The following is a 57,671-nucleotide window of genomic DNA, read 5'->3' on the forward strand; positions in this document are numbered from 1 at the left end:
ACGACGGAGGTGACCACTGATGCACTGATGCAACTACCCGCCTGATCACCAACGAAGGATCACAAACCAGTTACACCACTTCTAGGGGCTTGACCTGATCAGGGCGGCGAGTTTGGAGTCCGTTTCGGTCTCCCATCCGCCGTAGCTGTCCAGCAGTCCGCGCAATGCTGCGGTGTCTCGGTCGAGGTCTTGGCGAAGGCCTGCGGTGAACAGTTCCGGACGGATCCATGTGACCGCTTTGGGATTGGCGGCAACGAGGGTTTCGTAGCGTCGGCTGGGGTCGTCCGCGAGGCTTTCCGCCGCATCGAGCTCGGAGGCAGTGGGATCATCGTCGTCGTCCGTCAGGCTCGTGTCGACGATCGTGCCTGTGGGGATCCGCAGATCGTTGTCGATTGCGTATCCGAACAGTTCGTTTCGGGCGATGTGCCGTTGCAGCGAGAGGGTGAAGGAGTGACCGCAGGAGGACAGTCGTTTGTAGAACGTGGTGCGGACGAACCCTGCGACGTTGCCGCGGCCGCGGTTGAGGTTGTCGACGAAGTCTTTCTCGGCGTCGGTCAGGGCCGCGGTCTTCTTCAGGTATTTACCCAACTCGTACCTGGGTAGGACCAGCGTGGTGAGGGTGTCGAGGGTGGTGTCGCTGGCCATGATGGCGGCGGGGTCGTCGTCTCCAAAGGAGTGGTCGACGGGTTTGGGGATGCGCTGTGGGAACTCGAATCGTGCGCCGTTGGAGAACTCGAGATACTGCCGGCCGGTCTCGTCGGTCTCCGAGAAGTTGTTCTTGATGAACGTCCTGGTTCGGCGTACCAGGTGCTCGCTCATCAGTCGCTTCCAGTCGTCGGGGTCTTCCGATCGACGGAAAGCCGCCATGGTGGTGATCTTATCGTCGACTTTGTCGCGGAGCCGTGGGTCGGCCGCCATCGCGTTGGTCGGTGCCAGGCCGAGGTCGTCGTCATCGTCGATGTAGAGCGAGAGCTGGTTAGCCACGTCTCGGAAGCGGATGTTGTACGGAGTGGCCGTGAGCAGCAGTGTCTTGCTGTCGAAGGCGTGGATGTATTCCTGGACTGCTTTGTAATCCCGGCGTTCGTCGTTGCGCAGGGTGTGGGATTCGTCGACGATGACGAATGCGTAGCGCCGCAGGCCCGGTAGGTCTCGGTGCGCGGTGCTGTACGGGACCACGTGTCCGTACAGGTTGTACGCCTCGAAGTGCTCTTTCCACATCTTGACCAGGTTCTTCGGGCACACGACGAGCGGCATGTACCCGTGTTCGTCGCGCAGCATCAAAGCAACCGCGATGGCAGTGAGGGTCTTACCGAGTCCGACGACGTCGCCGAGCATCGTCCCTTGCTTGGTCATGATCCGGCGCGCCAGAGTTCGGACCGCGGTCGACTGGTATTCGAGGAGCTGCGAGCCGATCTCGGCTGGTACGGAGTACTCGGCTAGCCCTTCGCGCACGTCGCGCGAGAGGTCGTAACAGACCTTGAGATACACCTCGTACGGGCGGCGGGGTTCTTTCCTCGCCCACGATTCGTCCAACAGCGCCAACAAGTCCGCTGTCACTTCGCGGCTGAACCGGTCGGTCCAGCGGGCCTCGAACCAATCCGACAGCGTCTGAGCCCCGGTGGTATCGAGGACGTCGACGTTGAGTTCGAGGTTGTGGGTCAACCCGGGTGCGGTGAGGTTCGACGATCCGACGAATCCTGTGATCGGGTTGTTGAGGTCCTCGCGGTGAAAGATGTAGGCCTTTCCGTGCAGGGGACGACGTGTAAATACCTTGATCTGAACGGCTTTCGACTCCAAAAGGTCTTGAAGTGACTGCAGTGATGCCCGATCGGCTGCGGTAGGAAGCCCGCGCATCAACTGAGTGCGGAGTTGCTCGACCAACGCGGCTTTGCGTGCGCGCGCGGCGTTCGCGTCGGCGTCGAGGATCTCCGATCCGTCGACCGCGGCCTGCAGTTCTTCGAGCGCCTCTTCTTGCGGTCCCGTCATGACCATGCCGATCAGGATTCGCACCACCGGCTCGGTGCGTTCGGCTTCGGAGATTTTCTGTCGGACCAGCGAATCGAAGACCGACCAGCCTCGAAGGTTGAAGTAGCCGACCGCGACATCCATGCGGTCCGACGCCTGGAGCGTTTGCTGTAAGTGCGCGCCGAGGTGTGAGTTGATGTTGTCGAAGATCCGCGTCACGAGCTGTGGCCGCTCCGTCCAGTAGCTCCCGGTGAGCCCGAGATTCGTGCCCGGGTCGTCCAACCCGTTGTGGTTAGTGTTTCAAACGTCCACGGGGCTTTGGGATGAACACGACCAATTGCAAGAGAGAGATGCCATCTGGGTCCCATGGACGGGCGAGTGTGGTCTCGTTGACCGAGAACCATGTACCGGGCCCCGTACGTCACCGGGTGCGCGATACCAGCGCATCGCCGACGTCGCGCCCTGGCGGGTAGACGTCCAGTGCACGCACTGAGTTCCACCGTTGTTGTCGGTGGGTTCTCTTACACTTCCGATATGTCTGGTTGCACTGCACCTGTCCAGGGCCACAGATCGTCGGCGGCCGCTGCGAATTGCCCTGCCTGCCGAGGCCGATCTCGGCGGTCCTACTCGTCGTACGTCCCGTACTCCCCGACTCCGCGTTACTCAGGCGGCGCCAGCTCGACTGTCGGCGGATCGTCCTCAAGTGGTCACTCACGCCGGCTGAGAGGGGGCGGCTCCGTGTCGTACAGCTCGACCGAGTGGCGGACCATGGAACCGCTCGCGCAGAAGGCAGAGCTGGTGGCGCAAAGTCACCCGGAGAGACGCGACCTGTTTCTCTGTCACGCGTGGGCGGACCGTGAAAGCGCTGCCAAGGACCTATGTGATCTGCTCATCTCCCACGGCGCGACGGTGTGGTTCAGCGAGTACGACGTCGGTCTCGGGAAGTCACTGCTTCAAGAAATCGACAGGGGCCTGGCCAACTCACGAATCGGCATCGTTCTGGTTACACCGGCCCTGCTCGAAGGCCTGAAGTCGACGAGTGGCATAGCAGGGAAAGAACTGTCGGCGCTGCTCGCGACCGATAGGGTAATTCCGGTTGCTCATGACACCACGTTCGACGCGCTCCGGGATATCAGTCCCCTTCTCGCTGCACGTTCCGGTCTGACCACTGGGGATACATCGATGTCGGATGTAGCCAAGAAGGTGGCCGGGGCAGCCGCTGCCGAGGGCAGCGTCTGAGAGTCAGACATGCATTACGAACAAGCGCGTCACATAGCGCTGAGGACCCGGCTGTCTGACCATATCGTCGATGGCGGCGCAGTTCAGGTGGCAGACGGGCGGGCGGCTTGTCATAAGGGCTGCTTATCGGCCGCGCCCATGGATGGAGCCTGCCTGGTACTCCCCTGGTGCTGCCGTCTCGACGTGCCTAACGTTCAGGCGCGTTCCGCCTGAACGGCGCGGGTGGCGCGCAGCCACCGGCTCAGGTAGCCCGAGGACGATGCCAATCCCGGGTGCTCGGTGAGGTAGTCGGTGAACCAGCCCGACAGGCCGTCCCAGTGCTGCGCGTCGCCGGGAGGGCGCAGGGTCCAGCCCAGCTCGTGCAGTGTCCAGTGCGCTTTGGCGGAGTTGCGCAGCATCGAGGTGGTGACCCAGTTGGAGGCGTCGTCTGCGCCGCCGCGGGCGACGGGATCGACGTGGTCGATCGACGGAAACAGCTCCCAGAACGCGAAATGCGTCTCGGTCATCTTCCAATTTGGATGTGCGGGAAACTCGTTCGGCAGCACGACCGACAGCAACCTCAATGCTCCCGGGTGGATCAGTCGGTCGCCGGAGTAGCGGTCGAGGAAGCCGTCGCGGTAGAACGTGCGCAGCATCTCGGGCAGTGTGTATCGGCGTTGCGCTGCGGTGCCGACGACGTGTGGGTAGTCGGTGCCGATGATAGCCTTGGCGGCGTCCGCGTCTCCGGCGGTCAGGGCCGCGCAGGCCCGGGCGAGGACGTCCGCTTTCTGCGGCGGCCGGGCCGATTCGGAGGCAACGACGATGTCGCCGGTCATGCGGGAAGCGCGTTGATACGGGCGACCGGGTCGATGGCCGAACACGGTGCCGCTACAGCGGCCATTCCCACCCTCCCTGGCCAGGCTCCATGACCCCTGGCTGGAACACGATCGTGGTCGAATCAGTGGGAACGTCGAGCACCATGAAACCCTCGTACGTGGATGCAGGCGACAGCTGCGAAGGGATCGAATTGTTGGACTCGGCGCACACCCATGCCGCCGGCGACGTAATTTCCGGAGTTGTCACTCCCGATTCGAGAACGGCCGAAAACGAATCAGGGGTGAACATGGCCGTGTACTGCGCTACGTTCACACCAGGCAAGATCTCGACTCGAATGGGGAATGCCAGGATCGATCCGAACTCCGGCTGATACTGCGTCGTCGAACATTCCGACGCAGGTACTGGCGCTCCGACCACGAATTCGACCTCACACGGGAACCCGCCGCCGCTCTCGCAGCCAAGGCCCGCCCGTTCGTCGAACGCCTTGACCTTGTTCCCTCTCGGACTCTCGCCGGTGTTTGCAGCCGCCGAAGAAGAAGTCGACGATTCGGAAGTCGCTGCCTGCTGCGTAGGCCGATCCAGCTCTGCTGTCGTCTGTTCGCCGGACGAACATCCGACCGCGAACAGAAAACTCGCCACACCCACTGCGACGACACTTTTCTTCAAGAGACCATCCTCGTCAACAGCACTCCGGGGGCACTTCGAATTTCTCGACTCATTGAAGCACCAGAAGCTGCGGGTTGGAGGAGCATCGAACCGACCGGCGCGCCGAAACTTCCGCATAGAGAGGAACGGAGCCGCGCGCTGGTCGATCGACCGATACCAGTGCGTACGGCAGGCGAGTCGCGTGCGTCGTCGATCGCGAGTCGGTATGCCCGACCGGTAGCACCGAGTCCTTGAACTGCAGAGTTGCTCATGGAGGCAGCCACCTCTGTCACGCAGTCCAGTCCAACGACGACCGAGAACGCCACGGGTTCGTTTGCGCACGATCAGTATGGACCATTATGACCACTTATGGACAGAACACCATAAATGACTATAGTTCTCCATATGGACCCCGCCTTGAATCCCTTCAAACCAGGATCAGGGCTGCGGCCACCAGCGCTGGAGGGGCGAACCCGCCAACGCGAAGAATTCGACCTCCTCGTGGCTCGGAGCAAGAACCGCAACTACGACCGCGGCATGATCCTGTCGGGCCTGCGCGGTGTCGGCAAAACCACCCTGCTCAACAATTTGTCCGAGCACGCCGAACGACAAGGTTGGTTGACGATTGGGTTGGAGGCGCGGCCCAACGAGTCAGGCGTCAGCGCCGTGCGCGCCAAGCTCGGTTCCGAACTCGCCGCCGGCCTGCGCCGGTTCAGCCGCAAACATCAGATGCAGAAAGCGCTCGATGACCTGATCTCCCTCGCCCGCGGGTTCACCCTCGGTGTCGGCCTGGGACCGGCGAAAGTCGAAGTGTCGCTCGATCACGGTGCCGCCAGCGGGGACATCGACCTCGACCTCGAAGAACTGGTCGAGGCGATCAGTGCCGCGATGAAGAAGAAGGGCACCGCGTTCGGGCTGTTCATCGACGAGATGCAGGACCTCGATTCCGACCTTCTCGGCGCGTTGCTGTCGGTGCAGCATCGGGCCAGCCAGCGGGAGTGGCCGTTCTTCGTCATCGGCGCGGGCCTGCCCAATCTCCCGTCGGTGCTCGCCGACAACCGGTCGTACGCGGAGCGGCAGTTTACTTACAGCACCATCGGCCCCCTGGCGCCAGCCGATGCCGCCGAAGCTCTGGAGATCCCGGTCAACCAGCACGGTGGGTCCTTCACCCCCGATGCCCTGTCCATTCTCGTCGAGGCCAGCGGCGGGTACCCGTACTTCCTGCAGGAATACGGCAAAGCCGTCTGGAACGTCGCCGCCACAGCAGTATTCGACGAAGACGACGCCCACCTCGCGGTCGAAGAAGGACGACGAGCACTGGACGAAGGCTTCTTCCCCTCCCGATGGAACCGCCCCTCCGACAGGGAGCGGCGCTATATGCGCGCAATTGCCCTCGCTGCCGACGACGCACCGCGTTCGGGAGTCGTCGCCGCCGCAATGGGACAAACGACGACCGGTGTCAGCGACGTCCGCGACTCCCTGATCCGCAAAGGCCTGATCTGGTCCCCCGAACACGGCAGGATTGCGTTCACAGTGCCGGGGATGTCGGACTTCATCCGGCGTCAGCCGATAGACTGACCCCCGCGAAGCCCCATCGATCGTCGCGGAGCGCCTGGATCCGGTAGGTAGGCTCGTCGACCAATCCCAGTCGACGAGGACTGTCCGCCTAAATCCTGCTGAGGATCTCAGCTTTCTTGGTGTGAAATTCGTGGTCGGTAAGGATGCCCGCTTGGTGCAATTCCGCCAACTGCCTCAGCGCGGCCATGTGATCAACCGGCGGTGCCGCTGGGGGTTGCCTGTGGCGTGTTGTTGGCTCGTCCATACTCGGGCGCGAAAGACGGTTGCGCGCGTTCTCGACAAACAACTTGCCCTCGGGCTTGGCGACGTTCTTGATCTCCGCCTTGTTTCCGCTCGCGAAGATGGTGATGCTTCCGAGCAACATGCCGCTGCTCCACTGGACGGACGATGTCTTCTCGAACGGAAAATCTTCGGAGGACGACGACACTATGCCTTCGAAGATGAACAGAATGCGCCGATTCGTGAGCGCCAGCAGGCCCTGCCCCTTGCCGTACTGACCGACAACCAGTGAATCGACCAGCTCGCTTTCCCAGAGAAACTCCGGCAGCTTCCGAATTTCCTTCTGAGCACCGTATTTGTTCGTCAGCCGCGCGACGGCCTTCTCGATATCAGGGCGGTTAGCCACGTTCTTACTCCTGGATGGTGCACTGGCCAGCGACTTGGGCCTTATGGGGCCAAACAAACCTGCTCGCGCGGTTGCAGTGTCATTGCTCTATTACCGACTCACGTCAGGCTAATCGTTACCGCGCGCACAACGCATCGTACGGGCGACAACCGCCGAAGGTGTCGACCCCGAGATCTGTGAGATAGCGGTTCACCACCCACCGACGCGAATGCAGGAGTCGGTCATTCGCTACCGACCGTCAGCTGCTGCATGCAGCGTAGAGGTGCCACCTTCACGTTCGCTGCTGCAGAGAATCTTAATGAGTTACAGAGACTCACTTGCACTCACTAGCATGTACGCATCAAGTAACGTACTCTTATAGAGATCACAGAGACTCTCTAAGAGGAGACAGAATGCTTGTAACAATCAGTTTCGACCCGGACGTCGACACCTCCCGCATGGTTGCACTACAACTCGCGTGGAGCTATGGATTCGTATCGGTCGACGATCTGCTCACTGCCGACGAAGACGAGGACACAGAGGAGGAAGACGACGTAGCGGCCGACCTGTCTGGGTGGACCGCTCCGAAGATGAGAAGGTACGTCACCCAGTTGAAGCCGACCGCACGAAAGGTGTTGCGGGCCATCGCGGACGAGGCACCCGAAGCCACCGTCGAGTCTGTGCAGAATTCCACGGGTCTCGAGCCGAGTTCGTTTGCTGGGTCTATGTCGTCCTTCGGGTTTGCCGTAAAAAACACGCGCGGAGTCCGTGACAAGCCGTTCAGCAAGAACGGGCATCTGTACAACATGACCCTGCCGATTGCCGACCTGGTACTCAACACTCTCGACGACGCAGGTTTCTAGCGTCCCCGAACCAGCGAATGACCTGCCAATGGCAGCTGAGCGTCGACAAGCGAAACGAACAAGCACAGTCTCGCGTCGCACACCAACGGACCGAATGAGCGTTCGCCCGACCGCCGGTCTCACACAAAGCTCGGTCACCACCGCTACAACTCTCAGGAGGGGTCGATGTCCGATCCGATCACCGTTCATCTAGGCACAGGTACGCCTCGCGAGCAGTTCCTCGCCTTCTACCGTGACGACGAACCAAACCTGGATCAGTTCAGGCTCTCCTACCCCGACTACGAACCCGGTGATCTGGTGGCGTGGATCGTCCCCGGCGACGTTCCTGCCGTGTTGAATATCGAAGAATTCGACGTCCACTCGCCTGACACCTTGGTGGTGGACTCCGCCGGTTGGAACATTCGCGGGGTGGCCGTTGCTGGGATCGAACGACGACTCGGGCACAGCCTGCCCGTTCCCCCGGCAACCTTGGACCCCGTGACAAGCCAGCTATTTCTCGACGCCGCGGCAGCCGAAGAAAGCGATCCGACACCGTGGTATCTCATCGACACCACCGGGTGCGCCGACGGTGATCAAGGCATGGCCCGCCACTCATGGGAGTGCGCGGCATGTCATCAGCGCTTCGACCATCTGCCGCTCCTGCAGGCGCGGGCAGCCCTTCAACAGCACCACGGCTCCGAATTGTTCGGTAGTTCCATGGTGCTGTGTGCGAGTTGCCATGCGATGGTGCATGACCCGTTCTCCGGGGGCCTGTCCGAGCTGATCATGGCGCATCGACCGGCGTGCACACGGTGCGAGTGCCACACGGTGATGCATCTCGAATACGGCATGCCCCCGGGTCCCGTGCCGGGCATCGCTTTCACCGGTTGCGTCGTCCTGTTGAACAACCCCAGTGACGCCGTCAACCGCCACTGCCTCACCTGCGACAACACCTGGTTCGAAGACGACACTGTCGTGGGGGCGGACGGCACGATAACCGGGAAGGTGGGGCGCCACACCGCTACTGTTTCCACGCGAGTCATGGTTCCGGCTTTGCTGTCTCAATATTTGAGAAGTCCCACGTATCAGCGGGGTTCGGCGTACGCGATCGGTCGGTGGTCGAAGTGGGTGGGGCACATTCCGGGCGTCTCCGATGTCCTTCAGTCTCTGCCGGAATCGTTGAAACGCGATGATGCAGCCCAGTTGATCGATCGCATTGCACACGACAACCCGGCTGCCGCATTCGTGGTCGCGATGATCTGGGGTCACCACGGTTCCGGCTACGGGCCGTATCGAACGGCACAGATTCTGACCGGTGAACACAAGCCGATCGGCGCGGAGCTCTCACCAAGTGTCGTGGACCGCCTCGTCCGTTCGATGTGGATCGCCAGAGACGAAGGCGCAGTGGAGGGATACCGCTACCTCAACAACGCCGGTGCAATTCCGCGGCTTGGTTCGGACTTCTTCACCACATGGCTGTTCTTCGTCACCGCACGCGGTGACTCCACCTCCGCTGACGCCGCCCCAATCCTGGACGCTCTCGTCATCCGGTGGCTACGTGAAAACATCGGAATGCGGATTCGGCCCGGACAGACCGAGGACTACAACCGCTACCTCACTCAATTGAAGAATTGGGGCGATTCCTACCACCGCACCCCCGCCGAGGTGGAGGAACGCATCTTCAGCATTATCCATGGGCACGGCTGACGTTCCGATACCGAGATTCGCTGGGATTGACCTGCCTGTCCTGCGCCCTATGCGCTAACCTGACATCGTTCGACCGTCGATGAGGGTCACGGTCGAGCGTCCATCCAGCAACAGCGCTGCACCGCACGTTTTTACGTGCCGGTGTCTTCGTGCTGTGGGCTGGCCGACGCTCCCAGTGAAGGCCCTCCATGTCGATCCCGCCCAGCACATCCGAAACCGCACACCTTCTCGACGGTGGTGACCGTCGATGACCAACGACACTGTTTCGACCGCGGAGTTGCAGCGCCGCTCAGAGATCGCTGCTGCCGCCTACGAACGCGGCCGACGCGCCGCTTTGGCTGCCGCACGCCGCCGCAGCCTGCCCGACCGGGCGCACACCCGACGCGAGGAGTTTCGCGCTCGGTCGCACTCCTACGAGCCGCGCAGTGACAATCGCGCGTCCGGTCTGCTCGATACTGACGTCTCACTTGTGCGGGCGGCGGCGTATCTCGCCGCGACCGGTGTCGCACACGAGATGATCGCCGGCCAGACCTTCACCGACCCCGTCCAACAGGACTGGGCCGATGTCACAGCCGATCGCACGGCTGTGCACGAGGATGCATGGAGGCAGCGGCTTGTCGACAACGGTGTCGATGACGCCGTACTCCGTCCGGGTCTGTCACTGGACGTCCTGGAGTTACCGGCCGAGCTCGACGGCCTCGACTTCGACGATATCGCCGAGCACACCCTTGATGTGTCCTCCACCGCAGCGGACGTCGAACCGATCCGTCTGGTCGATCTGATGCTCGAGACACCACGGCAGAATCGCTCGTCGGACTCGGTCGTCGACATCACCAACCGGGTCGCGAACGTCATCGAGATCGACCGCGGCGTCGACAAGGCCACAGAGGCTGGTGTGGACGCATGGTGACCAAGAAGCCGACCTCGAAGGGAGCCGGGACATCGTCGTCGATGTTCCCGCTGATCGCCGTCTCGGTGGTGATCGTGCTGATCGCGCTCGGTTACGGCTCACTGTGGCTCGGGCATGTATTCGTAGAAACAGGTGAAGATATCCCCGTCAACCCGTTCGGGGCGCTGTTCTCGGTCGCCGGCGGAAAGCTGACGTGGCCGAGCGTGTCGACATGGATCTTCGTGATCGCGGTGATCATCGTCTCCGGTCTCACCGGCGTCGCCGCAGCAGCCCGCGCAACGGGCAGCGGCAAGAACGACGTCGACGCCAAGGCCCGCCTGATGGGACCGACATCGAAGCTGACCGGGGTGACCGGCAAGCAGGCACGCGAACGTGCGAAGTCGCTGCGAACCGATCTTGCCGAGTTGGACACCCTCGACGACTCCGACATCGGAGTCGTCGTCGGACGCACCGTCCAGGGCAATCAGCAGGTGTTCATGTCGTGGGAGGACATGCTGTTCGCCCTCGCCGGACCTCGTATGGGCAAGACTGCGGCGTTGGCGATCGACGCACTGTGCACCGCGCCGGGCGCTGCACTGTTCACCTCCAACAAGCGCGACGGACACGATTTCACTCGCGGTGTCCGCGAGTTGCTCGGCACGGTGTGGCGCTACGACCTACAGGGGATCGCCGAAGGCCCCCGCACCGGCGATGACGGGTTTTGGTGGAACCCGCTGCGCGTGATCGAGACGATCATGGACGCCCGCAAGCTGGCCTCCTACTTCGCTGCCGCATCGAGGGACGATTCGGCCCGCGTCGATGCCTACTTCGACGGCGGAGCGCAGGAGTTGTTGGCGCAGATGATGCTCGCAGCGGCGTGTGCGGACGGGGATCTGTTGCACGTCTACGGCTGGCTCTCCGACGAGGCGAACGAACTTCCCCAGCGGCTGCTCACGGTCCACGGCCACCACATCATCGCCAACCGCTTAAAGTCGACCAGCGAACTCAACCCGCGCCAGCGAGACGGTCTGTACGACATGGCTCGTCGGTTCATCGGCCTGCTCGAGGAGCAGGCCTACGCGATGTCGGTTCTTCCACCGAACCGCCGCGACATCTCCGTCGAGGGCGCACCGGACACCAAGATTGGTGGATCGGTGCAGTACCCGCACTCGATGGGCGAGTTCGTCGTCGAGGACTTCGTCATCAGCACCGACACTTTGTATGCGTTGTCGAAGGAAGGCCCGGATTCGTCGTCGGCGCTGACCACGGCGTTGATCGGGTCGATCATCGACGCCGCTCAGCGCGTCGCTCGCCGCAGCCCGCGCGGTCGGCTTCCGGTGCCGATGCTCGGCGTCCTCGACGAAGCCGCGAACGTCTGCCGACTCCCCGAGCTCCCTGCCTGGTACTCCCACCTCGGATCGCAAGGGATCTGTGTCATGACGATCGTGCAGAACCTTTCTCAGGCCCAGAAGGTGTGGGGGCAGGACGGGGTCAAGCAGCTCCTCGATGCCGCGAACTTCCTCTGGTACGGCGGCGGTGTGAAGGACAAGAACACTCTCTCCGAGCTGTCGGCGCTCGTCGGTGATCACGACGTCGAACGCTGGTCGGCCTCGCGTAGCGGCGGGGTGTTCGACAGTGGGTCGTCGTCGAAGTCGCAGTCCTGGTCCAAGGAGCCGATCCTGACCGTCGACGATCTCGCAGCGATCCCGAAAACCCGTGCACTGGTGCAGATCTCGGGCAATCGGCCGGTGTTGGTGAAGAAGATGTATTGGTCCGACGGTCCCAATGCCGACGCGATCGATGCCTCGTTCGCGATGTACGGGATCCCCGACAAGGAGCAGATCTCTGCCCCCGATCGAGTACACGCCACCGCCACCGCCACCATTGACGACGTCGACGAGGAGCCGTTCCTGTGACCGTTGACGACGACTTCCATCCCGACGACGACTTCCCTGACGAGAGCTTCCCCGGCGACCGTCTCGACAATTCCGATTCCGATTCGGATCCTGAGAAGGCTGCGTCGACGAAGTTCTCGAGCTTCGATGCCTGGTTCGAGACATGGCTGTCGGCCATCGTGGCCCGCAAGCTCTCGTCGTCTGCCGGGAAGAACCGGGTGTTCTGCCCACGCTGGTTCGAGCATCCCGAGGTTGTGGTGCGTCTTCACGCACTGTGGACGGCATGGGAGGCAGCGTCCGCAGCCGAGGACGGGGCCGCGATGTCGGCGTGGTGGGTCCATCACGCCGACCCGCAACTGCGCACGATGCTCGATGCCGAGCACGGCCCGATGTACCTGTGCAGCCGCGACTCTCATCAGAAGACACCGCCGATTCGGCTGAACCTGGCGCAGTCCCCGGCCGGCTGGTTCGACGAGCTCACCGGCTGAAAAACCTGACACAACCCCTGACCCGAAACAGCCAGAAGCCCTGGTGGGTCCTGCATGACCCACCAGGGCCCTTAGTGGCCGGAGATTGCGCCTCCAGCCGACGACGACGTTAACGACCCCCACCCGGCCTCGGGCTGCGCGGGTCGCATACACCTCTCGCCCGACTTCAGGAGCGCACGCTGTGGCCAAAGATTCCGACGATTTCCAACTCGATTTGTTCGCCGAGACAGAGGACAGTGACACCCATGATCGACCCGATAACGCAGGACATCATGAAGCTCTATCTCCAGCACCAGGGGCTGCCGCCGGAGTTGAGCCCGGAGGATCAACAGGCGTTCCTCGAGAGCGAGAGCGAGCGGATCGCGGAGCGGATCGACAACATGAAGATCTACATGGAACAGCAAGTGCTGCAACGCTACATCCGGGAGAACGGGCAGCCGGCCCCGTACTTGGAGCAGGTCGGGTTGATCAACCAGGCGTGGGCGCAGGCGACGGACTTCGTGATCAACGAGGAGATCTACAACCAGCTCCCGGAGGACATGGAGGCCTACCCGCCGGATCAGGAGAGCCCGGAAGCCGAAGCCGAGCGGGATCGAGCACGGATCCAGGTGCACCGGAGCGATCCGGAGCGGTGGCGCAACCCACTGAACTGCGCGGACCCGGACAAGGAAGCGAACCAGCTGACGGACCTGTTGTGGGCGGAGCAACCGATGAGGTTCCGGTACTACGCAGCGCATTTGATCGCGGCGCGGATCGAGGACAACGAGCCCTACCCGACGTCGACCGAGCACCCACTGTTTCCCACGTTCACGAGCCAGCTCGACGAGCGGGTGGCCGAGCACGCGGCAAGCGGAAAGTAACCCGCCGTAGCGAATCCGACGCCCAGCTGGACCTGTTCGCGTTCGACGCCGACGGTGCAGCGCCGATCGACCCGACTGCCGTCGATGTCGGAGGCACACCGCTGCCCACACCAGTCGATCCCGACGTTCTGGTCGCTGAGGCCGACGCTTCCCAACCGGTGCCGAAGTTGCAGCCCACACCAGAAGTTGTCGCGAACACCGCCGTCGACGCCGCGGTGCTACCGCCGTCCCCGGTCGAGCTGGTGCGCGACGCCTACGGTCGGCTGGCGCGCGAGGACGAAGCCTATGTGCGGCTGGCGCGGATCCGCGCCGACCTCGACGGAACACTGACCGCCGGGCAGGTCACCGACGCACTGATGGAGCTGCGCCGCGCAGGCGATGTGTCGTTGATTCCCGAGGAGAACCAGAAGACTCTCGGGCCCGACGATCACGCCGCCGCGGTCAGCTACGGCAACCAGAGTCGGCACCTGATCGCCGTCGACGGTCGCCGCGTCGACCAACTCCTCGCCGCGCAGAGCACTCCCCCACCCACCGTCGAGACCGACTCCCCCACAGTCGAACCAACCCCCGATCCAACAGCGACTACCGCAGTCCCTGACACCACCGAAGGGATGGTGGTCGACACTCAGACAGTCGCCGAGCGATTGTGGAATGTTGATCCCGTCGACTTCCGGCCCGGCACCGACATTCTGGTTCCGTCCGGAGCGAAAGCCCGTGTATCAGCGAACATCGACGCCCTGCGCACCCTCGCTGTCGTCACCGCGCAGGATCGCTACGCCACCACCGACGAGCAAGCAGTCCTGGCTCGCTGGTCGAGTTGGGGCGCGACCCCACAGGTCTTCGACCCGCGACGCGACGATTGGACCGCCGAACGCGAGCAACTACGCACGCTGCTCGACGACACCGCCTGGGCTCAGGCACAGCGCACCATCCTCAACGCCCATTACACCGACCCGGCCATCGCGGCGGCGATGTGGAAGGCGACGATCCGGGCCGGGTTCACCGGCGGCCGTGTCCTCGAACCGGGTTGCGGGTCAGGAACATTCATCGCCCACGCCCCGGCGTCGGCTCAGATGGTCGGGGTGGAACTCGATGCCACCACTGCCGCGATCGCTGCCGCGTTGAATCCGTCGGCGCAGATCCGCGGCGAAGGATTCGAGAAGACCACCGCGCCGGCGTCCTCGTTCACCGCGGCGATCGGCAACGTCCCGTTCGGGGACTATCGGCTCTACGACCCGGTTCACAACCAAGCCAAGCACTCGATCCACAACCATTTCATCGTCAAATCGTTGGCGATGACTGCACCCGGCGGATACGTCACCGTCCTGACCTCCCGCTACACCCTCGACGCCCAGAACCAGCGAGCCCGCCGCGACATCGCCGCCCTCGGCGACCTCGTCGGCGCAGTGAGGTTGCCGTCCACCACGTTCCGGCGGGTTGCCGGGACGGAGGTCGTCACCGACATTCTCGTGTTGCGTCGCCGCGCCGACGGGGCGAAACCCGCACCGCTCACCGAGCGGTTCTTGCAGCTCGAGAACGCGACCGCCCTCGACGATGCCGGCGAGGACAAGGGCGTACCGATCAACGCCGTCTACACCGATCACCCGGAATGGGTGCTCGGTGAGCTGCGGGTCGGGCACGGCATGTACGGCAACCAGACTCTGTCCGTCGCCGCGACCGACAGCGACGTCGACCTCGCTTACCTGGTCGAGGATCGGCTCACCGCGATCGTCGATGTCGCGAAGACCGACGGGCTCGGGCTCACCGCGTCCTGGCGCGACACCCTCGGGCCGACTCGGGAAGACTTCGAGCGCGGGCTCCTCGCGATCGGGAACGGCCCGGCCCAGGACGAGCTCGCGGTGGGAGCGCTGCGGCACGACGCGCAGATGGAGACCATCGAACGCTGGAACTCGCGGGATTGGGAGCCGGTGAACACTCGTGGAGCCAAACAGGTCGCCGAATGGGGCGAGCTGCTTGCGCTGCGCGACACCACCCACGCCCTGATCGACGCGCAACGAGGCCCCACCGACCCCAGTCAACGGCAAGCGCTGCGGGAGATCCTGGGTGAGCAGTACGACGCCTACGTTGCCCGCTACGGCCCGATCAACCGGTTCAAGATGTCTATACCCAAGGACCTCACCGAATCGCAGCACGATGCCGCTCTCGCGAAACTGATCGAGACGTGGCGTAAGGACGAAGGGGTTGCCGGCGACCCCTTTGCCGGAGAGGTTCCCGAAGACGTCTACGCCCGGCTGTCCGACGATGCCTGGATCAACCCACGACAGCCCACCAAGCTGCAGAGCCACCTCGGCCGAGCTATCCGCACCGACCCGACGTTCGCCGCAGTGCTCTCCCTCGAGCATTTCGACGAGGAGACCATGACGGCCCGCAAGGCGGCGATCTTCCACACCGACGTCCTGCACTCGCGTGAGCTGCGCAACCACGCCGATACCGTCGACGAGGCAATGGCCATCAGCCTCGACGAGCACGCGCGTCTGGACGTCGGGCGTATCGCCGAGCTGCTCGGGACCACGGTCGAGCAGGCCGAAAGTCAGATAGAGGGACGCGCCTTCCGTACGTTGACCGATCCGACCCGCTGGGTATCGGCCTCGAACTATTTGTCGGGCAATGTCCGCACCAAGCTCGCCGACGCCGAAGAGATCGCCGCGCTCGATCCCCGCTACCAAGCGAACGTCGACGCCCTGACCGCCGTCATTCCTCCGCGTAAGACCGACCCCGACGTCGCCCTCGGTGCTACGTGGGTGCCGACCCCGACCTACGTCCAGTTCGTGCGCGAGACCTTCGAGGTGCCGGGCGATGTTCCGGTGACCATCGAGCGAGCATCGGGACGATGGTCGGTCACGGTCGGGCACTATGCGGACTCGGGGACGCAGAATCTCAAATGGGCACTGGTCCCCAAACGTGGGGCGTGGTCGACGAAGTACAACTTCGAGCACCGCCCGGCCGAAGACCGCGGTATCGGCAACGCCGGAATGCGCGCCGGGGACTACGACTGGAAGGAACTGCTCACCGACCTGCTCAACAGCGACCCGATCGAAATCACCACCTCCAAGGAGTTCCGCGACAGCGCGGGCGCACCGACGGTGCACGATGCCGCGACCCGCGCCGCGCAATCCAAGGCGCGACGCCTGGCACAGGAGTTCGGGCAGTGGGCGCTGCACGCCGACGAGATCCGCCGCGAGCAGCTCCTCGACATCTACAACGACACGTTCAACTCCCTTGTTGCGCCAGTGCATTCGGGCGCGTACATGTCCTTTCCCGGTCTTGGGGAGAAGTACTCGCCGTACCCGTACCAACGCGACGCCGCCGCCCGGATCGTCTCCGAGCCGACGGTGATGCTCGATCACGTCGTCGGGGCCGGCAAGACCGGCACCATCTTGATGGGGGCGATGGAGCTCAAACGCCTCGGGTTGGCGAACAAGCCGTGGGTGGTGGTGCCCAACCACATCATCGACCAGGTCGTCCGCGAAGCGGGCCAGTGGTATCCCGGCGCACGGATCCTGTCCGGATCGGCGGCCACCGACGCCGAAGGGCGCCGATTGCTCGTCGCCCAGTCCGCTTCACAGGACTGGGACATGGTGATCGTTCCGCGGTCGGCGTTCTCCTCGATCGGCGTCGATCCCGGCACGAAAGCCGAATACATCCGTACCCAGGTCGAGGCCATCGACGCCGAGCTCGACAACGTCGAGAGCATCCAGACCGGCAAACGTCTCGAGGCGATGAAAGCCAAGCTCGAGGAGAAGCTCGAAACCGCGCTGGAACAGGCCGGGAAGGATCTCGGGCTCACGTTCGAGGCATCGGGCTGTGACTACCTATTCATCGACGAAGCCCACGAGTTCAAGAACCTCGCCCGCGCCTCCGGGGTCACCGAGCTCGCCAACGAAGGCTCGCACCGCGCCACCGACCTCGATCTGAAACTGAACTATCTGCGGTCGATGCGCCGCGAGGAAGCGATCACCAAAGGCATCCCGCCGGAGGAGTACGTCGAACGCGTGGCCACGTTCGCCACCGGCACCCCGGTCGCGAACTCCCTCGCCGAGCTGTGGGTGATGCAGCACTACCTGCGTCCGGATCTGCTCGAGGACGCCGGGGTCGCCCAGATCAACGACTGGGGAGCAACATTCACCGACACCGTCGAGCGGGTCGAGCTGAATTCGTCCGGATCGAGACTGCGGGCGATCACCCGGGTCGGTGAATTCACCAACGTCGGCGATCTGATCGGCATGACCAGCGTCTACACCGACGCCGTCACCCGTGATCAGGTGCCGGCGAACCTGCCCGTCAAGGACGGTGGCCGCAACACCGACGTCACGTTCACCCCGGCGCTGGAAGTGCAGGACTTCATCGCCGACCTCGGGTATCGCGCTGATCATGCCGACGCCAAACGCCCGGATATCGACAATGCGCTCAAGGTCGCCAACGACGGCCGCAACGCCACCCTCGACCCCAGGGTCGCGCATCTGGATCCGGCACCGCCGGAGCATTCACGTGCGCATATCGTCGCGCAGCGAATCCTGAACGTGCACAACGACTCCAGCGAGAACAACTACCTCGATGCCTCCGGTGAACCCCACCCGACACCGGGTGCGTTGCAGATCGTGTTCTGCGACCGATCCACCCCGAAAGCCGACAGGTCGTGGTCGATCTACGACGGGATCCGCGCCGAGCTGCTCGCCGGCGGAATGGAGCCCGCGCAGATCGCCTACGTCCACGACTACCCGAAGCCGTCGGAGAAGGCCCGCCTGTTCGAGATGTGCCGCACCGGAAAGGTATCGGTGGTGTTCGGGTCCACCGAAAAGATGGGCACGGGCACCAACATCCAAGACCGGGCGATCGCACTGCATCACGTCGACGTGCCGTGGCGACCGGCCGACCTCGAACAGCGTGAGGGCCGAATCATCCGGCAGGGCAACCAGAACGCGCATGTGAAGGTGTTCAACTACGTCGCCGAGAAGACCTTCGACACCGTGATGTGGCAGACCGTGCACCGCAAGGCGCATTTCATCGAGCAGCTCAAGAAAGCGGACCGCTCGATGCGGCGCGTGGTCGACCTCGACAGCGACTCGCTCGCCGAGAACTCGGCCATGACCAAAGCCCTCGCCACCGGCGACGATCGGTACATTCAGCAGATCGAACTCGACTCCCAGCTCCAGGAGCTCCAGTCCGAAGCAGATTCGCATTTCGCCGAGCAACGTTCGATCGAGCGTGACCGCGACCGGCTGCGCCGCGAAGTACCCCGCGCGCGTCAGCGGGTTGCCCAATTGACCGAGGCAGCACCGATCCTCAAAGGCAGGCGCGAGGTCGACCAGTGGCCCGGCATGACCATCCGCGGGGTGTTCTACGACAACCGCAGCGATGCCGCGAATGCGATGGCCATAGCGTTGCAGGGCACCTACCAGGCCCTCAAGGGCGAAGGGTTGACCAAGACGATGGTGATCGCGGAGATGAGCGGATTCCCGATCGAGGCCTCTCGCCCGGCCCAGGACAGTGCGCTGTATCTGTCGTTCTCCGGGCTCGGGTCGTCGACGAAGGTCATCGAAGCCCACGATCTGTATCCGAGGATCGGGGACGGCGATCGCAGCCAACATTCACTCGGTCTGCTCACGCGGGTGGAGAACATGGCGTACACCGTCGACACCGACCTGGCGAAGGCCGAACGTTCACTCGATCGAGACGAACAACGCCTCGACGACCTCGAACTGGTCGAGCTCTCGGACTTCCCGAAAGCAGTGCAGCTCAAGGACCTCTCGAACGAAGTGACGCGGCTGCGGCGCGAGATCAAGGAAGCCGAGACCAGCCCAGAAGCGCTCGCGCGCGACGCCGCCCGCGCCGACCGCGCCGCAGCGAAGGGCCGCGACCCGAAGTGGTCGCTGATGCTCAATCCCACCAAAGCCCTCGTCGAAGAACTCGGCATGGAAAGCGCCGACGAAGTGCGGGCCATGATGCACGCCAAATCCGTTGCTGCTCAACATACGAGCGCACAGAGCGCAGGGGGAAGCGAACATCTGCAACCGGGCGACACATCGACCCGGCCCGGCAACTTCCTCCGTGCTGTGGACGACAACCCCGGAGCCGCCAAGCCGTGGAAGGAGACCGGCAACAGTGCCCCTGACACGTGGCCCGAACACGGACCCGACACGGGACCGGACGTCGGCGCTGGGGACTGAGGTCGACAGCGAATAAAGAAGTGGGGCCGTCAAGATTTCTTGACGGCCCCCACTCGATGTTCACACAACGAATGCCCACCGACGTTGTCCTGCCGTAGCGGGTTTCGCTGCATGGTTTCTGATCCACCGGCTGCACTTCGAGAGCCTGAGTACGTCACCAGCCTGCTGCACTTCGAACCGAAACACGGCGAAGTCTGGTGACAGAGCGACAGGCTAGCTACGATGAGGGGGTCTTCTTTCTGAATATTGGGCTCCTCCACGTGGGGGGCCCAGTTTTTGGATCAGGAAGGAGAACACCAGATGGATAAAGATCCGTACGGAGTTGCAGTAGCGGCGCTCGTTGTGGCCACTGCTCAGTTGCTGTTGGACGTTTATTCGTTGGTGAGCGGACTGAAGTAGCGGGAGACCGACTACGCAGTCTCTGACCTCATGGTGTGGCCACAACCGGTAAGTAACGCAAGATCCCGGTCCAATCCCAGTCCGGGAAGGCAATCGACGCAAGATCCCGGTCCAATCCCAGTCCGGGAAGGTGCAACTAGTCCCAGCTCTGCTTGACGTGGAGCGGCAACCGATGCAGGTGGGTAGGTCCCCATTCTTTCCGGTTGTTTCGTAGCAAGTTCGACTCGGCAACACCAAGCTCTACTTGGCAACACCCCGATCGACTCATAACGGAGTCGACTCGTAGTTTCTTAAAAGATGTTTCGTCCGTCAGGCCGGTGGGTCGCTCCCGCTGGTGGCTGACGGAGTCAGCCCGGTGGGTCGCTCCCACCGGGCTGATTTACATTTTGCGACTATCTGTTGAGCGCCACAGCGCGCCTACTGCAGACCGCTTGACCGCGCGCATCCTGGGCGAAGCTCGTTGTCGCGGCGGTATTCGACGTCAGCTCAACAGCAGGTTCAGTCATAGACCGTGTTCGTTGTCGAGTTGCTGGTCGTGCACGACATGGTCTGGATACGACTGCGGCTGCGCGGAGTACTCGCGACTACGTGAGCGTCCGGGGCCGGGCGCATCTGCGAGTAGGCGTGCGATGTTCTGCTGCACCGCCGGATCAGCGGCCTCGACGGCTGGACCCTGCTTGTCGGTGATGCCATCGATCGACGAAGCGTCAACAGTTTGGGCGGCCTTGGACGCTGCGCGGATACGTTGTTCGGCGGCGTGCCGATCGCCGGCCAACGTCACTGCCCGCAGCCGCCGGCCACGTTCGGCTATCGCCGAGTCAAACACCGTAGCGGCGGCGACGTCGGCGGCGCGGCGTTCGGGATCGGCGGCGCGTTGCACGATCGCGGACCATTCGTTGGCCTCGGCGCGCACACGTCCGGCGGCGTCCTGAGCTGCGCGGTGGGTGTCGCGGACCTGGCGGGCTAGGCGTTCTTGGCGTAGTCGAGCGTCGTCGACGGCGGGTTCGAGGGTTTTGCGTTCGCGCCGTTTCGCAGTCGACAGTCGATCGGTGAGTGCAGCGTGTTCGTTGCGCGCCGCCTCGTGTTCTGCCCCGATCCGGTGCAGTTCGGCGGCGACTTCTCGGGCGGCGGCGATGGCTGCGGCTTGTTCTGTGAGCTGGGCGTACAACTTCTCCGTGTCCGCGACGACGGTCGGTGCGGTGCGCGATCGTCCAGCGCGGTCGACGAACGCGATCAACTCCGCGTCCGGTACCAGCCGGACCGAGTCTTGCTGCATCTTCGCGAGCAAGGCGGCGTCCGGCGGCGAGAGCACCGGTTGCGGATCGTTGGTGGTCTCGCTGGTGTCCTCCACCGCCAGTTCTGTCGGGGCAGGCGCTTCGTGCTCGAGCTGCTCGACCACGGTATCGATTTGTGGTGCGTCGACGACCTCGGCGGCAGGTTGCACCCGCGTCGACGGGGCCGAGGTATCGGTCATCGCTATACGCTTCGCTGCCTGTTCGGCCCGCCACAGCATCGCTTCGGTGCGGTCGACATCGGCCTTGAGATCAGCGAGAGCAGCGAGGTCGATGCTCTCGGCCGCGAGGCGTGCGGTGGTGACGTCGACGGCGGTGACTTCTCCCCCGTCGGCCGCGGTGACCCGCTCGTACTCCGCGGCAGCGGCGTGTGCGCGCGCACGGGCGGCCGTCGCGGTGTCGTCGACGAATCCAGCGCGCCAGATCTCCCAATCGAGACCACGCTGCGCGAGGGCGCGGGCATCGTCGTCGTCCCCGGCAGCCGCAACGTCGGCGGCTACGGCGGGCCGGATGACGGTGTCGATGTGATGCCAGAGCGCTTCGGCCTCGAACTCGCGGTCGGTCCACTCCTGGCGGGTGTCGAGCATCTCGATCCGGGCGGGTCGTTGCCGGTCGGCTCGCTCCTGCAGCTCGGCGAGCATCGTGCGGGCATGGAACTGTGCCGAGCTGGTGCCGTCGGAAATCCGAGCACGTAGCTCCCGGTACTTGACCTTTGCGTCGTCGAGATCTGCGGTGAGCAGTCGTACTCGTTCGTCGGTGGTGACCGTCGGGTACGGCAGCTCGATCGTCTCGATCTGCGAGCGCAATGCATCCCACACGTCGGCTTCGGCATCGTCTGCACCGGACTCGACGACGTCGGCACCGGTGTACTCGTCGTACCCGCTGTCGTACTCCGGTGGTGGCGCTTGGTCGTAGTCGACCGGTGCGTCGAGTGCGTCGAGGGAGGCGAGGTAGTCAGCGTCACTGCCCAGCGGGATTGTCGGCGCGGCTGCGTCGCCTGCTGCTGTGGGCGCGTTGACCGGTGCCGGGAGGTTGTCCGGATCGGCGAACTCGGCCGGCAACACGTCGGCGGTTGTGTCGCCGATCGTCTCGTCGAGCGGGGCGAGGGCCTCTTCGTCCTCGACCGAGAGTGGCTCGATGGGCGGCGGGTTGTAGGTGCGGGCGAGGTGGTTCTCGCGCACCAGCATCTCGGCCCGCCACGTCAGCGCGGTGGCGAGTTCGTGGGCGGGCAGGGTGACACCGTGATCGACCGGGTCGATGCCGCCGTGCAGGAACTCGTACGCGGTGCCGAGCAACTGTCCCGGGGTCCACAGAGTCGGGTCGGCGTCGTCGACGGTCGCCACGAGCGAGGGCCACGCCGCATCGGACATGACCCGGACGGCGGCGGTGTAGCCGAGCAGTTCGGTCAGTACCGGTGCCCACGATGGTGCGAGGACTGCGCCGTCGGTGTCGGCGTCGAGGGCGGCGACGGAGAGTTCACCGGACAGTCGCCACCACAGGGCGGCAGCGGGCAGCTCGTCGGGTAGCGGCGAGGTGGCGAGGGAGTCGCGGACGAGGGTGTGGACGTCGATTCCGGCGCGGGCGGCGGCGGAGAGTCGGTCGGCGAGGATCGGGAAGTACGGATCGCGGGCGATGTGGGTGTCGAGTTCGTCGACGAACGGACGCCACCGCTTCACGGCGTCGTTGGTGGTGCCGATGACCGACTCCGCGCGGCGGTCGAGGCTGCGTTGCGCTTTCACCGATGCGGCGGCGAGCTGCTCGGGCCCGGTCGGTCGACGGTCGGCCGGGTCGACGTCGTGCGCGGCGCGGAACACCGCGAGATCGGTGAGCAGCCCCCGGTCGGGCTCGTCGGTGAGCAACGGACGCGCCCACACCGGTGCAGTCGTCGGTGTCCACGTGGCGACGTCGGCGGCGATGCGGTCTCGATGACCGGTGATGGCGTCGGCGCGAGCGTCGAGGTAGCTCGCCCACTCCGGTTCTTTGCGCAGTGCGTCGGGGATGGCGGGTAGCCATGGCAACGGACCTGGTGCCGTTGCTCCACGCGCGGTGGAGTGGCGTCCGGTGGAGTCGAGCCGCCAATCCAGGACTGCGGCCCGGTCGAAGGCGGTACCGAGTTCGCGTTCGGTGATTGCGGTGTTCAGTGCGGCGACCGGGTCGCGTCCGTGCGCGGCGAGGATCGCGAGGTGTCCACGCAGGACCGGCCACGCGGCGTCGTCGGTGAGGCCGGCGATCGCAGCGTCGGCGGCGGTGTCGATCGCAGCCATCACTGTCGGTCCGGCGAGGACTTCACAGGCGGTGGCGACGGAGTAGTCGTAAGCGTTCGCGGCCGGTGCCAGATTCACATGCGGGTCGTCGGCGGCAGCGAGAGTCGAATGCGCCGAGACCTGTGCACCGTCGCGGCGCAGGATCGCCCGGAAGTCGTCGACGGCGGTCGGGGGCAGCATTCCGCGTTCGGTCATCGCGGTATGCAGATCGCCGTCCGATGCGGTCGCGAGATACATGTGGTTGTTCAGCCGCCCGCGGGTGAGTGCGACGTAAGCGAGCTGACGGGTTTCGTCACCGGTGGCCACGACGTGGCAGGTGTCGGCGGTCGAACCCTGTGCGGAGTGCACGGTCCCGGCGTAGCCGAGTTCGGTGGCGGACTGGACGTAGTCCGGTGACAGGGTGACGGTGCGTCCGAGTTCGAGGTGACGCACCACCAGTGATCCGTCGCGGCCGACGTCCTCGACGGTCCAGCGGTCACCGTTGCGGACCCAGTCGGTCTGCGAAAGCGGGTTGCGGCGATCGTTGGAACGGGTGCGGACGATGTCCCCGACGCTCGCGCGGAGCCCGTCGGCGAGGACGGCTTCACGTCCGACCTTCGCGTCGGTGGCGGCAAGGCGGTCGGTGCGGGCACGGGTGTTGAGTTCGGCGACGAGCTCACGGGTCGGCGCGAGCAACAACGCGTCCTTGCCGGCGGCGCGGTCGGCGCTCCACGCGCTGTAGGCGTCGTCGGTGACGGTGGCAATGGAACCGACGTGCAACCTCGAGTGGTCGATATAGAAGCCGATCGCGGCGTCGTCGCCGTCGCGCAGTGCGAGCGACGCTGCGCCTTCGGCCGCGCCGGTTGCCTTGTCACGGAAGCGCACCACCTGCGAGAGGGTGAGCGCACCGACGCGGTCGTGGATGTCGCGCAGGACACCGCCGGATGCGACGGACGCGAGCTGTTGATCGTCACCGATCAGCCGCACCGTTGCACCGCGTTCGGCGAGGGCGGTGACGGCGTCGTCGAGGTCGAGGGTGCCGGTCATGCCCGCTTCGTCGACGATGACGAGAGTGTCTTCGCCGATCGCGGAGTACCACTCGGGAACGGACACCGGATCGCCGTTGCGCAACCGTTTGGTGATGTCGACGAACTTCGCCAACGTATCGGTAGTCGTCGAGATATCTTGACGCAGGACTGCGGCGGCGGCAGCGGTCGGTGCGAACCCGACGACGTGTCCGCCTGCGTTCTGCCACGACCTCGTCAGGGCGGTCATGGCGGTGGTCTTGCCGGTTCCGGCGGGTGCGAGTGCGAGCTGAAGTTTCGCACCGGACGTGGCCATCGCACGCACCAGTGAGCGTTGTCCGGCGTTGAGTTCGCGCCCGTTCGCAGCGGACTCGAGCAGTGCCATTTCCACGTGCTTGTCGGCCACTGCAACCCCGTCGTTGCGCTGTGCAAGGGCGACGATGCGCGCTTCGGCGTCGAGGACGGCGGTGGTGGTGAACAACGTCGCTTCGTGGCGGGTGTGCACGTCGCGGCCGTCTCGTCGACGCATCACATCCGGGGCGATGTCTGCGGCGACGTCGTCGCTGAGTTCGTCGCCGAGGGTGACGGCGAGGTCGGTGCTGCACGCGCGGTCGGTGATCGCGTCGACGAGGTCGGTGATCCGGTCGGCCGGCGGGTTGGCGGTGCGGACCTGACGGATCGCTTCGGCGCGAATGTTGTGCCGTTGGTAGCGCGAGCGTGCACGGGAGACGACCTCGACGACTTCGGCTGCGGTGTAGTCGATCCAGCGCGGGTCGTCGATGTCCACGGTCGCCCGGGTGCGCTTCTTGCCGGTCACCTCGGCGACCATTTTCGACAGTGCTTTCGGTGATCCGAGGACGTCGATCGCCTCGGCGCGCCACCCTCCGCGTTGCTCGGCGTGCGAGCGTGGTTCGTGTTTGGCCTGCCGTGTTTCCAGGGTCGCGCGCTGCGCAAGCCGTATCGCTTCGATGGCGGTCGGTTCGCGGTGATGCTCGGCCTGGAACTCGCGTGCGAGCTCGGCGGTGCGCACGACGATGGCGGCGTTACGGGAGGACCAGCGTTCGGCCAATCGTGTGTCCAGGCCGACGATTTCGCGGACGGGTCGCTTCGACCTGTCCTCGCTCGGGCGTTCGGCGAAGTCGACTCCGATGCGTTCACGTAGTTGCGCTTCGAGGGCGGTGTTGTAGACCTCGGAGGCGGGAACGTTGTTGCGGTACAACGCGGCCCCGTCGAGTGCGAGCCACTTCGTCGTGCCGTCCGGCAGGGTTGTGGAGACCTTGTTGCTGATCGCGACGTGGGTGTGCAGGTTCGGGTCCCCGGCGCGCGAATCGCGGTGGGTGAACGCTGCTGCGATCAATCCGTTCGCGTCGACTTGCGCGACACCGCCGTTGCCGAGACGGGTGAAGCAGGCGTGCTCTTCGAGGTAGTCGAGTGCGGCTGCGATCGCGGCGTCGTGCGCTGCTTCGATCTCCTGGGAGATCTCCCGCGGCGCAACTGCCCACAGCGCCGACACCGACTTGACCGGAGTGAACGTGAGGTCGAACCCGGCGACGGCTTTGGTGTTCTGCCGCCCCGATTTGGCGACCCACCCGGACAGTTCACGCTCGTCGGCCGGGGCGCGTCCGTACTCGCGCTCGAACATCTGCCGTGCGACGCGGGTGCGGATCGTCGCGCGCTCGTCGCCGTCGATCGGTGCGTTCCATTTCTCGTCGGCCGCGAGGTTGTGCTCGACGAACGCCTTCGCGCACGCGACCCGATAGTCGGAGGCTCCGTTGTCGATCTTGAACGCACGTCCGAGCTTGATCGCCGCCGACGCCGCGCGCTCGGCGTTCTTCGTCGAGGCACCGGCAGCGAGCTCGGCCGCGAACTTCTCCGCGTACATCGTGTCGGCCTCGGGATGCAGGCCGTCACCGAACAGCGCCTTCATGTGCGCCTCGGAGACGTGCTCCCCTGCGCCGATCGTCTCCAGCTCGGTCAGACCGGAGCCGGTCCAGCGGCCCGGTGACTCCCCTTTTTCGGAGTAGTACTCGGCCAGTGACGCGGCCCCTCGTTCGGTGGAATCTGCTGCTGCAACCTGCCTGGTCAGGTACGTATACCCGTCCCCAGCGGTGAGCTTGTGCAGACCCATCATGGACCGGACCTTACCAGCGAAATCCGTAAAGTGGCCTAAATGCATGAGGTCTGTGGGTTGGTTCTGGCTTTGGATCGGTTTTCGGTCGCAGTGGAAGCGGTTGGTTGCGAACTGGGGTTTCGGTGGTGGTGGATCGGTGATGTGGCGGGAGGTTGTGTCAGGATCTGTGTGATTGACGGCGTCTGGGGCTATGGTTGGCGGCATGGCGTCGACTCAGGCTCGGATGACTGCGCGTGCTCGGGCACGGGCAGCGCAGCAAAAAGTCGTCGCCGACCGCAAAGCGCGCGACGAGAAGAACATGGGCTCGCTGACGGACTACTTCGCGGCCGCTGACCAGATCGATGCGGCCCGGCTGGCGATGGCCCGCGCACTCGACGACATCCGGGGCCGGGAAGGAACACTCAGCGCCGCTGCGACACTCGCGGGGATCACGACCGGCGAAGCTCGCAAACTTCTGGCACTGCTCGCCGACACCGCAGCGCCGTCGGCGAGCGCGGACACCGGCGACGACACCTCGGACTCCGACTCGGATGCAAACGCAGAATCGCGTGATGGATCGGCCTTGAACGAGCCGGGTGACTCGACGTCGACAGGCGATGCAACGACGAGCGAAACCGCGACCGGCGACAGCGACCCGGACGCCGAGCCCGCGACGAGTCAGGGCTAGCCGATGACCGCCGCGGTGATGCAACTGGCGTTGTTCGGCGACGACACCGACGCTGCAACACCGCAGCCGGTTCGCCGGGTGTGGCGACCGTTGCAGCAGCCGTTGACTGCGAAGACCGTGGCCAGGTTCTGGGCGAAGGTGGTCAAAACTCCGAGCTGCCATTTTTTCAGGGGGTCGGTGAGCTTTCCGGACGGCTACGGCAGATTTACCTTCACCGACGGCGACGCACCACGCACGTTGTCCGCGCACCGGTTCGCACTTCTACTCGAATACGGCGACCTCGGTGACGGGATCGTCGGTGAGCACGACTGCGACGAGACATTGTGCGTGCGGGTGGCCGACGGTCACCTCAAACGCGGCACCCAATCGGCGAACCTCGCGCACGCTGTTGCCGTCGGCCGGCACATCGGACCGACACCGGCAGGCGGGGATCCGCGCGGACGGTACGGGCGCGCCGTTGCGATCCGCGACGCACTCAAGGATGGCTACGACGAACCGAGAATGCGGGCCGCATTCGCCGGCCACAGCTTCGACGCCCAAGCACCACCGACCCTGTTCTGAAACGAACGCCACGACACATGTCGGTGGCGACCGGTAGAGATAGGTCCATCAAGGCTTGGGCCGCACCGCCGCACCGGTGAGAGCAGTCCTCAACGAAAAGGACTCACGAGATGACGCTCTCCTCGCTCTTCACCGACGACGTCTGACCGCTCCCCCTGCTCGCTGTCGCCGGTGCCGGATTTCTGATCTGGTACGTGCGGTACCTCGGCGAGAACGATCCCGGATGGAAGGGTTTTGTGGCGAACATTCTCACCGTCATCGGTGTCGGCGCGTACCTCGTCGTTCTCGCTGTCGTGTTCGGCGCGTTCATCGCGGTGATCGGCGCGTTCATCGCCGTGATGCTGTTCATGGTTCCCCTGTTCGCGCTCGGCGGTGCCAGCGGAGTCGATGACCGCAGGGCCCGTCGCGGGTACTACCGCAACCAGTACGACAACGACTACTACTGACCGATATCGCCCATCTGCACACGATGTCGCAGTCACCGTGCCGGGGCGATGTGCAGTCGATGCAACGGCGGCTGCGCGGGCCGTGTGCAACGCGTCGCGAGCCGACTGCGCAGGGGGAAACGCATCCCACCGGCACGACGTCGCCGTGCACGCGTGCACAGCATCGAGTGGACGGCTCCGTGGCGAATTCCCGTTCCGAACGAACATGCCTCCAGTAACGTTCTGAGCAAACCGAACGAGATGGTTTCAGGTCTTACTAACACCATCGGCAGGAGAAGACGTGCGGCGACGCGGAGCACCACGCAGTGAAGTACGCGACGCGCGATCGACGCAGACGCGGAGGAAGAACCTCGGGCGCGCTGCGGCCTTGACTGCATTCGCAGCCGTACTGGCGGGCTGTTCGTCAGACAGTGACAGCAACGGCAATGCAGCCGAGGAGACAACGGGGAAGACGTTTGCCGCGTCCACCTCTGACGACTGGTTCGCGGCCGTCTATAAGCCCGGCAGTTTCCTCGACGGGCAGGGCGGCTCAATGCTCCCCAGCTCGGATCAAGGATCAGCGATCTGTATGCCGCGCCAGGGAACAGACCAGATCGGGATCGGCCTCTATTCATCGCGGTTCAAGGCCGAGAACGACGTAGTAGGACAGGGCCCGTACGCCACGATGGAAACCGCTGCCGGTTACATACAGGTCTTCGCTCTGTTCCTTCCTCGCTCGTCCACGGCTGCGCTGCAACCGCTAACCGAATTCGGCTTCGAACTGCATCCTGCGGTCCCCTACTGATTTAGTTCGATTTGCCGTGCATCCAACTGATGACGTCGAGGACGCGGAGCGCACTGATGTCGTCGGGCAACGCTGCGGCCGCTCTGATTCTCAGTAGTCGAGTGTGCAGCGCACCGCCGTCCGCGCGCAGCGCTTCCCGGATGGGATCACGGTGCACCATCACCGTATTCAGCACGCGCCCGACGACCGTGTCGTATATCGGGACCAGGCGGGGGCGTTTGCGGGCCATCAACTTCGTGGCGATGGTGCGGCCGATGTCCCCCACGCTTCGGAGTTCGTCCTCCAGCAGCAGGATCGGCGCGTCGGGTGTGAGCCCGCCCGCTTCGTCGGCGAGGTCGCGGTCCGGGCCAACGGCGTCGAGCAACTCTGCGAACCGTGCGGCTCGGGTGACGAGCAGTTCGCGCGCCGCGCTCGCGGTGACGTTGACCGACAGGAAGGTGATGGCGACGAGATCGTCGGCGGTGAACCGGTTGCTGTCGGCGGCGCGGTTCTGCGGTGCCCAACTGTCGAAGTACGCGCCGGTGTAGCACCCGGCATCGAGGTAGGTGCCGCCGTAGTACCGACGCAGCAGAGCGGCCGCATCGTCGTCGGAGTCGGCGATCAGGGGCGGTGGAAGAGTGACACTCATAGCGGTCGATCGTGTCAGACAGCGGTGGTGTCGACACCGGGTTCCGGGTGCGGTTCGATGCGCTCCATGCTGTTGATGATCAGCGCGGTGCGCTCCGGCGGGCCAGACACACATGCGGTCGCAGCTATCGGGCCGGCAGCCTCGACGCACGATCGTCCGGTGCGTGCAAACGCGCGCGGGAACATCCAGAAGTCGATCGAGTCGTTTCCGTCGACGAGTCGCCCCATCGCCCACTGACCTGTCTGCTGATTCGTCTTCACTGCGACGTCCTCGAGGGTGCCGTGCGCGACGACGTGCGTCCCATTGGGGACCTCGCCGTCGAGCACCGCCCGCACGCGCACGAGAGGCTGCGGTGTGGTGGCGTCGTCGTCGGTCATGGTCGGCACGGTGCCAGCAGGCACCGACACGAAACACACATCTGGGCGCTGGTGGCACCCCGCGCAGCGTGCAGATGATCTAGGATCGAGTCAGTTCGAGCGTCGATGAGGGTCACGTTCGAGCGCGCCCCACCTGTACCGGTTCACCCCGCACTGCGTTCACCGCACTGTGGGTTGTGTGGCTCTGTGAGCGATCGGTACCTATCCGGTGGGGATTTCCGCGCACCGAAACTGGAAGGCCCTCACCTCTGATGTCCATCTCCCCCACGGTCGACAAAGACACCGTCATCGCGCGCGCACGCGCCGCGATAGAAAATCGCACCAAATACATCGAGTCCCTTTTCGACGCCGCCCAGGCATCCGCTGATGCGCGCGAGAAGGTCGCCGAGGCCACTCGCGCCGCTGAACACGCGAACGCCGAACACGCCGCCGCGTACAAAGAAGCGATCGATGCCGGGTGGACGGTTGCCGAACTCACCGGAAGTGGTCTGACCGCTCCGACACCGCCGACCGGCAAGAAGGCATCCAAGGCGTCAGCGAAACGCGCCACCGGTCGCGCCACTGCGCGCCGCCGAGTCGGTGCCGAGAACACCACCGCGGCACCGGACCGACACCACGATGACGACGCCTCGTCGCCTGCACCCGACGTGTCGACCGAACCGCAGTCCTCGACTGCGCCCGCGCACTGAACACTGCTGCACTCACACCACCCGCGCACCGGCACCGGTCGCGGATCCCCCGTGCCCTCGCACGCTCGACACATCTCACGTGCGGGCGCACCCCATCACGTCAAAGGACCACACACATGACCCAGCCCGGATTCAACGTCGAAGTAGCCTCCCTCGACCGCAACGGCGACCCAGGCTTCGTGCACGCACGCGGCTCGTTCTACACCTCCCGCTCCGCCGCACAGTTCGCGCTCACCCAAGCAGCAGCACTGGCAGACACGTACGAATTCGACACCGTCTCCGTCGTCATCGACGCAGTCGGCGAGGGCACCTCACGCCGTGATGTCGAGTTCATCGGCACCCCCGGCGAACTCGCCGCCGACCTCACCGGACTCCAGGACTACAAGAACGGTGTCCTGCGCACCGTCATCCCCGCACCACGCAATGTCACCGCGGCAGTAGCCGCCATCGTCGAAGCAACACCGCCGCTACCCGACTCGGCGGTCGACGGCCCCGACGCCGTCGCAGTTCTCGATGTGGAGGTGTACTCCACCCGGCCTGGCCCGATCCCGAACTCGCGCACCGAGGTCGGCGCGTACACACCTCAGGATGCGCACCGCATCGCCGAGCAGCTCGCCGCCGATCTCGGCGGCACCATCGAACCGATGCGCAACGAGACGGTGCTGCGCGTGACCCACACAGCGGACGTCTCCGACACCGACCGCATCGCCGCCGAACGGTCCGTGCAGGTGCGGAACCTGCGGGCGAACCTCTCCGTCCTGGACCCGGTCGCCGACGCCGAACACATCACCGCACTCGCCGCCGACCTCGACGAGCTGCGAGCTCGATCGAGGCCGGCCGCCCGCCCGGACAACACCGCAGCTGTGTCCGCGTCGGTATCGACGCCGCCGATGGCGCACGCAGCGGACGTCGAACGCTCCTCGACACGTCCGCGCGGGTTGGTCACTCCCCCGACCGGACGCTCGTCCAGAGCTGCACAGGCCACCTCGTCCACGCTGCACACCGCCCCTGCCCCGACACACACAGCGGCGATATCGCGGTCAGCCGACCACGGTCTCGGATGACCACCGACCACCATGACCCCGATGCGCCGTATCTGGCCGACTACGACATCGACTTCGCCGACGAGGTCCGGATCGGCGATCGCCACTGATACCGCTCGTCCGCACACGCGAGAAAGGCACCCACACAGCCGGTGTGGGTGCCTTTGTCGTTCGGGCCGGGTTGGGCGCGCGGTCAGCGCTGCGGGTGCGGCGCGGTGCCGGGTGCGCCGAAGATGCCGGCCGCCAGTGCCCAGGCGGTCAGGGTGCGGCGTTCGGCGTCGGTCGTCTCGTCGGCGTGGAGGTGGTCCCACTCCTGCAGCGCATCGAGGTCGTGTGCGTCGGCTCCGACGTGTCCGCACCACCACAGGTACGCCCCGATCGGGGACTCCGCCTCGGCGCTGACACCGCCTGCAGCGCTCACGCGTTTGCGCTGTGTGTGTCGGCGTACTCGGCTGCTGCATCGCGCAGTACCGCTGATCGGCTGCGTCCCTGCTGTTCGGCGATCGCGTTGATACGTGCATCGAGCGACTGAGGTAGCCGGACCTGCCGCACCGGGGATTCGGTGCCGGGTTCGGCGTCGGGGTCCAGTGACGGGCGTCCGCCGACGCGGTCGAGCAAAGCCCGGCCCGCAGCGGCGGCCTCGCGGCCACGCTTCGCTGTCGTCGACTTGATGGGCAAGGTCATCTCGTTCTCGGCCCAATCGGACAGGGCGTCGTAGTCCGACCCAGCATCGACCTCGGAGTCGAGTGAGCCTCGGGCAGAAGTAGCACTGTGCCCGTTGTCTTGTGCCCATTGCCGAATCGCCCGGGTCTGATCGGCGTCCCGCTTGGTGGTGCGGGCCGGATCGGCGTCCCGCCTGGTCGTGCCGGTGCCTGTCTTCTTGGTGTCGTTCATGGTCATCACCTCTGGGTATGTGGAGCTGGGTATGTGGAGCAGTGCGCGAGCGGATGCCCGGATCGTTCAGTCGTCCATCCGCGCGAGATGCTGCGGACGTGCTTCCATGACGTGGAAGACGACCATCCTGCGCGGCGGAATCATCTCCACCATCACTTCGAGAAGCGGTCCACCCAACATTCGGGGCGGGCCGATGAACAACGTCGGTTTCGCGCGTCCTGGAACGCGCGGTTCGTCGAACTCCTCCTCGAAATACAGGGCGTTCTCCATTGCGTACAGGGCGTCCTCGCGGTCGATTTCATGCTTGTCGGCGCTGACCGTCCACTCGATCCCCATATCCAGTAGTGTACTACAAAACCACCCTGTTGTGTAACACAAAACCCGCTACCGAGGTGAAGTGGTCAGGCGGAGCGTCGCACCGCAGCCGGTGATCGGGTGAGTAAATTCTCACCGTCCGGTGTGTCCGTTGTAGCGGCGTCCGTGAGAGTCGACACCGCGAGTGCCTCCTTAGTTGCGGGCTCCGGTGCGGGTGCGGGGACTGTCGAGGGTCACTGCCCTAACCGAAACGTGTTGAGCCGCCGCCACAGTGCGCGTTGAGCGCGCCCGTGCTCCACGAGGTGATCGAACAGGTATTCCTCCGGTAGCTCCTCGGCGGCGTGGACGATTGCCGCTGCCACGGTCCGGTAACTGCGCCGGTAGGACTGAGAGAGAACGATGTCGGCGTAGTGGGCGGCGGTGAAACCGTCTGCCCCGGCGGTGATGACCTCGTTCAAGCGGCGACGCAGGGGCGCGTCTTTGGCTCCGCCGGATCCGGATCGCATGAAGGCTGCGGTGACGCTCGCCGGGTCGTAGGGTTCGCCGGCCGCGACGAGACCGGCGATCACGACGAACATTCGCCGGTATGCGACGTCGTCGAAATCGTCGGCGGTCACGATCGCGGTGATGCGCAGATCTTCGGCGGACACTCCCCCGGTGTGGGAGCTCCACATCAGGGCGCACAGCAGCAGTGCCTCGGGGTCGGTGGACGGCTCGTGAGCTGTCTCGTTGTCGACGGCAGTGTCGTCGTCCACGGCGGCGAGGCTGCGAACGACACGCTCGGGCTCGTCGGGCGGTGGAACTGCGCTCAGTGGCGTCATCGTCGGGCTCGTTCTCGCAGGTCAATCTCGAACAGGGTCAACGGAGCGGTCGGTCAGGCGGCGGCGAGCTTGTCGAGGGCGTCGATCCGAAAGCCGGACCAGTGGGTGTTCTCGTCGACGACCACGACGGGCATCTGCCGGTAGCCGAGTCCGTCGGTGACGAACTCGCGCGCCGCTGCATCTTCGGTGACATCGATGGTCGTGTATTCGATCCCGTGCTTGTTCAGGCGTCGTTTTGTTTGATCGCAGTTGTTGCATTCGGGTTTCGTGTACACAGTGATCGACATAGCTCACTCCTTGAGAGAATCGTTCCGATAGGTTCAATTTTATCCCACAATGCCCCGATTAGCCATAGATAAAGCAAGGCCTCTTAGCTCGAATATGTTGGTGCACAATCGATTACTGTTATGAGCAGTCTGGAATTACGTCGGTTGCGGTCCCTTCTCGGCAGTACGGAGAGGAAGACGTAAAATCGACAGGGAACAGTGTTCATTCCACATTCGGATCATGGTGCCGTCGCCCGACTACTGGTGCATCGCCGTGATCGAGACATGTAAAACGCCGCCGGAGCTGTTGCTCCACGGCGGCGTCAGTTGGGGTACGGATTGGGTGGGTGGATGATGGTCGGCGGCGCGGTAGCTCTTCGTTGCCGTCCGTTCGCGCGTCGTGGTGTCAATGTCGGTCGTCAGTGTCGGACGCGGTGCTACGGCGTTGATCGCCGATGAACTTGGCCCTGTTCGCGGTGGCGACGACCTCTTTCGTGCCTTTCGAGCCCAGCTCGTTGCCGATACGGACAAGAGCGAACACCAATGCCACTGCAAGAGCGGGAAATAAGAGTTCGATGATGCTGACGCCGTGTCCGTCGAAGCCCATCTTTACGTTGTATGCGGCAGCGGCGATCCCGAGGATGCCTACAGCAACAGCGGCAAACCTGTTGAGCCCGATCCGAAGCCCGTCCATTGCGTCCGCGGACTCGAAGTAGCGTGCCGCATTCTCTTCGCTGTCGTCGAAGAGAAATTCCTGGCGGATCCGGGCGTGGTCACGGAATGTGGCGAAGGGGTTCATCGGTGGTTCCTGTCATCGTCAAGGTGTCCAGTCGTGATCGACAGCTGTGGCTGTCGTTGTGTCGTTGGTGGGTCATGTTGCCAGGTGGGGCCGACATACTGCTGAGTGTCGACCGCCACCGGGCGGCGGTGGGTCGTGGTAGGTCAGCTGGTGAGCTGTTTGCGTGTGCTGGTTTCTATGGCCTTCTTGGCGTTGTCGTAGATGCGTTCGGGGATGGTGACGATGCCGGCCGCGAGTTCCTCGACGGTGCGCAGCGCTGTCTCGCGTTCCTGTCCGGTCGCCGAGGTGTCGAGGGCAATGCCGAGTGCGCTGCGGATCCGCCGCACGGTGCGGTGACCGTCGACGCTGGTCACGCGCAAGCCCACGCTGCGGGCGTAGAGATCGGCGCTGCGCCAGGCCGTGCGCGCCTTCTGCGCGGCGACGGCGAAGGCCTGCACGCGTTCGTGGGTGTCGGGGACGTGTTCGGGCCGAGCGTCGTTCATTGCGGCGAAGGCGTCGATGAACGTTGCGGTGCGCGGCTCGGTGAGGTCGTCGAGCAGGGGCCTGACGAAGATCGAGTACGGGTCGGCCAGATAGGCGGCGTAGGCGTCCGCGACCTCGCTGTAGACGGCGTGAGCGGCGGCATAGTCGGCCTCGAGTGCCTTCTTCGCGTTGCGGCGGTCGACGAGATGACTGCGAGTGCGGGTGATCAGGTACGTGGCCAGTGCGAGGGCGAGCACCAGTGCGACGAAGATCCAGACCAGCGGCGTCCAGTCCGTCGGAGCGTCGGGTGCGGCGTCGACCATGGCCGACGGTGCCGGGGCGGCGGCAGGTAGGTCCGTTGCCTCGCCGGTAGACACCGACAGGAGGAGCGCTCGGACTGCGGTGGCGGCGATGGCGATGAACAGCCCTCCTGCGCATATCTGCGGGGCGGTCCGGGCCTCGTTACCTGACATGCGAGACCGGTAGAGCGTGGCTGCGCCGTAAATCATGCCCGCGATCCCGACGGCTGTGCATCCCCACAGGACGTACGACAGGAACACTGCGAGATCGGTGGAGGTGGGCGTCGGTTGCGGTATCGGGTTGTTCATCGGTGATGGGCCTTTCCGGCTCGGGTGGGGCTGGAGAACAGGACCGGGATGCCGTACCGCTGGACGCGGCTGTTCTGCTCGTCGGCTTCGGCGGCGGCGAGCACCTCGAAGATGTCGATCTGGCCTGCGGTCTCGGCCATCACCGCACGCCCAGCTCGGGGCGGGTGATGGACTGCACGGCGAGGGAGAGTCGCACATGGCCGGCGTCGATGACGACGGGGTGGGTGCGGCTGTACCAGGCACCGGGTGCGTCGAGGAGGGCGGTGACCTCGACGCGGCCTGCGGGTGCGGTGCGGTAGCCGAGAATGTCGATGATCGTTCCGTCGAACTGGGTGTCGAGCGAAATCAGTTTCATTCCAACTCCTTTGAGGCGGCGGCGCGCGGGCGTTGCGGGCGCGGTCAGGGTGGCGGTCATGGATGCTCCAAGGTCGGGCGGAGAAGGACTTCAGCGACGACGGTCGCGGGCCGTGCGCAGGCGCTCAGGAAGGCAAGGTCTGGCAGTCGGCGCATTCCCAGCGCCCGGCGGTCGAGGTGCAGGTCCGTCGCTCTTCACAGAGCCAGCAGATCTGGTTGCGCTTGCGGGTCGACACCTGTTGCGCGGCAGCCACGGTGGCGGCCTGTGCGCGGTACTGCTCACGGGTGCTCGCATCACGGGCAGCGAGGTCGGCGCGGACCTGCTCCGGATCTACGGCCAATCCGCCGGTTCGTACGTTCAGCATGTCCCCGAACGCTGCGCGGCAGGACTGACACACATCGCCTGGCGTAGAGACCGGAACAGCACACCCGGGCAATGCGCAGGACGTGAACAGCGTTGACTGCCAATCGCATTCGATCTCGCCGGTGCGTGTCGATGTCATACCCAAACCATACAGCGTCACGCTGTATGGTTGCAAGGGGTTCGGCGAAGTATTTACAGCGTGGGGCTGTAAGGTGCGGGTATGTCGACAATCATGCTCGTGCGGGGATCGGAGAAACCGTGACCGATGCCGAATTGACCCTCTCGGAGGTTCTGACACTGATCGAGGCCTCGACCGGGAAAGCGATCGCGTCCTCGACGTGGCGGTCCTACGTCGCTCGTGGCCAGGCCCCGAAACCTGCCCGCCACCTCTCGCGCACTCCGCTGTATTCGCGGGAGGACATCGAGGCGTGGATCGCAGGCCGACCCGGCAGTGGTGCACGAACCGACCTGTACCCACGCTGATCGTCGTTCGACGTTCCCGGTTCACCTCTACGCGTCAACATATCTTGACGAACCGGAAAGGCCCCGGCGATCGGTGTGATGGCCGGGGCCTTCCTGTCGTGCTGGTTGCGAAGCTCCAGCGGATGGTCAGGCGTCGTCGTCGACGGCGGCGTACGCGGCGTCGACGGTGATGTTGCCGATCGCGGCCTGCTCTACCGGGGTCAGGGTGTGCCCGCTGTCGGCGAGGAAGGTCAGGTAGCTGTCGATGCCGACCATGCCTCGGTAGTGCTTGACGGAGAACCGCCAGTAGTCCTTGGCGTCCTGCGGCCCCGTCAGTCGGGCCTCGAACGCGGTGAGCACACGGGCAAGCAGCAACACCTCGGCGCGAGCGGGCGTGGCACCGTTGGTCTTGCGGTCGACCTCGCCCAGCGGTGAGCCCATGATCTCGCCGTACCGCTCCGAGCACTTGGATTCGGTGAACACGTCGCCATGGGTCGCCAGCGCGGTCACCATCCACTTGGTGGCGTTCTTCGGGGCGGTCTTGCCCGCGAGCAGACCGGTGAGGAATGCACGTCGGGCGTCGGTGGCGGTGGCTCCGGCACGGTTGAGGGCCTTGACCTTGCGGCGTTCTGCGCGTTCGGTCTCGATGCGTTCGGCTACGGCGCGCGCGGCTGTGCGCTGCGCCGGGGTCAATCCGTCCTCGGCGTCGCCACCCTTTGCGTCCGCGGCGGCGATCTTCTCGGGTGCGAGTTCGAGGCCGGCCGCAGACACATGGTCGTGGCGCAGGAAGTACTCGTACCCCCAGGCGCTCACTTTCTCGACGGTGTTGGCGTGCCGCAGCTCCTCGTACGCCTCGTCGTCGTCGTCCTCGGTGTCGAAGTCGATGTCGTCCTCGGCGACTTCCTCGCGGGTGGTCTTGTCGACCCAGACGGTGCCGGTTTCGTGGACGTGGACGTGCCATAAGTGCGGTGCGTGCTCCGGGGCGTCGGCCGGGACTGCCGCGCCGTCGGCGGTGCGCAGGTCCGCGAGTGAGTACCACTCCCCCTCGCTGGTGGACGGTTCGTCGTGGAGCAACGTGAAGCCGAGTGCGATGTAGTCGGCTGCGGCGGCCGTGGTCTCGGCGCGTTCGTCGATGCGGCGCTGGAGGGTGGCCAGGCGGTACTTGAAACCAAATCTGTTGTCGAAGATCTGCTCGATTGCCTCGGTGATCCACGGCTCCGTCTGTGCGGCGGCTTCGAGATCAGCAAGCAACGCAGCCCCTTCGAGGGTGAGCTGACGGTCGTCGAGCTGGCGGCGAGCGCGCTCGGATCATCCTGCTCGACCGGCCTTTTCGACGTACGCCTTGGGGACGTGCAGTGCTGTCGCGACCTTCTGCACGTTCAGGCCCAGGTCGAGCAGGCCGGTGACGGCGGCGGCGCGTTGCCCGGTGGTGAGGTCTTCGCGCTGGTCGTTGGATACGACCTGCTCGGTGATGCGTTCGATCCCTGCGGCCTTCTCGTCGTCGGACTGCTCGCGCACCATCACCGGTATCGAGGTGAGACCGGCTTCGCGGGCCCCGAGAGTTCTGCGCTGTCCGTCGTGGACGACCAGGGTTCCGTCGGCGCGGCGGACCGCCGAAACTGCCTGGAGGACACCGTGGGCGACGAACTCGGGGTCGGCGGTGATGTCTACGCCGTCGCGGACGTTGGCGGTGATGTCGAGGGCGTGCGGGTCGGCGTCGACGAGGGTGTAGCCGGTCGAGGTCGGTGCCGATTGTGCAGCCATGGTGGTGGTCATGATGGCGGTCTCCCTGGTTAGTGTGTGCAGGTAAGGCACCGGGCAGATATCAGCTGCCCGGTGCCCGTTCGCAGGTGGAGGGTCGAGCGAGGGTCAGCGGTCGGCGGTCTTCACGACGGGCAGTTCCCAGATCGGATCTTCTGCACAGCGGTCGCTGATGTCGACCCAGCGCCCGGTGACCGCGTATCCGCGATGGGCGAGCAGCACCTGCGCCATGTCCGGGGTCCAGTCCATCGGTGCGTGCTCCTCGATGCCGGTCGCGTCGATGTACTCGACCTCGATGCCGCCCCGTCGGATGGACACTCCCAGGCCGCGTTCGGGGCGTTCGTCGCCGTATTCGGAGGTGACTGCCGTGAGGTTCTGCTCGGTTTCTCCCATGCCCCAACCTTACAGCGTCAAGCTGTATTGTCAAGTCCTGCAACGACTTTCGGTGGCATTACGAATGCGAGCCGTATTTCGTGCGTCGAACGGCAGTACCCCGCACGCTCGAATCACCTACAGCGCAGGATGATCGAGACTGCGACTCACGTCGGGTCGGTGCGATCGGTGGTCCATGCCTGGCTTCTTCCGTCGAAGGTAGCGGCGTCCTTGCCCCTGCTCGGCCAGGTCGACGTACAGTTCAACCGGGAGTTGATGGCAATAGGCCCATACGATGACTCTTTCCTGCGACCGATCAGCATCGCGCCCTAACGCTACAATTCCGGCATGGCTGGGTTCAAGGATGAAGTCGAGCGCATCGCAGCTCTGAATGCGCTCGGCCAAAGCGTAGCCGCGGAGGCTCAGCGCGCTATAAAAGTACCGGCGAGCAGTGCAGTGCCGCAGACGATGCGTCTCCTCAAGGAGTGCGCATCCCATCTGAGCGGCAAGAAAGCACCGGAGAAGTACGAGTTGCCTGGAAGTAAGCTTTGGAGCCCGAAACGTTCTCCCGAGGGTTATGCGCTGTACCACCGTCGAAGCGAAAAGGGCGGACTGCTGAGTCTCAGCATCCTGACTCCTGACGGCCGGTTCTGGGCGCAGCACACACCCCTAATAGGTTCGAAGAACCACGGTGATTTCATTCCAATTACAGTCCAAGCCCTTCTGGGGCGGAAGCTGACTGTTGGCTGGGAGCAAAGCATCGGATTCGACTTCGACGGCACCCCGACGGTGGTCACCAAAGGAACCTTTGGAGACTCGGATTCAAGCCTCCCACTCTCAAGGTGGCTCGCCGAGTTCGTTTCAAAATAGCGAAACCGTCGTCATGCTTTCGCAGCGAGGGAAACCGAACCCTGCAACTATACGCAAACCGTTAGCCAAGATAGTTGACGAATGATTCGCTTCTAATCGACGGGAGTCGCTGCCTCGGCGGGGCACCACTGGCCTTCGAGCCGCAAGAATCCCCTGCCGTTGCCGATCGGTATTTGGAAACTGAGTTGGCAAATCCATTGACCCCGTCCAGTTTTCGCCCACGCATGGAGCAGTCCGGGCGATTTGGTATCCATCGCGAGCCCCTCCGAGCGGACTTTGAGAGGTGTTCCGTCACGGAAGGATCCTCCGGACGAGCCTGCCACGGTGAGCGCGATGTTTTGTGCACGGATGGACAGATGTCCACGTACTGTTGCCCACCATGCCGAGACCTGGTTGGCGTGTTTGTATCACTCCACACGAGTTGGTGCCGCGGCCAGCGGTGCCGGACACAAATTTGGAGTGGCCTGGGTTCGCGCGGCCAGAGTTGGTGGCCGGCACGCCGTTCCTCATTGACCCATCATTTGAGTATGACATCGAGTTGAATGCCTTCTTCAGATCAGTCGATATGCAGGCGAAGGCGCGCCACACCCAGGTGGGCTACGCCCGCGATCTAGCCGCGTTTTTGAACTTCGTTGCTGTCTCACGAGACAGAGCTCGTTGGTGCGACGTCAACGAGGCTGACCATCTGGCGTACTGGCGCTGGCGCAGGATCGACTCTCAGGGGCCGCACATACAAGGTGCGACATGGGACCGAGAGGTTGCCGCAGTCGACAAGTTCTATCGATGGCAGGTCCGCGCGGGCCATATATTGAACAACCCTGTGCCGCAGAGAGTTCGACGACCAATGCCGTTCGGCGCGGGCCTCGTCCGTCATGACTCTTCGACCACAACACCGGCAACCTACTCGCACGATGCCGCGACGGATCGTATCGAGTGGCTCCCACCCCAGTCCTACCGTTTATGGCGCGATGTCGGGATTCGCGGATATCGCGCCGACGGTGTCCACGACACCGGGTTTCGCGGTCGCTGGGCGGCGCGCAATGCATCATTCTGCGACTTGATGGTGCGCACCGGCATGCGGTTGTCCGAGCAAGCGGCGCTGACGGTATTCGATGTGCCAACAGCTCGCGGTCTCGGGGGCTATCAACGTTTTTGGCTGCCGACGGCCATCGCCAAAGGTCGTTCGGCCCGCCGAGTCTACGTTCCTGAATCCGTGATCGCCGACCTGATCGGGTACGCGACACTCGATCGCGCGGAGGTCATCGCCCGCGCACGCGCCTGTGGAAGGTACGAACAGGTTCGCCGCCCGCTCGTGATCGCTGATCCGCATTCGCCGGTCGTCGTGCAGACTCGGTCCGGTCTGCGATCGACCGTGAAAGTTTCCAACCTCGATGCCGACGAACGACGCCGCTTGCTCATCGACGGGCCCGATGGTTTGACGCCGGCCGCGTTCTGGCTGTCGGAGTTCGGCACCCCCATCGCGGTCTCGACCTGGAAAGACATGTTCGCAGTCGCCAACACACGGTGTCGTCGAGCAGGAGTTCCTCTGACTGCACATGCTCACCTCCTGCGGCACACGTTCGCGGTGGTGACTCTGGAACAGCTACAGCGCGGACATATCAGCGCGATGACCGAAATGACTGCCGAACAGCGAGGGCAATGGACACAGATCTTCGGTGACCCTCTGGACTGGGTGCGACGTCGCCTCGGACACCGCTCCGTGGTGACAACACAGATCTACTTACACGCGCTGTCGGAATTGGAAATGGAAACGCGAATGATGTTGGTGCCCAACACATGGGAAGATCCCCGCGACACTCCACTCGACGTCTTCGACGTCGCCACTGAGAACAAAACACAGTGAACGGTCGCGGCAGTACCGGCACCGGGCGCCGCGCGATGCTCCCATCTGGCCCGTACACACCGACCGAAGGCGAACACGCCATCGCCTCCGGCCTCACGGTCCGATTCGATGGTGAAGACGGCCGGACTCTGCTGGTGGACGTCGCGAAGATGGCGCTGCCCGGTTGGCACACGGCAGTTGCAGAGGCTCTGGCCCTTGCCCTCGGGGCGACGGGACGCAGCAGGACGCTCAGCTCAGCGAAGGGACTGGTTACGAGGGTGCGATCCATGCTGCGATCCCTCTCGGAACTGCCGGATCCACCGACCGGACCACCGATGCTGGAGACCGCCCACCTCCAATCTGTCTACAACCAGCGCAGAATCACGCAGAAGGACGTCTACGCCTGGCGAGGCATCGCTCTTTTCGGACAGTTCCTGACGTTGCCACCGCTGGTCGATACGGTGAATTCATCAGTGATCGACTACACCTGCCGCCAAATCGGGCAGACCCGGATTGGCCAACCTGGCTACTCGGACGGAGAGTTCGATCGTATTCTCTCAGCCGCTCGGTCAGACATCACCGCATTGCGCAATCGAATTCGACTCTCGGAAGCTGCAATAGGACAAACGGGTGAACAGGAAGGCTTGGAGGGCGACAAAGAGCTCGTCGCGATTGCGGAATCAGGAGTCGTACCCCCGAGCCGGAGCTTCAGCGCGCACGTTGTCAGACTGGAGCTTGCGAGCCGGCTCTATATGACGATCCGGGACCTCGCGCCGATGCTCGTGTTGATGGTGGCGCTGACCGGCCGCAATATCGAAACCATCAAAGAGCTCCCCTGGGAACACCGAATCATGGAGACACGCGCCGTCGAAGTTCGTGTCATCAAACGCCGCCGCGGCAATCACCGATGGTTCGAGACCGCGACGTGGGAGATCGGGCCACCGGGTCGCGAACTGCACTATCCCGGCGGTCTCTACCTACTGCTACACGAACTGACCACTCGCAGCAGGAACACTTCTGGCAGCGCATCCGTTTGGTCGATCTGGCGTAGCGGCCACAACACCGGCCTTCGCGGTATCGAAGAACATTTCGACCCATTCGCTCGCGAACTGACCGCGACAGCAATCAACCTTGCCGGATGGCGCACCCGGCATTGCCTCCACGCTGACGTCGTCGACGGAACGCGCCCGGCTCCGCTTGCGGTCACCGGCAACCGGATCAAGACCACGGCAGACGTGCGCCGTACCAAACAGATCGGCGGTCACCTCCCGTCCGCTGCCCGGAGCAACACCATCCCGGTTCTGTTCCGGAACTATCTACGCGGAGACCCGACAACACAGGAATGGGCACACACCGTTGTCGCGGCTGCCGTCAGCGACGCCGAATCGAGCGCTCTGGCAGCACACAGACGGGCGCTGCACGCCGCCGGAGGAACACTGAACGTGCAGCCGGAACGCTCCGCCACCAATCCTCACGGGGATACCCCGCCGACGCATGCAGACGCAGCCGATACCGCCTGGTCAGCGTGCAAAGATCACGAACACCATCCCGCCACCGGGAGAAGCTGTCGCGCATCGTTTCTCGACTGCTTTCACTGCGGAAACTGCGTGATCACGCCTGATCACCTTCCTGGACTGCTCGGATTGCTCGATGCGCTGGCGGAGCGCCGCGATCAGCTGTCGGAGGCCGATTGGTGGGTCCGATACGGACCGACGTGGGCGGCCATCCGCCATGACGTTCTCTCGAAGTTCAATCGGTCCGAGATCCTGGCGGCAACGGAGATCAAACCCACCGATGCACTTCTCGATCTCGTCGAATCACCATGGGAGCAAATATGACCAACGCCCACCCTCAACCGTCGACGTCGCACCCGTTCGACGAACGATGTGTACTGAACGGGCGGCCGGTGCGCCCGGAGACAGAACTCAGCCGAGCTTCCCGATTCGTAGAGGACGTCTGGGATCTCAGTCCAGCTTTCTTTCAGCAACATCATGTTGCTCTGATCCTCGACTTCACATCCGTGCCGTCTGTCTATCGCACCGTGGCCAAAGAACTTTTCATCGGGCTGCTGGGCGGGCCTGCACCCGCCAGAGGACGCGGCTTACCGAAGGTAGCAACGATCGCCTCCATGTTGCCCACGCTCCGCCACTTCTTCTCCTGGCTCGCTTCGCGACCCAACCTGCGCCAGCCGCTGCTATCGGAGTTGCAACCTTCCGATTTGATTGCGTACCAATTGCATTTGCTCGCGACGCAACCCACTCTCACGGTTCGTGATCGCTATCGCAGTTCGGTTCGGTCGCTCTATCGCTACCGCGGACTCATGGTTACCGATCAGCTGACTTTCGACCCGTACCACATCGATGGTTGGAGCGAGTCCGGCGACAGGAGCGGACCTGACAACGCGACCGCCAGAATTCCGGAGGCGGTGCTCGGACCCCTACTCACCTGGAGTCTGCGGTTCGTTGATGAGTTTGCATCGGACATTCTCGCGGCAGACCGCGAGTGGCGACGAGTTCGATTGCAAGAAGGGGTAGTTCCGCCCGAGGCAAGGCGTTGGGTAGAGAAGGATCTGGTCCATCTGTTAGCTGAATACCGTGCCGCAGAACGCCCACTGCCGGGACACAACGGCCAACCGAGCTTTCGCCACCTGTCCCGCCTGCTTGGATGCGATCGCTCGACCTTGCGGACTTACCGTGACCTCATCGAGGACACAGCTCGACTGGTCGGGGTCGACAACGATGTCTCGTGTGACGTGGTGATCAACGGACGGATCAACGGGTCCCCCTGGATCGACCGCATCCTGTTCAATCGGCGTGATCGGCAGGCCGGGATCTTGCACCTGCTGTCGGCGCTGAGCGCAGCCTGCTACGTGATCATCGCGTTCCTGTCCGGCATGCGTGACAGCGAGATCAAGCATCTGCAGCGGGGCTGCATCAGCGTCAAACGTGACCCTCACGGCAGGCCCTACCGGTGGATGATCACCAGCCTGGCGTTCAAAGGTGAACGCGACCCCACCGGAGTGCAAGCGACCTGGGTTGTCGGCGCTCCGGCCGCCCGCGCCGTGGCGGTCCTCGAACTCCTCCAACCCCGTAACGAAACCCGGCTGTTCGCACCCTCAACTCATGGCACCGCTGTGCGGATCGGCAAAACCGCCGCCCACGTCAATTTGACCAAGACCACGAACGACCACATCAACAATCTGGTGTCCTGGATCGATGGCTATTGTCGCGCACATGATCTCGCAGAGGACATTCCGGCTGTGAATGCCCAAACGTGGCGGCTGACAACCCGCCAGTTCAGACGAACGCTCGCCTGGTTCATCGCACGCCAACCCGGCGGATCCATTGCCGGGGCAATTCAATATCGCCACCAAGCTGTCCAGATGTTCGAGGGCTACGCCGGCACATCGGATAGCGGTTTCCGCGCCGAAGTCGAGTCAGAGGAGGCCCTCGCGCGCGGTGAGGGTCTGATGGCAATGATCGATGCCCACGAACACACCGATCTCGTTGGACCCGCCGCCGACGAAGCCCGCCGACGTCTGAGCGAGCTCGAGTCGAACATCCGATACCAAGGACAGGTCGTCACCGACCGGCGTCGGCACGACCGCTTGATACGCCGATTCGACCCAGCAATCTATCCAGGCCGATACGCCACCTGCGTCTACGATCCGGACAAAGCACTGTGCACACGCGCACAGAACCTTTCGGGCCAGAACGCGCCGACGCTCGGTGGTTGTCGACCTCTCGAATGCCGCAACGCCGCGCTCACCCCAGGCAACCTCGACGAGTTGCGTTCGGAGAGCTCCGATATCGAGCGCGAGCTCGAACGAACACCGTCGCTCCCTCCGCTGCTGCAGCATCGACTACGGAAACGGAGTGAGCAGATAAATCAATTCGTCGACCGACACGATCCGAACTCAATCCGATGAGTCAACGCATCGACCTCCCGAGCGAGCAGGACGTCCGTCGAGTGATGACAGAGCACCTCGAAGACGCAGCAGCGGCCGGCGGCCGCGCCACTGTCATCGGCCTTGCCCGTCGACTGGGACTGCCCAACGCAACCTTCTGGCGGCACTACCCCGCTATCGCTGCCGAACTCAGAGCCGCTCCCGTCGCAACTCCCATCGCCACACGGCATGACGACCGGACCGAACTCCTGGCCTCCAACAAACGCTTACAACGAGACAACGCGACACTGACTCAAGACCTCACCCTCGCACTGTCCGTCATCCAGCGGCTGACACTCGACAACCACGCCCTACGGAAAGAACTGGAAACAACCTCAGGGGTGACCTCCCTGCAGTCACGCTCGAACTCCGCAAACGCTGTCGTAGGCGCGTGTGGCCGGAAGGACCGCTAAGCCTCGATCCACCGATAAAGCTGCAAGATACTGGGCGTCGGGGAGGAAGTATCCTCTGACCAGAAATGATTCGAGTTCTCACTCAGCGAATCAGACCAGACCACTCCGAGGATGGTCACCGCTGTCCTTTTTGAGATGACTCGTTCAGCTTTTGACGTCGGATGGCAGATACGCCAACGACAATGCTTGCGATCCCAGCCACGAGGACAAGCGTTGACAGCGGATCAAATTCGTGAGTCTCCACACGCGTGTCAAAACCCTGTGCAGCGCAACGCACGACGACCATCGGTAGAAGGGGACGACTGGACTCGACGTCGACAGCCCCCGGATAAGCATTCTCGCAAATTTCTGAGGCCGAGCGACCGAGCCCAATCTGGCTGGTCGCCCCAAATGCAACACCAACGAGCAAGACGCCGATTAGAACCAGCAGGACAGCTGGCCGTAGCCACCGAAAACCTGTATTGCTCATGCGTTCGAATTCTAGCCGCCGTCGAGTTGGCGGCGGTCACGGTGACCGAATCGTGACCAAACTCGTGTTCGCGTGTCTCTCCAACGGTGGGCACTGACCGTACTGTTCGGTTCGTCCTTGATGCCCTTCACTGTGGGAGCTCCATGAAACCGAGCAGGCTACCTCTCAAGTCGCATATTGGCGATCCAAGCCCATTGATCAATGTCCGCTTCAGGCAGCATCGGACGCGAAACCAAATTGTCGCCCGAAGAATGTCACTTATCGGTGCGTTAATTACATCCCTTGCATTGCTAGTTTCTACGCCTGGCGTTGCGAACGCCGATCAATTTCGTAACAACCAGTGGGTCCTCGGCTCCATCGAACGCGAATTTATCGATTTCCTTTCTGGTGCTAACCAATACGGCCAAGGCGGCACCTCGAGTATCGGAGAACCCACCAGTGGCGAGCTCTGGGCAGGAAACAGCAACGAGGGGCGGTGGCAGGAATTCGGGTTTACTAATCGCATTTACTGGTCGCCGAATGTCGACGCAAATAAAGGTCGTCAAATCGGCGGCTTGATCATGAACAAGTGGCTTAATTTGCCATCGCGTCAGTACAGAACGTATGTCAACGGCCCGTATCAGTACGAGAAGCGAAGCGACGAACGTGGACGACTCGGGTACCCGGTCACACGTGAGAGCCCTGCTTCTGGCGGGCGGTACAACAACTTCCAGGGCGGCGCGATTACATACAAGTTCGGAGCCACATCTGCCTATGCCACCTGGGGTAACATTCGCGATCAGTGGGCTGCGCAGAACTACGAGCTTGGACCCTTGGGCTTCCCGAGCAGTGATGAGTACCTGTGTCAAGATGGAACAACGTCCAATGATGGTTACGAGTCATATGGCGCTCCGGACAGAACTTCCAGAACGGCCAGTATCTGACGTCAGGACGCAGGCCGCCGACATTGGGCTACAGCTCAGTCCTCTTCTCCAAACTCACCTATCAGTCATCTTCCCAATACACGACCGCAATTTCGCAGGCATCCACTGCTTGGAATGCACTTGGGAGCGTCCAGGTTACCCCCTATGACCCTGTGAACCCGACGCTCACTAATGTGGAAATTTCCGACGCCAACCGTCCGGACGTCACATGGGCCGGGCTATACAGCAACACCGACTTTGGGGTGGACACTATTCAAATGAATACAGCGAAGCTCGGTAACGCCAGTAATCAACGGAACGTTATGACACACGAGATGGGTCATGCGCTCGGTTTGGCGCATAACTGCAAAAGTCAGCTGATGGATCCGATTTCAAACTCATCGGTTTTTGCGCCGCAGTTCATGGATCAAGCCGCCTACCGTCAACTCTGGGGATGACATGATGAAGGTCAGAAGTTTAGGATCAAAGTACGGCACGGTGGGCGTTGCGAGCTTATTCGCCTGCATTGTATTAGTTGGCTGCAGCACTTCGGCAGGCACGCAACCTGGAGATGCTGGCACGACTGCCAGCGTGACTACGCGCACACAAGCAGTGGAAATGGACTCGGCTTTCGATGTGACAGACCCTCAGCAGCTTGCCGGTTGGGCCGACGCGGTCTTCGTCGGAACAGTGATTGAGCAAGTCGGTACGAAGGCAGTTGGGCCGTTTCCCGAGACGCAGTTTTCTGTTGAGGTGCTTCAGACCCTAAAGGGTGACGTCGCGGGCCAAATACTCGTCAATCAGCAAGGCGGGTATGGCACCGACGGTACGTTGTACTTACTGGACGATGACCCACTGATCGAGCCGGGAGCAACATACCTTATGTCGGCTGGCTTCTTGCCGTCCGAAAACTGGTACACGGTCGCTCCACGCGCGGGCAAAGTGACGTTGTCAGCAGAGGAAGTTGCTGCCGTCAGCGATGGAACTGCGCGGCGATCAACCGATGAGCCAGCGCCGGTCGCAACAATGCGAGATGCCATCGACAACGAGATTCCGTTCGATCCGAACCGCGAGTCGGAGCCCGTCAGCTCCGAACCGCCAGTGCCACCAAGGTAGGTGTGTGACTTCAGTCGACTGGACCGGAAGCTGATCTTCACGTCCCACCAGTGCAGTTCGGGGGTGTATGACTTATTCCCGAACTGCACTGACGTTTTAGCCTGTCTTGGCTGTCGACGGGCCAAATCCTCATCCGCGGTGGCTCCGCTACAGCGGCAGCTCATGGTCCGAGCGTTATTCGGGCAAGTGTCGAACCCTCGTTGGTGATGGCCCGAAACAGCGGGAGACTAATCGGATGCACAGTGGTCAGAGGCAAACCCCGTCTACAATATGTTGACCAGGACTCTCCGAGGTGGATCGACGATACGGCGCGTGGGGGGATCGAAGCTCACGGGCCAGTTCTCGTACAGGTCGGGGGTCATTGTGCGACCGCCAATCGGTGCGGCCCATGTTCGGCGACTGCGTCGGTGACCGCGGGGGCCCAGCGCAAGCCGTGTTCGCCGAACATGGGTGCGGTGAGGGTGTAACGGCCTGTGCGCTGGGCGATTCCGCGTCCGTGGACGGTGGTCTCGAGTGTGATCGAGCGGATGCGGCCCCTGCCTTGCTCGATGCCGCCGTAGCCGACCGGCCGAGAGGAAATCGTCAGATCGAGACCAGGCATTCGACCGTCCGTGATTGCGAATATCCCTGCGTGCTCCGTTGACCGGACTACGCAGCGACACGCCTGATCGCATGAATCCGATCCGAGTGTCGCGGGGTAGACATCACCTACCTCGGCCTCAAGAAAGCGGTGTCGCATGATCGACGAAGCAGAGCGAAACATCGAGCAAGTCCAGATCCCCCGATGGGGCAAGGTCGAAAAATCCGACGGAACCATCCCCTGGCTGGTCGTCGACGAGGATCTGGTGCCGGTAGAGCCGATCCGGCGGTTCCTCCTCGACTTCGTCGCACGGGGTAATCGACCGTGGTCGGTCCGCAGCTACGCCTACGACCTTTTGCGATGGTGGCGATGGCTTCGTGTCTACGAGATCGACTGGGAAAGAGCGACTTCCGCTGAGTCACGGGATCTGGTTCTGTGGATGATGCGGGCCGACAAGCCTCGGAACGCAGCGCGGACCAAATCGCGGACCACTGTGGGAACAGTCAACGTGATCACCCGCAAGCGATATCTCGACGACCGATATTGTGCCCGCACCATCCGCCATTCCAATGCAGTGGTGCGGGCGTTCTACGAGTTCTGGATCGAACGCGGTGAAGGCCCACTGGTCAATCCGATGCCGGTGGCACGAGGGGCGGCCCGGGTGAATGCGCATCACAACCCGCTCGAACCGTTTCGGCCCGGTGGACGGTTGCGGTACAACCCGAAACTTCCCGTCCAGCGTCCCCGGTCCATACCCGACGATCGGTGGCTCGAGCTGTTCGGTGCGCTGCGCTCGAACCGGGATCGGGCATTGTTGGCTTTGGCGGTCAGCAATGGTGCACGAGCTGCGGAAATCCTCGGAATTTCTCTCGAAGACATCGACTGGGGAGACCAGTTGATTCGAGTGACACGTAAGGGGACACGCGTCGATCAGTGGCTCCCAGCCAGCCCGGAAGCGTTCGTGTGGCTTCGCCTGCATCTCGCGGACCTGGGAACATCCTTGGACGTGAACGGATCGCTGTGGCTCACCCTCCGCCGCAGATCCGACTCCTCCGCTGCTCTGGAGTATCGACCATTGACCTACGACGCGCTGCGCAAGGTGCTGACGCGGGCAAACGACGTTCTGGGCACCAACTGGACGATGCACGACCTCCGCCACACCGCAGCCATACGAATGGCACACGACGGAACACTCACCTCGCGCGACATACAGACGATCCTCGGGCACGCGCACCTGTCGACCACGACCGAGATCTATCTCGTCGAAGACCAAGACGACACCATCCGAAGGGTCCAGCATCATCTCGCGCACCGAGCCGAACACATGATCAGCAATCCCCCTACCGTGGCCGCTGGTTACGACTCTGCGGATCTGAATGTGCTGTTCGGAGCGGTCGAGTCATGAACGTGACACCCACCGAGCTGCCGGTCGCACAGCGGGCCAACCCACGGTTGCAGTACCGATTCAAGCGCCACGAAGACCTTGCCGACTCCGCTCCGATCGGCGGGGCCAAGGATCTACTCGACATCGAAGAGATCCTCGATACTGTTCCAGTATTTCTGTATCCCAATGGTTCTCGTGAACACGGTGCCAAAAGGGCATGCCGACTGATCCTGGAGTGGCTTCTGACCTTCCCCGGCGCGGGATGGCAGGAGCGCTGGGTTCATTCCGGTGCCGACGTAGGATCGTCCGACTGGCTCGACACCTTCCACGACAATGCCGACCCACGAACAGTGGTGACCCGAAGCCAAGAACTGCGGCGCGGCCTGATCCTTCTTCTGGTCGCGCGGGTTGTCTTTCCCAGTTACGAGTCCATGTCAGCAATGCAGTGGACCGGGCTATACGCCAAGCTGCGCACCGCTCACCACCCCGAGATGTTCACAGCGTTGGAGGCCCGTGTCTCGGTTCTGGCGGCGAACTCCAAACAATGCAGCACCGCGATGCTGGTGGCATGCAAGATCGTTCTGCATACGGGGCGCGATCTCCATGAACTCACTCCGGAAGACCTGCTGGGCTACCGCGCCTGGAACATGGTCAGTGATCGCCCGACCTCGGCCAGCGTGCAACTGGTGTGGGCGGGACTCGACGGTATCGCCGACCTGCGGGGAATCAAGAGCTTCGCTGCAGCAATTCGGCGCGGACCCCGCCCGACGGGTGAATTGGTCGACCGATACAACCTCGTGAACACGACGGTGCGGAACGTTCTGGTGCGCTACCTCGACGAACGACGACCGAGTCTGGACTACGGCGGCTTCGCCGCCCTTACCGGAGTTCTCGCCGGCAACTTCTGGGCCGATATAGAACTCCACGATCCAGGCCTCGACACCATCGACCTCCCGCCGGACGTTGCGGCCGGGTGGAAGCAACGACTGTCGGTGATCACCGACAAAGACGGAACCACACGCCCACGAGCAGGGCGACTGGCAGTGATGATGACAGTGCGCGGCTTCTACCGCGACATCGCCGAATGGGCAGCCGAAGACCCCACCTGGGTGCAGTGGAGCGTTCCGAACCCCATCCGCAAAAGTGACGTCGAGGGATACAGCAAAGAACGCGCGAAGACGACAGCGGTCGTGCACCAACGAATTCGCGAGCGTTTGCCGCACCTTCCCTCGTTGGTCGATGCCGCTCACGATCGCCGTGACCGATCGGCCGCGCTACTCGCTGCCACCGCGTCGGTGGCGGTCGGAGAGACCTTCGAGCATCTCGGAGTGCGCTACCGCCGGTCCATCGCGCCCTCGTTCACGAAATCCAGCTGCCAGCACGATCATCCACCGGTGCTCGCCGAAGTCATCGACACCGGCGAGATCATCGAAATCGAAATAGAAGAGCACGAGGCATTCTGGGCATGGGCGGTGATCGAGACGTTCCGCCACACCGGAATTCGAGTGGAGGAACTCCTCGAACTCACCCACCTCGCAGTCGTGTCCTACACACTGCCATCGACCGGCGAGATCGTGCCGATGCTGCAAATCGTCCCGTCCAAAACCGGCGAAGAACGCCTTCTGCTGGTCAGTCCGGAACTCGCGAGCGTGCTGGCAACGATCATTGCCCGCCTCCGAACCGCCAATGACGGCACAGTCCCGCTGACCGCGCGATACGACGGCCACGAACGTATTACCGATCCACCGCTACCGCATCTGTTCCAGCATCGAATGGGCTGGCTATGGACGGTGCCGACTCGAAACTTGATCCAGAAGTGGCTCAACCAAACCCTTGCCGCCACCGGAATCGTCGACAACGCGGGCAACCCGCTCCGATACACAGCACACGATTTTCGGCGGATGTTCGCCACCGAATCGGTCGGCAGCGGACTGCCGATCCACATCGTCGCAAAACTGCTCGGGCACAAGCACATTTCCACAACGCAGATCTACACTGCCGTGTTCGACGAGGAGCTCGTTCGTTCCTTCCGCACCTTCCTCGACGCACGCCGCGCCCAGAGACCGGAGGACGAGTACCGCAGCCCCACCGACGCGGAGTGGAACGAATTTCAGCAGCACTTCGAGCATCGCAAACTCGAACTCGGAACCTGCGGGCGTCCCTACAACACCCCATGCAAGCACGAACATGCCTGCATCCGATGCCCCAGCCAGCAGGTTGACCCCAACGCCCGCGTACGGCTGACGGAGATCATCGCCAACCTCCGCGACCGCATCGCTGAGGCACGCAACAACGGCTGGACCGGCGAAGCCGAAGGCCTCCAAACCAGCCTCACCGCGGCAGCAACGAAGCTCGTCAGCCTCGACCGAACGGCAGGCCCGAACGCCATGACATCGCTCGGAATCCCTGCCATGCCTTGAGGGAGCTCCATCAGTTTCTACGCGGGCCGGAGACAGGTGCGCTGCATCTAATTTGGTAAGGACACGGCGACCAGGTCATCTGTTCGCGGCTCCATCTCGCGAAGTAGGTCGAAGGCCTCGGTGTCGGGTCTACCGCAGTGATTCTTCGGAAACTGCGGCCGGTACCCGGCTCCGGACGCATCGACGAGCCACACCGCCGGAGGGTTGAGATAGTCACCCGAGCACGAGTAGAGGATCGACACCCGAAACCGGTAAGACGTGGCCTCGAATGCTGCCGCGACTTCATCGACGCCGTCGCCGGAGTAGGTCAGTTGCCGCACCGCGTAGAACGGAACCTCCACCAACTGCTGGTCCGGGCTCCCACACACCATCACCGACGCGACCGTGAAATCGGCGGGTCGGGAACCGAATTCGGGACTGTGCGGAATGCTCAGTGTTGCCCCCGACAGCACACCGCTCGACACTTCGCGATCGGCGACACACGACGGCACCGTCGCAATCGCCGTCCTCGGGGAGGGCTCAGGCCAGAAGTAGACAGACAAACCCGCAACCAGAACTGCCACCACAGGCAGCACGATCAACCATCTCCGTCGGGTCACGTCAGCTCTCCTCGGTGCGAGCCCTTGTGGTGCAGGGCGTTTCGCTATGACCATCGAGGGCAGCAGTCACGACCGGCGTCGAGTCAGAGACAAGCCCGCGACCGTCGAGACCAAGATCCACCAGCGCACCGTAGAACCAAACCACGATCTTCGGCCATCGGCGAATACCTCACAGCTTCAGTGTGCGAACTCGCCGCGTTGCGGCTGCTGCCGCATGCTGCTCGTGGGCGAACAGCAGTCCGTAGGTGAAACCGTTCTCTGCGGGTCGGGTTCCCGCCGCGGCTCCGAGGCGACGAAGGAACCCTGCTGCGACGAGGCTGTCCTGGTGTTCGCCAAGTACTTCTTGGAAGTGTTTGTAGCGCCGGATCGTTTTCTTCGAGCGCTTCGTGCCGAGTAGCGGTGTCGCCAGCTCCGCGGCGTACCGCGCACGCTTGAACGCCTTACGTGCTCGGTGCAGAGCTTCGTCATCGCCGGCCACGCCTGAGACTGCGGTCTTCAGGCGGATGCGGGCTTTCTTGCCGGCCTTGGTCGCCAGCGACGTCACGTTCCTGCGTGGGAGTGACCGCACCGAGGAGTCGAGGGTGTCGAGGGCCTTGATCAGGGTGGCATACCGGTCACCGGCGAGGACGGTATCGACGTCGGCTCGGTAGGTGCGCTGTTCGGCAGCGAGGGTGGTCTCGATATCGGCGGCCACGGGACCAAGCACCCACTCGTCGGGAAGATCGGCCACCGCTTGAGCGAAGCGGGCGCGCTGTACTTCGTGGTCGCGGACGTGGCCGAGGATTCCGGCGTACCAGGACAGTTCCTCGTCCAGACCGGTGGCGACGGCCGGGTCGAAGGCGCCGCCGAACACTCGCACGGTGCTGCGGAGTCGCCGGATCGCAACGCGGGTGGCATGGATCGGATCCTCACCGCGCCGCAGCGCTGCATCTCCTCCTCGAATGGCACTGATCTGCTCACGCACGTAGGCGGCAACGGGCGCTGCGCCAGCATCTCGAGTCGATGTCGAAGGTTTCGTCGATGTCGTCATCGTTATGGATGCCCCGGATGCGTGCCGATCGAAACCACCACGGTCGATCCACGCAGTCGCCGACCCACCCGCGCGGAGAACGGCTTCACATACGGCATATTGTTCGCGAACGAGCCTCAGGCGGCCGGAGCCGCGCAACGACGCGCTCGCGCACTGAATCTCTGACCGGTGGTCGCAGCCGCTGAGCGTCTGGCGCGCTGTCGGCCCCCTGCGTGTCAGCGATCGTCAGTTCGGGCGTGAACGACTCGCATCACGAACCCTGGATGCCGATCGCGACCGTACTCCCAGCGGATGGTTCGGGTGGGACCGTCCCGAGGAGGCCTGACGCTGATTCCGCGGTAGTCGTACCCGTCTTGCGGTACCTGCTCCCACTCGAAATCTACGGTCTCACCTTCGACCAGGTCGACGCTGGAGCCTGTGATGTAAACCGTCTCGTGCTCGCGTGTCGGAGGCAGGGTGATCGCCCGCAACATGCTGATGTGAACCCAGCAGCCGCTGGGAGTGTCGGCCGACTCGACGACGCCCCACCCTTCTTCACCACTCCACACCGCAACGACACCTGTACAGGTCACCGGCTCAGCGTAGCGACGCCGGTCGCTCCGACTCCACGCATTCCCCCCCTGCGGCGAGTTCCCACAGTGTCAGGTGAGCCGCCTGCCCTGACACGGGCATGCAGGGTGGTGGCGCGTAGAGCGGGGGAGCTTGTGGCGGTGACAGTCTGATTCGGGACCAGTGTGACGGTCTGATTCGGGACCCACCCGGGCTTCGGCGTGGCGTCGTGACGGCTTGATCTGGACCCACTTCCGTGGCGTCAGGAGGACCCGCATCCAGCGGTCCTCGCGGCACCGGAAGTGGGTTTCGGGATGAGGGTGCGTGTGGAACTGTTCGCTGCGATCCGTCGGGACGCCCGGGTCGAGGGCATGTCGATCCGAGCGCTCGCACGCAAGCACCAAGTCGGACGCGGCACCGTTCGCCGGGCCCTCACGTCCGCGGAACCACCGCCGCGGAAGACCCCGGTGCGTTCCTCGCCCCGGTTGGATCCGTTCAAGTCGGCCATCGACGACATGCTCCGCGCCGACCTTGAGGCGCCGCGGAAGCAACGGCACACCGCCCGCCGGATCCACGTCCGCCTCATCGAGGAACACGACGCCATTGAGGTGTCGTACTCGACGGTTCGCGACTACGTCCGCATCCGCCGCACGCAGATCGGCCTCGAAGCTGGCCGCCGGGTCGAAGTCATGATCCCCCAGGAGCACGCGCCAGGCGCAGAAGCAGAAGTCGACTTCGGCGAGCTCTACGTCATCCTGGCCGGGGTGAAGACGAAGGTCTTCCTCTTCACATTCAGGTTGAGTTACTCCGGGAAGGCGGTGCACCGGATCTACGCCACCCAAGGCCAAGAGGCGTTCCTCGAGGGCCACATCGCCGCGTTCAACGAGATCGGCGGCATCCCCGCCCGGCACGTCCGGTACGACAACCTCACCGCCGCAGTCACCCGGGTCGTCAACGCGCGCGGTCGTGAGCGGGTAGAGAACGACCGCTGGGTGCTGTTCCGCTCTCACTTCGGGTTCGACGCGTTCTACTGCCAGCCGGGCATCGCCGGGGCACATGAGAAGGGCGGTGTGGAAGGCGACGTCGGCCGGTTCCGCCGCCAGCACCTCGTGCCCATGCCCGTCGTCGACTCGCTCGACGAGCTGAACGAGAAGGTCCGTGCCTTGGACGCCGCCGACGACCGCCGACGGATCTCGTCGCGGATCCGGACCGTCGGCGAGGACTTCGCGACCGAACGCGAGAACCTCGCGCCGCTCCCGGTCGAGGGGTTCGACCCCGGGCTGATGCTGAACCCGATGGTCGACCGCTCCGCGATGATCACCGTCCGCATGGCCCGGTACTCCGTCCCGGCGCGGTTCATCCACCGCCGCGTCCGCGTCTCCTTGCGCGCATCCGAGGTCGTCGTGTTCGACGGCCGACTCCAGATCGCCCGGCACGCCCGCGTCATCACAAGGGGTGGCCAGTCGGTGAACCTCGACCACTACCTCGAGGTGCTCAAGGGTAAGCCGGGCGCATTGCCAGGCTCCACCGCGTTGGCGCAGGCCCGCGAATCGGGGGCGTTCACGCCTGCGCATGAGGCGTTCTGGGCGAACGCCCGCAGGCGGCTCGGGGATGCGGTCGGCACCCGGGAACTGATCGACGTGCTCCTACTGCACCGCGCCATGGCCGCCGACGAAGTCGAAGCCGGGCTGCTCGCCGCAGTGAGCGTCGGTGCAGTCTCAGCTGATGTGGTCGCGGTCGAAGCACGCCTGCACACCACCCTCGCAGCGCCCACCGGGGCCAGTTCAGACCGTCATCCCGTTGCGCAGCCCAGCGATGGCGAACGACGAGATGGCGACGCCAAGCGCAGCCGGAAGGTCGTGTCCCTCACCGAACGCCTGCTGCTCGACCCGGCCGCGGTCATCGCCGGCCTCCCGCCCGACACCCGGCCGCTGCCGTCGATGGAGAAATACCAGCAACTGCTCGGCCGCCGCACCGGCACCGACCACCACCCCGACCCGATGAGTCCCGATGAGAGCGGAGCACCCCGATGAGCACAGTCACCAGCGTGACCACCACCTTGCGCCGCCGC

The 57,671-nt window shown here is 63.9% G+C and carries 53 protein-coding genes (1 of these 53 running past the window's edge); 29 read left to right on the forward strand and 24 right to left on the reverse strand.

Annotation, left to right across the window (positions count from 1 at the left end):
• Positions 1–81: 81 nt before the first annotated feature.
• Positions 82–2,184: an SNF2-related protein gene (locus ABZ677_RS22185; RefSeq protein WP_358373291.1), complete on the reverse strand. Its 2,103-nt coding sequence runs from the start codon at positions 2,182–2,184 to the stop codon at positions 82–84.
• Between the two features lie 519 nt (positions 2,185–2,703).
• Here ABZ677_RS22185 and ABZ677_RS22190 point away from each other — a divergent pair.
• Positions 2,704–3,204, forward strand: a complete 501-nt coding sequence (locus ABZ677_RS22190; RefSeq protein WP_032407503.1) for a toll/interleukin-1 receptor domain-containing protein — start codon at positions 2,704–2,706, stop codon at positions 3,202–3,204.
• 194 nt (positions 3,205–3,398) lie between these two features.
• On the opposite strand, the gene ABZ677_RS22195 is transcribed toward ABZ677_RS22190, so the two are convergent.
• Positions 3,399–4,019 carry an HNH endonuclease signature motif containing protein gene (locus tag ABZ677_RS22195; protein WP_094639443.1) on the reverse strand — a complete coding sequence of 207 codons (621 nt, stop codon included), beginning with the start codon at positions 4,017–4,019 and terminating at the stop codon, positions 3,399–3,401.
• 52 nt (positions 4,020–4,071) lie between these two features.
• Entirely contained in the window at positions 4,072–4,332 is a 261-nt protein-coding gene (locus tag ABZ677_RS22200; RefSeq protein ID WP_358373296.1) for a hypothetical protein, read from the reverse strand.
• Between the two features lie 738 nt (positions 4,333–5,070).
• On the opposite strand from ABZ677_RS22200, the gene ABZ677_RS22205 reads away from it, so the two are divergent.
• Complete coding sequence (locus ABZ677_RS22205; protein WP_358373300.1) at positions 5,071–6,243, forward strand: ATP-binding protein; 1,173 nt, start codon at positions 5,071–5,073, stop codon at positions 6,241–6,243.
• Between the two features lie 88 nt (positions 6,244–6,331).
• On the opposite strand, the gene ABZ677_RS22210 is transcribed toward ABZ677_RS22205, so the two are convergent.
• On the reverse strand, positions 6,332–6,868 hold the full coding sequence (locus ABZ677_RS22210; RefSeq protein ID WP_094639439.1) for a PH domain-containing protein: 537 nt from the start codon (positions 6,866–6,868) through the stop codon (positions 6,332–6,334).
• Between the two features lie 392 nt (positions 6,869–7,260).
• Here ABZ677_RS22210 and ABZ677_RS22215 point away from each other — a divergent pair, with 392 nt between their 5' ends.
• From ABZ677_RS22215 to ABZ677_RS22245, 7 genes are all read left to right on the forward strand, one after another.
• The gene (locus tag ABZ677_RS22215) at positions 7,261–7,710 is read left to right on the forward strand and encodes a hypothetical protein (protein ID WP_141215293.1); all 450 of its coding nucleotides are present in this window, start codon (positions 7,261–7,263) and stop codon (positions 7,708–7,710) included.
• Between the two features lie 165 nt (positions 7,711–7,875).
• Complete coding sequence (locus ABZ677_RS22220; RefSeq protein WP_094639437.1) at positions 7,876–9,396, forward strand: hypothetical protein; 1,521 nt, start codon at positions 7,876–7,878, stop codon at positions 9,394–9,396.
• A gap of 247 nt (positions 9,397–9,643) precedes the next feature.
• Entirely contained in the window at positions 9,644–10,306 is a 663-nt protein-coding gene (locus ABZ677_RS22225) for a TraI DNA relaxase (RefSeq protein WP_094639436.1), read from the forward strand.
• Positions 10,300–12,201, forward strand: a complete 1,902-nt coding sequence (locus tag ABZ677_RS22230; protein WP_222083387.1) for a TraM recognition domain-containing protein — start codon at positions 10,300–10,302, stop codon at positions 12,199–12,201. The genes ABZ677_RS22225 and ABZ677_RS22230 overlap by 7 nt, the downstream gene beginning before the upstream one ends.
• A complete protein-coding gene (locus ABZ677_RS22235; protein WP_358373305.1) occupies positions 12,198–12,668 on the forward strand; it encodes a DUF4913 domain-containing protein in 471 nt (156 codons plus the stop codon). Before ABZ677_RS22230 ends, ABZ677_RS22235 begins: the two co-directional genes overlap by 4 nt.
• Positions 12,669–12,913: 245 nt before the next feature.
• The gene (locus tag ABZ677_RS22240; RefSeq protein WP_222083389.1) at positions 12,914–13,528 is read left to right on the forward strand and encodes a hypothetical protein; all 615 of its coding nucleotides are present in this window, start codon (positions 12,914–12,916) and stop codon (positions 13,526–13,528) included.
• 158 nt (positions 13,529–13,686) lie between these two features.
• Positions 13,687–19,716, forward strand: a complete 6,030-nt coding sequence (locus ABZ677_RS22245; protein WP_358373308.1) for a helicase-related protein — start codon at positions 13,687–13,689, stop codon at positions 19,714–19,716.
• A 901-nt stretch (positions 19,717–20,617) separates the two neighbouring features.
• Here ABZ677_RS22245 and mobF read toward each other — a convergent pair.
• On the reverse strand, positions 20,618–26,806 hold the full coding sequence (mobF, locus tag ABZ677_RS22250) for a MobF family relaxase (RefSeq protein ID WP_358373311.1): 6,189 nt from the start codon (positions 26,804–26,806) through the stop codon (positions 20,618–20,620).
• A gap of 202 nt (positions 26,807–27,008) precedes the next feature.
• On the opposite strand from mobF, the gene ABZ677_RS22255 reads away from it, so the two are divergent.
• The 4 genes from ABZ677_RS22255 (at position 27,009) to ABZ677_RS22270 (ending at position 29,264) form a co-directional block, all read left to right on the forward strand.
• Positions 27,009–27,473 carry a hypothetical protein gene (locus ABZ677_RS22255; RefSeq protein ID WP_358373314.1) on the forward strand — a complete coding sequence of 155 codons (465 nt, stop codon included), beginning with the start codon at positions 27,009–27,011 and terminating at the stop codon, positions 27,471–27,473.
• Between the two features lie 3 nt (positions 27,474–27,476).
• Positions 27,477–28,034, forward strand: coding sequence for a hypothetical protein (locus ABZ677_RS22260; RefSeq protein WP_052053470.1), 558 nt, complete (start codon positions 27,477–27,479; stop codon positions 28,032–28,034).
• A gap of 194 nt (positions 28,035–28,228) precedes the next feature.
• Positions 28,229–28,480 (forward strand): hypothetical protein, encoded by a 252-nt coding sequence (locus ABZ677_RS22265; RefSeq protein WP_358373317.1) that lies wholly within the window; start codon positions 28,229–28,231, stop codon positions 28,478–28,480.
• Positions 28,481–28,760: 280 nt separating this feature from the next.
• Positions 28,761–29,264: a hypothetical protein gene (locus ABZ677_RS22270; RefSeq protein WP_358373320.1), complete on the forward strand. Its 504-nt coding sequence runs from the start codon at positions 28,761–28,763 to the stop codon at positions 29,262–29,264.
• Position 29,265: 1 nt separating this feature from the next.
• Here the strand turns inward: ABZ677_RS22270 and ABZ677_RS22275 are convergent, their stop codons facing one another.
• Together ABZ677_RS22275 and ABZ677_RS22280 are read right to left on the reverse strand one after the other, a co-directional pair.
• The gene (locus ABZ677_RS22275) at positions 29,266–29,892 is read right to left on the reverse strand and encodes a DUF6308 family protein (RefSeq protein ID WP_358373323.1); all 627 of its coding nucleotides are present in this window, start codon (positions 29,890–29,892) and stop codon (positions 29,266–29,268) included.
• Between the two features lie 14 nt (positions 29,893–29,906).
• Positions 29,907–30,269: a hypothetical protein gene (locus ABZ677_RS22280; RefSeq protein ID WP_358373325.1), complete on the reverse strand. Its 363-nt coding sequence runs from the start codon at positions 30,267–30,269 to the stop codon at positions 29,907–29,909.
• Between the two features lie 251 nt (positions 30,270–30,520).
• Between ABZ677_RS22280 and ABZ677_RS22285 the strand changes: the two genes are divergently transcribed.
• Together ABZ677_RS22285 and ABZ677_RS22290 are read left to right on the forward strand one after the other, a co-directional pair.
• Complete coding sequence (locus ABZ677_RS22285; RefSeq protein ID WP_358373328.1) at positions 30,521–30,958, forward strand: hypothetical protein; 438 nt, start codon at positions 30,521–30,523, stop codon at positions 30,956–30,958.
• A gap of 116 nt (positions 30,959–31,074) precedes the next feature.
• Positions 31,075–32,022, forward strand: a complete 948-nt coding sequence (locus ABZ677_RS22290; RefSeq protein WP_358373331.1) for a hypothetical protein — start codon at positions 31,075–31,077, stop codon at positions 32,020–32,022.
• 172 nt (positions 32,023–32,194) lie between these two features.
• Here ABZ677_RS22290 and ABZ677_RS22295 read toward each other — a convergent pair whose 3' ends face one another.
• The 10 genes from ABZ677_RS22295 to ABZ677_RS22340 all read right to left on the reverse strand — a co-directional run bounded on the left by ABZ677_RS22295 (position 32,195) and on the right by ABZ677_RS22340 (position 36,885).
• Positions 32,195–32,422: a hypothetical protein gene (locus ABZ677_RS22295; protein WP_358373334.1), complete on the reverse strand. Its 228-nt coding sequence runs from the start codon at positions 32,420–32,422 to the stop codon at positions 32,195–32,197.
• Entirely contained in the window at positions 32,419–32,895 is a 477-nt protein-coding gene (locus ABZ677_RS22300; protein WP_358373337.1) for a ribbon-helix-helix protein, CopG family, read from the reverse strand. The genes ABZ677_RS22295 and ABZ677_RS22300 overlap by 4 nt, the downstream gene beginning before the upstream one ends.
• Positions 32,896–32,961: 66 nt before the next feature.
• Positions 32,962–33,231: a hypothetical protein gene (locus ABZ677_RS22305; protein ID WP_358373340.1), complete on the reverse strand. Its 270-nt coding sequence runs from the start codon at positions 33,229–33,231 to the stop codon at positions 32,962–32,964.
• Between the two features lie 212 nt (positions 33,232–33,443).
• Complete coding sequence (locus ABZ677_RS22310) at positions 33,444–34,031, reverse strand: DnaB-like helicase N-terminal domain-containing protein (protein ID WP_358373343.1); 588 nt, start codon at positions 34,029–34,031, stop codon at positions 33,444–33,446.
• A gap of 53 nt (positions 34,032–34,084) precedes the next feature.
• On the reverse strand, positions 34,085–34,318 hold the full coding sequence (locus tag ABZ677_RS22315; RefSeq protein ID WP_358373346.1) for a glutaredoxin family protein: 234 nt from the start codon (positions 34,316–34,318) through the stop codon (positions 34,085–34,087).
• Between the two features lie 385 nt (positions 34,319–34,703).
• Positions 34,704–35,096 carry a hypothetical protein gene (locus ABZ677_RS22320; RefSeq protein ID WP_358373349.1) on the reverse strand — a complete coding sequence of 131 codons (393 nt, stop codon included), beginning with the start codon at positions 35,094–35,096 and terminating at the stop codon, positions 34,704–34,706.
• Positions 35,097–35,239: 143 nt separating this feature from the next.
• Entirely contained in the window at positions 35,240–36,166 is a 927-nt protein-coding gene (locus ABZ677_RS22325) for a hypothetical protein (RefSeq protein ID WP_358373351.1), read from the reverse strand.
• Positions 36,163–36,306: a hypothetical protein gene (locus ABZ677_RS22330; RefSeq protein WP_358373353.1), complete on the reverse strand. Its 144-nt coding sequence runs from the start codon at positions 36,304–36,306 to the stop codon at positions 36,163–36,165. Before ABZ677_RS22330 ends, ABZ677_RS22325 begins: the two co-directional genes overlap by 4 nt.
• Complete coding sequence (locus ABZ677_RS22335; protein ID WP_358373356.1) at positions 36,306–36,521, reverse strand: hypothetical protein; 216 nt, start codon at positions 36,519–36,521, stop codon at positions 36,306–36,308. Before ABZ677_RS22335 ends, ABZ677_RS22330 begins: the two co-directional genes overlap by 1 nt.
• A 124-nt stretch (positions 36,522–36,645) precedes the next feature.
• Positions 36,646–36,885: a hypothetical protein gene (locus ABZ677_RS22340; protein ID WP_358373358.1), complete on the reverse strand. Its 240-nt coding sequence runs from the start codon at positions 36,883–36,885 to the stop codon at positions 36,646–36,648.
• A 257-nt stretch (positions 36,886–37,142) separates the two neighbouring features.
• Between ABZ677_RS22340 and ABZ677_RS22345 the strand changes: the two genes are divergently transcribed.
• On the forward strand, positions 37,143–37,367 hold the full coding sequence (locus ABZ677_RS22345) for a hypothetical protein (protein ID WP_032370864.1): 225 nt from the start codon (positions 37,143–37,145) through the stop codon (positions 37,365–37,367).
• Positions 37,368–37,493: 126 nt separating this feature from the next.
• Here ABZ677_RS22345 and ABZ677_RS22350 read toward each other — a convergent pair whose 3' ends face one another.
• From ABZ677_RS22350 to ABZ677_RS22360, 3 genes are all read right to left on the reverse strand, one after another.
• Complete coding sequence (locus ABZ677_RS22350; protein WP_358373361.1) at positions 37,494–38,597, reverse strand: hypothetical protein; 1,104 nt, start codon at positions 38,595–38,597, stop codon at positions 37,494–37,496.
• Positions 38,598–38,654: 57 nt separating this feature from the next.
• Positions 38,655–39,122 carry a ParB N-terminal domain-containing protein gene (locus ABZ677_RS22355; RefSeq protein WP_358373364.1) on the reverse strand — a complete coding sequence of 156 codons (468 nt, stop codon included), beginning with the start codon at positions 39,120–39,122 and terminating at the stop codon, positions 38,655–38,657.
• A gap of 93 nt (positions 39,123–39,215) precedes the next feature.
• Entirely contained in the window at positions 39,216–39,500 is a 285-nt protein-coding gene (locus tag ABZ677_RS22360) for a hypothetical protein (RefSeq protein ID WP_358373366.1), read from the reverse strand.
• A 327-nt stretch (positions 39,501–39,827) separates the two neighbouring features.
• Between ABZ677_RS22360 and ABZ677_RS22365 the strand changes: the two genes are divergently transcribed.
• From ABZ677_RS22365 to ABZ677_RS22400, 8 genes are all read left to right on the forward strand, one after another.
• The gene (locus ABZ677_RS22365) at positions 39,828–40,349 is read left to right on the forward strand and encodes a hypothetical protein (protein WP_358373369.1); all 522 of its coding nucleotides are present in this window, start codon (positions 39,828–39,830) and stop codon (positions 40,347–40,349) included.
• 487 nt (positions 40,350–40,836) lie between these two features.
• Positions 40,837–42,213 carry a site-specific integrase gene (locus ABZ677_RS22370; RefSeq protein ID WP_358373372.1) on the forward strand — a complete coding sequence of 459 codons (1,377 nt, stop codon included), beginning with the start codon at positions 40,837–40,839 and terminating at the stop codon, positions 42,211–42,213.
• 35 nt (positions 42,214–42,248) lie between these two features.
• Positions 42,249–44,030: a hypothetical protein gene (locus tag ABZ677_RS22375; RefSeq protein ID WP_358373375.1), complete on the forward strand. Its 1,782-nt coding sequence runs from the start codon at positions 42,249–42,251 to the stop codon at positions 44,028–44,030.
• Entirely contained in the window at positions 44,027–46,120 is a 2,094-nt protein-coding gene (locus ABZ677_RS22380) for a hypothetical protein (RefSeq protein WP_358373377.1), read from the forward strand. The genes ABZ677_RS22375 and ABZ677_RS22380 overlap by 4 nt, the downstream gene beginning before the upstream one ends.
• A complete protein-coding gene (locus ABZ677_RS22385; RefSeq protein ID WP_358373380.1) occupies positions 46,117–46,551 on the forward strand; it encodes a hypothetical protein in 435 nt (144 codons plus the stop codon). Before ABZ677_RS22380 ends, ABZ677_RS22385 begins: the two co-directional genes overlap by 4 nt.
• A 612-nt stretch (positions 46,552–47,163) precedes the next feature.
• Entirely contained in the window at positions 47,164–47,943 is a 780-nt protein-coding gene (locus tag ABZ677_RS22390; protein WP_358373383.1) for a hypothetical protein, read from the forward strand.
• Between the two features lie 173 nt (positions 47,944–48,116).
• A complete protein-coding gene (locus tag ABZ677_RS22395) occupies positions 48,117–48,380 on the forward strand; it encodes a matrixin family metalloprotease (RefSeq protein ID WP_243610577.1) in 264 nt (87 codons plus the stop codon).
• A gap of 160 nt (positions 48,381–48,540) precedes the next feature.
• On the forward strand, positions 48,541–49,038 hold the full coding sequence (locus tag ABZ677_RS22400) for a hypothetical protein (protein ID WP_008720607.1): 498 nt from the start codon (positions 48,541–48,543) through the stop codon (positions 49,036–49,038).
• 358 nt (positions 49,039–49,396) lie between these two features.
• On the opposite strand, the gene ABZ677_RS22405 is transcribed toward ABZ677_RS22400, so the two are convergent.
• Entirely contained in the window at positions 49,397–49,639 is a 243-nt protein-coding gene (locus ABZ677_RS22405) for a hypothetical protein (protein ID WP_358373387.1), read from the reverse strand.
• Between the two features lie 136 nt (positions 49,640–49,775).
• On the opposite strand from ABZ677_RS22405, the gene ABZ677_RS22410 reads away from it, so the two are divergent.
• Both ABZ677_RS22410 and ABZ677_RS22415 read left to right on the forward strand, forming a co-directional pair.
• Positions 49,776–51,023, forward strand: coding sequence for a site-specific integrase (locus ABZ677_RS22410; RefSeq protein ID WP_008720613.1), 1,248 nt, complete (start codon positions 49,776–49,778; stop codon positions 51,021–51,023).
• On the forward strand, positions 51,020–53,422 hold the full coding sequence (locus ABZ677_RS22415) for a site-specific integrase (protein WP_008720616.1): 2,403 nt from the start codon (positions 51,020–51,022) through the stop codon (positions 53,420–53,422). The genes ABZ677_RS22410 and ABZ677_RS22415 overlap by 4 nt, the downstream gene beginning before the upstream one ends.
• A 47-nt stretch (positions 53,423–53,469) precedes the next feature.
• On the opposite strand, the gene ABZ677_RS22420 is transcribed toward ABZ677_RS22415, so the two are convergent.
• The gene (locus ABZ677_RS22420; protein WP_157226224.1) at positions 53,470–54,021 is read right to left on the reverse strand and encodes a hypothetical protein; all 552 of its coding nucleotides are present in this window, start codon (positions 54,019–54,021) and stop codon (positions 53,470–53,472) included.
• A 169-nt stretch (positions 54,022–54,190) separates the two neighbouring features.
• The gene (locus ABZ677_RS22425; RefSeq protein WP_051048276.1) at positions 54,191–55,051 is read right to left on the reverse strand and encodes a CHAD domain-containing protein; all 861 of its coding nucleotides are present in this window, start codon (positions 55,049–55,051) and stop codon (positions 54,191–54,193) included.
• Between the two features lie 21 nt (positions 55,052–55,072).
• Between ABZ677_RS22425 and ABZ677_RS22430 the strand changes: the two genes are divergently transcribed.
• On the forward strand, positions 55,073–55,216 hold the full coding sequence (locus ABZ677_RS22430) for a hypothetical protein (RefSeq protein ID WP_157226225.1): 144 nt from the start codon (positions 55,073–55,075) through the stop codon (positions 55,214–55,216).
• A 50-nt stretch (positions 55,217–55,266) separates the two neighbouring features.
• On the opposite strand, the gene ABZ677_RS22435 is transcribed toward ABZ677_RS22430, so the two are convergent.
• On the reverse strand, positions 55,267–55,623 hold the full coding sequence (locus ABZ677_RS22435) for a hypothetical protein (RefSeq protein WP_051048277.1): 357 nt from the start codon (positions 55,621–55,623) through the stop codon (positions 55,267–55,269).
• A gap of 291 nt (positions 55,624–55,914) precedes the next feature.
• On the opposite strand from ABZ677_RS22435, the gene istA reads away from it, so the two are divergent.
• Complete coding sequence (gene istA / locus ABZ677_RS22440; RefSeq protein WP_008720624.1) at positions 55,915–57,633, forward strand: IS21 family transposase; 1,719 nt, start codon at positions 55,915–55,917, stop codon at positions 57,631–57,633.
• Positions 57,630–57,671, forward strand: the 5' portion of a protein-coding gene (istB, locus tag ABZ677_RS22445; RefSeq protein WP_006246577.1) for an IS21-like element helper ATPase IstB. The gene runs 768 nt beyond the window's last position; the window shows 42 of its 810 coding nt (coding positions 1–42); it begins with the start codon at positions 57,630–57,632; its stop codon lies off the right edge, out of view. Before istA ends, istB begins: the two co-directional genes overlap by 4 nt.

It is taken from the genome of Rhodococcus sp. NPDC006774, from assembly GCF_040636045.1.
Taxonomy (GTDB): domain Bacteria; phylum Actinomycetota; class Actinomycetes; order Mycobacteriales; family Mycobacteriaceae; genus Rhodococcoides.

Bases quoted from the DNA above. Each gene is read 5' to 3' on its own strand.
- ABZ677_RS22335 (WP_358373356.1), bottom strand. From the start codon at position 36,521: ATGAAACTGATTTCGCTCGACACCCAGTTCGACGGAACGATCATCGAC.
- ABZ677_RS22225 (WP_094639436.1), top strand. From the start codon at position 9,644: ATGACCAACGACACTGTTTCGACCGCGGAGTTGCAGCGCCGCTCAGAG.
- ABZ677_RS22340 (WP_358373358.1), bottom strand. From the start codon at position 36,885: ATGCTGAACGTACGAACCGGCGGATTGGCCGTAGATCCGGAGCAGGTC.
- ABZ677_RS22215 (WP_141215293.1), top strand. From the start codon at position 7,261: ATGCTTGTAACAATCAGTTTCGACCCGGACGTCGACACCTCCCGCATG.
- ABZ677_RS22280 (WP_358373325.1), bottom strand. From the start codon at position 30,269: ATGACCGACGACGACGCCACCACACCGCAGCCTCTCGTGCGCGTGCGG.
- ABZ677_RS22305 (WP_358373340.1), bottom strand. From the start codon at position 33,231: ATGGGGATCGAGTGGACGGTCAGCGCCGACAAGCATGAAATCGACCGC.
- ABZ677_RS22285 (WP_358373328.1), top strand. From the start codon at position 30,521: ATGTCCATCTCCCCCACGGTCGACAAAGACACCGTCATCGCGCGCGCA.
- ABZ677_RS22300 (WP_358373337.1), bottom strand. From the start codon at position 32,895: ATGAACGACACCAAGAAGACAGGCACCGGCACGACCAGGCGGGACGCC.
- ABZ677_RS22400 (WP_008720607.1), top strand. From the start codon at position 48,541: ATGGACTCGGCTTTCGATGTGACAGACCCTCAGCAGCTTGCCGGTTGG.
- ABZ677_RS22390 (WP_358373383.1), top strand. From the start codon at position 47,164: ATGAAACCGAGCAGGCTACCTCTCAAGTCGCATATTGGCGATCCAAGC.
- ABZ677_RS22255 (WP_358373314.1), top strand. From the start codon at position 27,009: ATGGCGTCGACTCAGGCTCGGATGACTGCGCGTGCTCGGGCACGGGCA.
- ABZ677_RS22405 (WP_358373387.1), bottom strand. From the start codon at position 49,639: ATGCCTGGTCTCGATCTGACGATTTCCTCTCGGCCGGTCGGCTACGGC.
- ABZ677_RS22385 (WP_358373380.1), top strand. From the start codon at position 46,117: ATGAGTCAACGCATCGACCTCCCGAGCGAGCAGGACGTCCGTCGAGTG.
- ABZ677_RS22240 (WP_222083389.1), top strand. From the start codon at position 12,914: ATGATCGACCCGATAACGCAGGACATCATGAAGCTCTATCTCCAGCAC.
- istA (WP_008720624.1), top strand. From the start codon at position 55,915: ATGAGGGTGCGTGTGGAACTGTTCGCTGCGATCCGTCGGGACGCCCGG.
- ABZ677_RS22195 (WP_094639443.1), bottom strand. From the start codon at position 4,019: ATGACCGGCGACATCGTCGTTGCCTCCGAATCGGCCCGGCCGCCGCAG.
- ABZ677_RS22290 (WP_358373331.1), top strand. From the start codon at position 31,075: ATGACCCAGCCCGGATTCAACGTCGAAGTAGCCTCCCTCGACCGCAAC.
- ABZ677_RS22360 (WP_358373366.1), bottom strand. From the start codon at position 39,500: ATGGGAGAAACCGAGCAGAACCTCACGGCAGTCACCTCCGAATACGGC.
- ABZ677_RS22310 (WP_358373343.1), bottom strand. From the start codon at position 34,031: ATGACGCCACTGAGCGCAGTTCCACCGCCCGACGAGCCCGAGCGTGTC.
- ABZ677_RS22320 (WP_358373349.1), bottom strand. From the start codon at position 35,096: ATGAACCCCTTCGCCACATTCCGTGACCACGCCCGGATCCGCCAGGAA.
- ABZ677_RS22275 (WP_358373323.1), bottom strand. From the start codon at position 29,892: ATGAGTGTCACTCTTCCACCGCCCCTGATCGCCGACTCCGACGACGAT.
- ABZ677_RS22330 (WP_358373353.1), bottom strand. From the start codon at position 36,306: ATGGCCGAGACCGCAGGCCAGATCGACATCTTCGAGGTGCTCGCCGCC.
- ABZ677_RS22220 (WP_094639437.1), top strand. From the start codon at position 7,876: ATGTCCGATCCGATCACCGTTCATCTAGGCACAGGTACGCCTCGCGAG.
- ABZ677_RS22425 (WP_051048276.1), bottom strand. From the start codon at position 55,051: ATGACGACATCGACGAAACCTTCGACATCGACTCGAGATGCTGGCGCA.
- ABZ677_RS22325 (WP_358373351.1), bottom strand. From the start codon at position 36,166: ATGAACAACCCGATACCGCAACCGACGCCCACCTCCACCGATCTCGCA.
- ABZ677_RS22375 (WP_358373375.1), top strand. From the start codon at position 42,249: ATGCTCCCATCTGGCCCGTACACACCGACCGAAGGCGAACACGCCATC.
- ABZ677_RS22205 (WP_358373300.1), top strand. From the start codon at position 5,071: ATGGACCCCGCCTTGAATCCCTTCAAACCAGGATCAGGGCTGCGGCCA.
- ABZ677_RS22365 (WP_358373369.1), top strand. From the start codon at position 39,828: ATGGCTGGGTTCAAGGATGAAGTCGAGCGCATCGCAGCTCTGAATGCG.
- ABZ677_RS22380 (WP_358373377.1), top strand. From the start codon at position 44,027: ATGACCAACGCCCACCCTCAACCGTCGACGTCGCACCCGTTCGACGAA.
- ABZ677_RS22260 (WP_052053470.1), top strand. From the start codon at position 27,477: ATGACCGCCGCGGTGATGCAACTGGCGTTGTTCGGCGACGACACCGAC.
- ABZ677_RS22315 (WP_358373346.1), bottom strand. From the start codon at position 34,318: ATGTCGATCACTGTGTACACGAAACCCGAATGCAACAACTGCGATCAA.
- ABZ677_RS22410 (WP_008720613.1), top strand. From the start codon at position 49,776: ATGATCGACGAAGCAGAGCGAAACATCGAGCAAGTCCAGATCCCCCGA.
- ABZ677_RS22230 (WP_222083387.1), top strand. From the start codon at position 10,300: ATGGTGACCAAGAAGCCGACCTCGAAGGGAGCCGGGACATCGTCGTCG.
- mobF (WP_358373311.1), bottom strand. From the start codon at position 26,806: ATGATGGGTCTGCACAAGCTCACCGCTGGGGACGGGTATACGTACCTG.
- ABZ677_RS22415 (WP_008720616.1), top strand. From the start codon at position 51,020: ATGAACGTGACACCCACCGAGCTGCCGGTCGCACAGCGGGCCAACCCA.
- ABZ677_RS22355 (WP_358373364.1), bottom strand. From the start codon at position 39,122: ATGACCACCACCATGGCTGCACAATCGGCACCGACCTCGACCGGCTAC.